The organism is Lacisediminimonas profundi, assembly GCF_008831265.1.
GTDB classification, from domain to species: Bacteria; Pseudomonadota; Gammaproteobacteria; order Burkholderiales; family Burkholderiaceae_D; genus Lacisediminimonas; species Lacisediminimonas profundi.
Genome location: NZ_VTTH01000005.1, coordinates 343,811 through 397,723 on the forward strand (window position 1 = coordinate 343,811; position 53,913 = coordinate 397,723).

Sequence of the window (53,913 nt, forward strand, 5' to 3'; positions counted from 1 at the left end):
GGACGGCGTGGCCGTTCCGGCGCGGCCCGACGATGCGCAGCCACTGCGCATCGTCTCCTGCGGCTTGCCATTGCCCGGCCACGAGTTGCGCGTGGTCGACCCCGGCGGGCGCGAGTTGCCTGAGCGCGAGCAGGGGCGCGTGCAGTTTTGCGGCCCGTCCAGCACCCAGGGCTACCTGAACAACCCCAGTGCCAATCAGCGCCTGTTCAATGGCGCCTGGCTCAATACCGGCGACCTCGGCTACATGGCGGGCGGCGAGTTATTCCTCACCGGGCGCGAGAAGGACATCATCATCCGCGGCGGCTTCAACATCCACCCGCAGGAACTGGAGACCGCAGTAGCCGACATGGCCGGCGTGCGCAAGGGCTGCGTGGTGGTGTTCGCCGCAAGTGACCGGCGCAGCGGCACCGAACGGCTGGTGGTGCTGGCAGAGACGCGCTTGCGTGAACCGGCGCAGCGCCAGCAGTTGGTGCAGGCCATCACGGCGCTATCAGCGACGCTGCTGGGCGCACCCGCCGATGACGTGGTGCTGGCGCCGCCGCGCACGGTACTGAAGACCAGCAGCGGCAAGGTCCGTCGCGCCGCCTGCCGTGAACTCTATGAGCAGGGCCGGCTTGGCGTGACGCAACGCCCGCCCTGGCAGCAATGGGTCGTATTGGCGGCGTCGGCGGCGGCGGCGCGCGCCCGCCACGCGCTGCACGCGACGGTGCGCCTGGCGTGGGGCCTGTGGGCCTGGACGGTGTTCTGCACGCTCGCTTCCATGGCATGGGCTGGGGTAATGGTGTTGCCCGGCGTGGCACGGCGCCGGCGTGTCACACGCGCGCTGTCGCGCGCCGCGATCCGCCTGCTCGGCCTGCCGCTGCGGGTGGACGGGCTGGAGCGGCTGCCCTCGGTGGGGCCGCGCATCGTCGTCGTCAACCACGCCAGCTATGTCGATGCAATCCTGTTGGGTGCCGTGCTGCCGGCCCAGTTTTCCTTCGCCACCAAGCGCGAGTTGGCCGATGTGGCGCTGCTCGGCGCGGCGCTGCGCCGGCTGGACATGGCCTTCGTCGAACGCTTCGATCCAGGGCAAGGCGTCGAGGACACCCGGGCCCTGCAGGCGCGTGTGCGTGCCGGCGAATCAATCGTGTTCTTCCCCGAAGGCGGGCTGCGTCGGGCCAGTGGCCTGCAGCCATTCAAGCTCGGCGCCTTTGTGGTTGCCACTGAGACCGCAACGCCGCTGGTGCCCGTCACGCTCAACGGCACCCGCTCGTTGCTGCGCGACGGGGTCTGGCTGCCCCAGCGCAGCGCGGTCCAGGTGACGATCAGTGCGCCGATCATGGCGGCGGCTTCGGGCTGGAGCGGCGCGCTCGAGCTGCGCGATGCGGCGCGCAGCGCGATGGCCGCCAGCCTGAAAGAGAGCGCGCTTGATGTTTGAACTGCGCCAGAATCCGGCATGTCTGAGCCGAAGACACCGCGCCGCCGTGCATCCGTGCGCACACATTCAAGCACCGGCTCGCCGCCCTTACGGTTCATCAAGTGACGCGGATGCTGCGCGCCCGAACATCGGCCGGAGTCGGCAACACCACCTGGAGTCTTCATGAAGCTATTTCCGAAGGAGGCCCTCAACGCAGGCGTGCGCAAGCGCGAAGTCTTCGGTTGGGCGATGTACGACTTCGCCAATTCGGGCTACACCACGGTGGTGCTGACCGCCGTCTTTGGCGCCTACTTCGTGGGCGTGGTCGCCGACGGCGCCACTTGGGCCACACTGGCCTGGACTCTTGCCATCTCGCTGGCGAGTGTGATCGTGATGCTGACGATGCCGGCGATCGGAGCCTACGCCGACCTGAAGGCCGCCAAGAAGCGCCTGCTGGCTTTGTCCACCGTCGGCTGCGTGCTCGCCACAGCTGCATTGGCGCTTGCTGGTCGTGGCGATGTGTGGGTAGCCGTCGTGGCGGTGGTGCTCTCCTACACGTTCTATTCGTATGGCGAATCGCTGATTGCCGCGTTCCTGCCCGAACTCGCGCGCGACGATTCGATGGGCCGCGTGTCCGGCTGGGGATGGAGCTTTGGTTATCTGGGCGGCATGCTGGCGCTGGGCTTGGGCCTGGCCTATGTCATGGCAGCGCAGGCGCGCGGGGAACCGGCCACGGCCTTCGTGCCGGTGGCGATGCTCATCACCGCCGCCATCTACGGCCTGGCGTCGGTGGCGACCTTCGCCCTGCTGCGCGAGCGCGCCACGCCGGCACTGGATACAGGCCTTGTAGAGCGAATTGCCGGCGTGAGGGCCTCGCTGGCGCGGCTGGCCCAGACCTGGCGCCAGGCGCGACGCTATTGCGACCTGCGCTGGCTGCTCATCTGCTGCACCTGTTACCAAGCGGGCATTTCGGTGGTGATCACGCTGGCGGCAGTCTATGCCGAGCAGGTGCTGGGCTTCAAGCAGGCCAACACCATGCTGCTGGTGTTTTTGGTCAACATCGCGGCGATGGCGGGTGCCTTCGCCTTTGGCCATTGGCAAGACCGCATCGGCCACAAGCGCGCCCTCGGCTTTACCCTGGTGGGCTGGATCCTGATGACGCTGCTGGCCGGGTTCGCCACCGGCCCCGGTCTGTTTTGGGTCGCTGCCGCAATCGCCGGGCTTTGCATGGGGTCGAGCCAATCGGCCGCTCGTGCCATGGTGGGGCTGCTCACGCCGCCAGATCGGCGGGCCGAGTTCTTCGGACTGTGGAGCTTTGCGATTCATCTTTCGGTCGTGATCGGCCCGCTGACCTACGGCATGATCACGCTCGTGACCAGCGGCAACCACCGCGCGGCCATCCTGTGCACATCGCTGTTCTTTGCCCTGGGCCTGTGGCTCCTGAGGCCCATCGACATGGCGCGCGGGCAACGGGCGGCGCGTGACGCCAGCTAATGTCCAGATCGAATGCAGTCCGTACATCATCGCCGCAATCGATAGGCATGTTTGCATTACCCGAGACCTTGTTGTCGGGCCCGAGGCAAGGTCGGCGCCAGTCCCGGGCTCTCCCCTTGAGGAGTTGGCGCACTCCGTTATAATCAGCACATCACGCGGGTGTAGTTCAATGGTAGAACGAAAGCTTCCCAAGCTCTAGACGAGGGTTCGATCCCCTTCACCCGCTCCAGACATTCACGGCTTCACGCATTTCCGTCCTGCCGGCCTCCCCTGCCCTCGCGGCACGCGCCGCTGTGACATAATCCGCATCCGGCATTACGCCGACCGCCTTTTTTCCTCGCAGCTACAGACGCGAATACAGCCGCAAGTACACACGCACACACGCAGATACAGCCTCATGTCCGACACCGGCAAGCCCATGTTTTACGATCCCACCGAACACCGCATCCGCAGCTTCGTCACGCGCGCAGGCCGCCTCTCAAATGCGCAGGCACGGGCACTGGAAACCCTGGGGCCGCGTTTTTGCCTGCCTTATCAGAAAGCCCTGCTGGACCTGGACCAGGCATTCGGGCGCAGCGCGCCGACCATCCTGGAAATCGGATTCGGCATGGGGGCTACGACGGCGGAGATTGCCGCCGGCATGCCGGACAAGAATTTCATCGGCGTGGAGGTGCATACGCCTGGCGTGGGCAGCCTGCTCAAGCTGATCGGGGAACAGGATTTGTCCAACCTGCGCATCGTCCAGCATGACGCGGTGGAAGTGCTGACCAACATGATTGCGCCGGGCGCGCTGGCGGGTGTGCATGTGTTTTTCCCGGATCCGTGGCACAAGGCGCGCCATAACAAGCGGCGGCTGATACAGGGTCCGTTCGTGTCCTTGCTTGCCTCGCGCATTGCGCCAGGCGGCTATCTTCATTGCGCGACGGATTGGGAAGAGTATGCCCAGCAGATGCTGGAGGTGCTGGGCGCGGAACCGGAACTGGAAAACACCGCAGGAGCCGGCTATGCGGAGCGGCCGGAATATCGTCCGGTGACCAAGTTCGAGAACCGGGGACTGAAACTGGGGCATGGGGTCTGGGACCTGGTGTTCCGGCGCAAGCAGGATTCCCGCTGAGGCCAGTGACGGCAAGTGGCGGCCGGTGGCAGTCACTGGTGCCAGCGTCGTGCAGTTTCGTTACTCGCCTTCGGCGATGAGCGTCAGTATGTCCGCGCCATAGGTTTCCAGCTTTTTCTCGCCAACACCGGCCACACCGCTCAATTCGACCAGCGATGTCGGCTGGATGCGGGCGATTTCGCGCAGCGTGGCGTCGTGAAAGATCACATAGGCCGGCACGCTCTGCGCCCGTGCCCGCTCCGCCCGCCATGCGCGCAAACGATCCACCGTAGCCTGCTGTTCCGGTGACATGTCATCCTGTTCCTTCGAACGCGAGCTTGACGTCCGTTTCTGCTTGACCGGTTTTTCATAGCGCCGCAAGGAAACCTGCTGCTGGCTGCGCAGGACAGGCTTGGCGGCATCGGTCAGTTTGAGCGCCGAGTAGGCGTCGTGATCGACGGTTACCAGCCCCATCGCCACCACCTGTCGCAGGATCGCGCGCCATTCGGCTTCGCTGCGGTCGCCGCCGACGCCAAAGGTGGAAAGCTGGTCATGCCGCCACTGGCTCGTCTTGTCGGTGACATGCCCGCGCAATACGTCCAGCACATGACCGGCGCCAAAGCGCTGGTCGACACGGTAGATGGTCGACAACAGCTTTTGCACATCCACCGTCGCGTCAAACAGGACTGGCGGGGTGATGCAGTTATCGCAATTGCCACAGGGGCTGCTGGCTTCGCCGAAATACTGCAGCAGGTGCACGCGCCGGCAGCCGGCGGTTTCGCACAGGCCCAGCATGGCATCGAGCTTGGCGCTCTGGATGCGCTTGTAATTGTCGTCGGCTTCGGACTCGTCGATCATGCGCCGCTGCTGGACGACGTCCTGCAGGCCGTAGGTCATCCATGCTTCCGACGCATCGCCGTCGCGGCCGGCGCGGCCGGTTTCCTGGTAATAGCCTTCTATGCTCTTGGGCAGGTCCAGGTGGGCGACGAAACGCACGTCCGGCTTGTCGATGCCCATGCCGAATGCAATGGTCGCCACCATCACGATGCCGTCTTCGCGCAGGAAGCGCGACTGCGCCTTGGCGCGGACGGCGTGGTCCATGCCGGCGTGGTAGCCCAGCGCCTTGATGCCGTGTTCATTCAGGAAGGCGGCGGTTTCCTCGACCTTGCGGCGCGACAGGCAATACACGATGCCAGCATTGCCTTCCTGTTCGGCGCGGATGAAGTCGAGCAACTGCTTGCGGGCGTTGGCTTTCTCGACGATGCGGTAGCGGATGTTCGGCCGGTCGAACGAGGAGACGAACTGGCGCGCGTTCTCGAGCTGCAGCCGAGTGATGATTTCGCGCCGGGTGGCGTGGTCGGCGGTGGCGGTCAGCGCGATGCGCGGCACGTCGGGGAATTGCTCATGCAAGACCGACAGCCGGATGTATTCGGGACGGAAGTCATGACCCCACTGCGACACGCAGTGTGCTTCGTCGATGGCGAACAGCGCCAGCTTGGCCTGTCCCAGCAACTCCAGGCAGCGCGGCGTTGCCAGCCGCTCCGGTGCGATGTACAGCAGGTCCAGCTCGCCGCGGCGCACTTTGCGCTCGATGTCGACGGTCTGCTCCCAGGTCTGGGTAGAGTTCAGGAAAGCCGCGCGCACGCCCAGCTCTGCCAGCGCATCGACCTGGTCCTGCATCAGGGCGATCAGCGGCGAGATCACCACACCCACCCCCTCGCGCACCAGGGCCGGGATCTGGTAGCAGAGGGACTTGCCGGCGCCGGTCGGCATCAGCACCAGCGCGTCGCCGCCGCCGGCAACCAGCTCGATGATTTTCTTTTGCTGCCCGCGAAAAGCGGGGTAGCCGAAAACTGCCTGCAGTTCGTGCAGTGCCTTTGCTGCGACGTCGCTCATTCGGCCCAGACCACCGTGCCGCTCCAGGATGTCAGCAGCACAAGGACGCCGAACGCGATGCGGTACCAGGCAAACAGGCTGAAGTCATGCGAACTGATGTAGCGCAGCAGCCAGCGCACGCAGATGAATGCCGAAACGAAGGCTGCCACCGTGCCGACGCCAAACATCGGAATGTCAGCCGCGGAAAGCAGCGCACGCTCTTTCCACAGCGAATACACGGTCGCGGCCAGCAGGGTCGGGATCGCCAGGAAAAAAGAAAACTCGGTCGCCGCCTTGCGCGACAGGCCGAACAACAGGCCGCCAATAATGGTGGCGCCGGACCGGCTGGTGCCGGGGATCAGCGCAAACGCCTGGGCCAGGCCGATCTTGAGCGCGTCCATCGCGGTCATGTCATCGACTGTCTGGATACGGGCATGCTGTTCCACGTGCTGGCCGCGTTCCACCCACAGGATCACGAAACCGCCGATGATGAATGCCAGCGCAACCGGAACCGGCTTGAACAAGGCTTGCTTGATCATCCCGCTGAAGATGAAGCCAAGGACGGCGGCAGGAAGGAATGCAATGACCAGGTTCAGGATGAAGCGGCGGGCGCGCGCTTCGGTGAACATGCCGGCTACAACGAAGGCAATGCGGGCGCGGTATTCCCAGATCACGGCGAAAATGGCGCCGGCCTGGATCACGATCTCGAACACCTTGACCTTTTCGCCGGTGAAATCGAGCAGGCTGGCTGCCAGGATCAGGTGGCCGGTCGACGAGATCGGCAGGAATTCGGTGAGGCCTTCGACGACGCCCATGATGAGCGCTTTGACAAATATGACTGGATCCATGGGCTGGTCGGATATTCAACAAAAAACCCGCCAGCTTCCTGCGCGGGTCGGGTGTTGCGTTGATGTTGTGAATGATGCAGTGAATGAGCCCCAGGTGCAGATCCAGGGACCCTGCAGCGGCCGCCTGTTTCGCTGGCGGCGGCCTTAGCGGACCGGCTCAAAGGTTATCACGAGACCTTTTGCCGCGGTATTGATATTTGTGGGCTGGAAGCTGGTGGCGGCATACTGAAAATCACTGGCTCCGAAAGTGTACAAGGGCAGGTCCGTGACCAAGCGTGCGGCTAGCGCATTGCCGAGGCCGACGAGCTGCTGGCTGTAGGCCGGTGACAGGCCATTGATCGTCAGGTTGTCGACCTTGACCTGGCCCAGCATCACTGCCCGCTTGCCGAGGTCGATACGGGGCACGCCGGACAGGGCCAGGCGGCCGCTCCAGCCGGTTTGCATCATCCTCGGCTTGACGGCCGCGTCGAGCGCAATGCCGAGTCGCCCCTCTTGCAGCGTCAGGCGCGGATTGTCCAGCCTGACATCGAACAATTCAAGGTAGCGGCTGTCGAGCGGCAAGCGACGGCCCAGGGCTTCCTGCAACTGCGCCAGGGACAGTTCAACGGTGCGCGGGCCAAGCAGGGTACTGCATCCGGCAAGTACCAGCATGGCAGCAAGGGTCAGGTATTTCTTGATCATTTTTCGGCTAGTTTTCGGCTATTTTCCGATTATCCATCGGTATTTCACACCAGCGGTTCGGTCGCAATCTCGAGACTATGCAAAAAAGACATTGCATGCTCGCTATCGCTCCCGCACATCTGCGGCTCGGCGGCAAGACTGCTGCAGACCAGCGGCCGCTCCGGGCTGCCGAAGATGCGGCAACGGTTGCCGGCGTCGAGCTGTACGCAGCGCACGCCAGCCGGCTTCCCCTGCGGCATGCCGGGTATCGGCGAGGAGATCGACGGGGCGATACAGCAGGCGCCGCAGCCGGGACGACAGGCGGGCACGCTGGAAGGAAGTGGTACGGAATTCATCTGGGCCGGGCTGTTCGCGACAGTGCGAGCCCGACATTGTGAGGCAAGACGGCGAAGCGCGCCCGGCAACAGCGACTTTGGTGTTCTCTGTTGCCGGGCCGGCGGCGCCGGGGCCGCTCATACCGGACGCATGATTCGGACACATGAATCCTTGCTCGCGCGGACTAGGCCCGCCGCCGGATTCCTGGCGTTACGGTGTCTCGAGCGAATGCACCAAGTCGTCATTCGTCGGTGGCATCTGGCTTCTCCTCCCTGTCAGCCGTCCCTTTCAACTTGGTTTCCTCCGCCAGCAAACGCATGCGCAGGCCGAGGACATCGTAGTCAGCCCTGGTCTCGTCCACGATGCGGGCATTCAGGGCATCGATGCAGCCCCGCCTGAGGATGCCCGAGTTCAGTGTTTTCGCGTCCCGTGTCAGGTCACTGACGACCTTGACCAGGGCAATGGACGTCTCCTTATCCTTCAGGGTGTCGAGTTCCCAGCGTTCAATGAAGCGCAGCGCCAGTAGCTGGCGGCGCTTGGCCTTGTTCGCGCTCTTGTCGCTGTTCAGGTCGATGCTTTCCACCGGACGACTCCTGGGAGAAACCGGCGGCTGCATCGCCGAGGAAGAAGAAGCAGCAGCCTGGACGCTCGTCTTCTCGCCTTTCTTGTCGCCCTTCTTCTTTTTCTTGTCTGCTTCCTTTTCCATGCGCTTGAGACGCTGCGGATTCTCCAGCTTCCATTTTTCATGCTCGCGCTGAAAATTCCCGGCCAGTCTTTCGGAGACGCCTCTCTGCATGCGCAGCTTCTTCCATTCGGCCTGCATGGACAGCATTTGCATCCTCGCTGATTTCTCGATGTCGCCGCGCTCCTCCTTCGTGCAATTGATCAGCTTGTCAAGGACGGGATCGTCCAGTAACAGTGTCGCCAGGCGAATATCAAGCACCGCATAAACCGGATGCTCCTGCCCATGCCGCAGCTTGAAAAAGAAATTGATGCCACGCACGCCAATGAAGGCAGCCAGGCCGCTCCTGCGCACTTCAAGCAATTCGACATCCAGGCATTTCAGCTGATCTCTTGCCTCTGCTTTTTCCGCTTCGGGCACCGCTTCGTGCACCGGCGAGGCAAATTTCGCTTGCAGGAGCTCAGCGGTCTTCCCGCCCCAGATTTTCATTTCGTCATCGAGGCAGAGAAGGAATGCCAGCATCGGCGCGGAAAGAATTGAACTCGGCAGGCCACCGCTGCCCCGCACCGCCTCGACAATGGGCTTGAGAAGGCGATCCAGCTCCTTCTGCATCGCGCCGTCGTTCTTCACCATGTCCTTGGCTTTTGCCTTCAGCCCTGGCTTGTTGTAGCGCGCGCATTCCTCGGCGTCGAGCCGGCGCATGATGTCGGCCAACAGGGTTGACTCGTTCGCCGACTTCTCCACCTCAGCAAACAAGGTGGCGAATCTCTCGCTGGAAAACACCACTTCAGCGAACGGCTGCCACAGTGCGGCATACACCGATATCTTGTTTTCATCGACCACTGATCCGCGAAAGACCGGCATGCCCTGCTTCCTGGTAGCGGTCAATTTGTAGCCATTGCTCTCGGCCGTCGTCAGTTGCCTGGCCATTTTTGCGGGCTCCGTCAGCGCGCACGGGATGACGGGCGCGGCTTTTGCCGGCCTGTCTGCTCCTTTAAGCTTCTTTTCGCTCTTTTCTTCCGGTGCCATGCTCAGCATCGTCCTCACGCGGCGCACGCCCGACCTTTTTTTCTCCTTCGGTTCTTTCGACTTGCTTTCCTGGTTGGCGGTCGTGGATGTCGATGTCGTGGCAGTCGATGCGGTGGTGGTCGATGCGGTGCTCACCGCCGCTCGCGGGCTGGCCGGCCCCGTTCTTGCCGTAAGCCGGGGTGAGGTTGGAGGAAGATCGGCAGGCGGCGGCGGGCCTGGCGGAATCTGCATTTTCGGTGGCTGCGGTACGTCGGAAGGAGGTGGCGGCGAGGGGGCATACGGCAGCGGCGGCATCTGCACTACCGGTAGCGTCGGCTTCAATGACTGGGCGGTCGAAGTTGCCACCCTGTTTGGAGGCGGCGGCAACGGACGGTCCTGGTTCGTGCGCGGAGAAGGCGCTTTCTGCTCTGCCATGTCATCCGCAAACGGGTTCGGCGGAATTGTCCATCCACCAGGAGGCGACGGTAGCGCAGGCCGTGCCTCGTTTGCGCTGCCGCCGCGGGTAGCAGTCAGCCAAGGCATCGGCTGCCCCGCGATGTTTGATGGCGTGGACAAAGTATCAGCTGGCGGAACCTGGCGGCCGGATGCGCTGGATGGCGAAAATTTATTCTGGCGGGGCAATGCGTTTGAGTCGCTCATGGACTTCCTCTTGATGAAATGCTCTTGATCGGTTTTTGCTCCAACCCGCTTTCCATTCCATCGGGGGACGGATGCGGACGAGGTTGCGGACAAATCAGCGCGTGTGGGTAACAGCATTGCCGATCCAGTTCACCGCACCATGATCGAGGCACCCTGCGCCCACCAGCCTTGACGTTCGGTCACCGCATCTCTATATTACTGACCAGTAGGTTAGTTACTTTCCCCTCGTCCCATGACCAGCCCCATCACTCCGCAGCAAAAGCCGACCAAACCCCGCTGGGAGCGCCGCAAGGACGCCCGCCCGCAGGAACTGCTGTCCGCCGCCCTCGAGCTGTTTGTCGAACGGGGCTATGCGTCTACCCGGCTGGAAGATGTGGCGTCCCGCGCCGGCGTCTCGAAAGGCACGCTGTACCTGTATTTCGAGAACAAGGAAGAACTGTTCAAGGCGGTCATCCGCGAAAGCCTGACCCCGGTGCTGGACGAAGGCGAGGTCCTGATCGACAACTATGCCGGCAACAGCGCGGACCTGTTCCGCGACTTCATCCTGGGCTGGTGGAACAAGGTCGGCGATACCAGCCTGTCCGGCATCACCAAGCTGATGATGGCCGAGGCGGGCAATTTCCCGCAGGCTGCCACCGTCTATCACGACGAGATCATTTCCCGCAGCAACGACATGATCGTGCGCATCCTGAAACGTGGCATCGGGCGCGGCGAATTCCGCCCGCTCGACCTGAAGCACGCCAACATGGTCATTGTTGCCCCCATGCTGACGCTGATGCTATGGAAGCATTCATTCGGCATGTGCCACACCGAACCGATTTCCTCCCCCGACTACCTGCGCTGCTTCATTGACCTGGTCACGAACGGCCTGCTGTGCGCCCCTGCCAGGGATTGAAGGATATTTATGCTGAAACGTCGTTCGTTCTGGATCGCAATCGTGGCGCTGCTGCTGGCGGCAATTGCGATCACCGCCATCCAGAAAAGAAAACCGGCCGTGAATCCGCTGAATCCGCCGGCTGCAATGAAGGCGCCGGCCCCGCTTGAATTCCTGGCAACCGACATCGCCGAAGTCAAATCGGAAGACCTGCGCCAGACGCTGGCGCTGTCGGGCGCGCTGCGTGCGGTCAACCAGGCGGTGGTGAAGGCACGCATTGCCGGCGACGTGCAAGAAGTGCTGGTGCGCGAAGGCGAGGCGGTGACGGCCGGCCAGGTACTGTTGCGGATGGATGCGCGCGAGTACCAGGGAAAGGCGGACCAGGCGCGCGGCGCATTGCAGGCAGCGAAGGCCCAGTTCGACATTGCCACCAAATCGCGCGACAACAACCGGGCGCTGCTGGAAAAAAACTTCATTTCGAAGAACGCTTTTGACAATGCCGAGAGCCAGTTCGAAATCGCGCGCGCCAATGTCGAATCCGCCCGCGCCGCGCTCGACGTGACGCAAAAGGCGCTGTCCGACACCGTGGTCCGGGCGCCGATTTCCGGTTTGGTCAGCAGCCGCGCTGTCCAGCCCGGCGAAAAAGTATCGGCCGACAACAAGCTGCTGGAAATCGTTGACCTGCGCTCGATGGAACTGGAAGGCGCGGTGCCCACTTCCGAGATCACGAGCGTGGTCCTGGGACAGGAAGTAAAGGTACATTTCGCCGGCATCGCTGCTCCGGTCACCGGCAAGGTGGTGCGCATCAATCCTGCCATCCAGGCCGGTTCGCGCTCGATCATGGTCTATGTGCAGATTGACAATCCACAGAACCAGCTGAAATCGGGCATGTTCGGCGACGGCCAGTTGACGTTATCGAAAAAAGCGGGCGTGCTGACCATTCCGCAATCGGCCGTGCGCACTGACGCTGGCAGCAACCATGTCTATGCCATCGAGAACGGCGTGGTGGTGCAAAAACCGGTGCGGCTTGGACTGCGCGGCAGCAGCGGAGCCGAACCGGCGGTGGAAGTGATCGAGGGACTTGCCGCCGGCAACCAGGTGGTGCGTGCCAACCTCGGCAACCTGCGACCCGGAACTGCCGTAAAAGTCATCGGCGCGGTAACGGCGAACGGTGCCAGTGCGGGTGCCGGTGCCGGCGCCACCTCCGGCGCTTCTTCACGATGAACCTCCCCTCTCACAGCACGGCAAGGACCTGAACCATGTGGTTCACTCGCATCAGCATCGGCAACCCGGTACTGGCCACCATGATGATGCTGGCCTTCGTGGTGCTTGGCCTTTTTTCCTACGAGCGGCTGCGGGTCGACCAGTACCCGGACGTGACTTTTCCGGTCGTGGTGGTGCAGACCAATTACCCGGGCGCCGCGCCGGAAACGGTCGAGTCCGACGTCACCCGCAAGGTGGAGGAGGTGGTCAACACCATCAATGGCATCAACAGCCTGACGTCCCGTTCCTACGAAGGGGCGTCGGTCGTGGTCATCGAGTTCGCGCTGACGGTCGATCCGGCGCAGGCGGCGCAGGATGTGCGGGAAAAGGTTGCGCTGGTCAAGTCGGCCTTTCGCAAGGAAGTGGAAGAGCCGCGCGTGACCCGCTACGACCCGGCCGACCGTCCGATCTACTCGGTGTCCGTGTCCGCCGAGCCGGGCAGCAAGGAACGCAGCCTGCGCGAGCTGACCACGATCGCCGACCAGGTAGTCAAGAAGCGTCTTGAAAATGTGCGAGGCGTCGGTTCGGTGACGCTGGTCGGCGGGGTCAAGCGCGAAATCCAGATTTATGTGAAGCCGCAGCAAATGGAAGCGCTCGGGATCGGCGTCGACCATATCATCAATGCAGTGCGCAACGAGAACCAGGAGTTGCCGACCGGCGCCATCCGCGGCAGCGCCGACGAACGCGTGGTCCAGGTGCAGGGCCGGATCCGCAATCCGGAAGAATTCAGCCGCATCATCGTCGCCCGCCGCGGCGGCCAGCCGGTCACCCTGGACCAGGTTGCCAGGGTGGTCGACAGCCAGCAGGAACAAGAGTCGCTGGCCCTGTACAACGGCCAGCGCACCATGGCGCTGGACATACTCAAGGCGCAGGGCCAGAACACGATCGATGTAGCCGACGGCCTGCGCGCCGCGCTGCGCGACCTGGAGCCGACGCTGAAAGCGCTTTATCCGGGAGTCCGCACCGAAGTCATCAAGGATGGCGCGCGCCAGATCCGGGTCGGGGTGGATAACGTGCGCCGCACGCTGATCGAAGGCGCGCTGCTGACGGTGCTGATCGTGTTCCTGTTCCTGAATTCCTGGCGCTCGACCGTGATCACCGGCCTGACACTACCGGTGGCGCTGATCGGCACTTTCCTGTTCATGGACCTGTTCGGCTTCACCATCAACATGATCACGCTGATGGCCATGTCGCTGTGCGTCGGTTTGCTGATCGACGACGCCATCGTGGTCAGGGAAAACATCGTGCGCCACGCCGGCATGAAGGTCGGCGGCCGGTTCAAGAGCCACAAGGAAGCGGCGCTGGAAGGCACGGCGGAAATCGGCCTGGCGGTGCTGGCCACTACCCTCTCGATCGTCGCGGTGTTCCTGCCAGTCGGCTTCATGGGCGGCATCATCGGCCGTTTCTTCCACCAGTTCGGGGTGACGGTGGCGGCGGCCGTCCTGATCTCGATGTTCGTCTCGTTCACGCTCGATCCCATGCTGTCCTCGATCTGGCCCGACCCGGACGCGCACGCCAGCACCCGCCGCACCGAGGGCTGGTATGCGAAGACCATCGGCCGTGTCCTTGGTAAATTCGATGACGGCGTGGAGTGGCTGTCGCGCACCTACCAGGGCTTGCTGCGGTGGTCACTGCGGCACCGCATCGCCACGCTGCTGATCGCTGCTGCAGCTTTCTTCGGTGGCCTGGCGCTACCGGCTGCCGGGCTGATCGGGACCGAATTCGTGCCACAGGCCGACTATTCGGAAACCGGCGTGACATTCTTTACGCCGGTCGGGTCCTCGCTCGAATTCACCGAGTCGAAGGCGCGCCAGGTGGAAGCCGTGCTGCGTGAATTTCCCGAGGTGCGCGACCTGTACACGACCATCAACACCGGCCTGGCGCAGGGCCGCAACTACGCAACGGTTTTCATACGCCTGTCGCCGCGCAGCGAACGCAAGCGCAGCACCACGCAAATGGCAACGCCGATGCGTGAACGGCTGAACAGCCTGGCTGGCGTTACGGTCACCCATATCGGCTCGCTGGATGGCATGGGCGGCGACAACAAGCAGTTGCGCCTGTCCATCCTCGGCCCCGACCTGCAACAGCTGGCACGCATGTCCGAGGAGTTGCAGCGCAAGATGCGGGCAATACCCGGCGTGGTCGACCTCGATTCCAGCCTGAAGGCCGACAAGCCGTCGATCTCGGTGCAAGCGCGGCGCGACATTGCGGCCGACCTGGGCATCGGCGTGGCGCAGATCGGCGGCGCCCTGCGGCCCCTGCTGGCCGGCGAAATCGCCAGCAACTGGCGCGCCCCGGACGACGAAAATTACGACGTCACCGTGCGCCTGTCGCCGGCCGACCGCAATAATCCGGACGACCTGCTGCGGCTGATGCTCCCCAGCTCGCAGCTCAATGCCGACGGCTCGCCGCGCATGGTGCCGCTGCGGCAGGTCGCGACCATCGAGCCGTCGGTCGGCGCCAGCCAGATCAACCGGCGCGACCTGAACCGCGAAGTGGAACTGTCGGCCAACGTGGTCGGCCGCGCCTCCGGCCAGGTCAGCACCGAGATCAGGAAGGCGCTGGAATCCATGAACTGGCCGGCGGGTTACCGCTACCAGGTCGGCGGCGCCACCAAGAACATGCAGGAATCCTTCGGCTACGCGGTCTCGGCGCTGGCGCTGGCAATCATCTTCATCTACATGATCCTGGCGTCCCAGTTCGCCAGCTTCCTGCAGCCGCTGGCGATCATGTCGGCGCTGCCACTGACCCTGATCGGTGTGTTCCTGTCGCTGATGTTGTTCCGCTCGACGCTGAACATGTTCTCCATCATCGGCTTCATCATGCTGATGGGGCTGGTCACCAAGAACGCCATCCTGCTGGTGGATTATGCCAACCAGGCGCGCAAGGCCGGCAGCACGCGGTTCGAGGCGCTGCTGGAGGCTGCCCATGTAAGGCTGCGGCCGATCCTGATGACCACGCTGGCGATGGTGTTCGGCATGGTGCCGCTGGCCTTTGGCATGTCGGAAGGTTCCGAACAGCGCGCGCCGATGGGACAGGCTGTCATCGGCGGCATCATCACCTCGTCGATACTGACGCTGGTGGTGGTTCCCGTGATCTATACCTACCTGGACGACCTGGCGGCCTGGGCCCGGCGCCGCTGGCGCGCGCCCACGCCCGCGGGTGGCCAGGCCACGCTTGCACCGCAGTCGAAGAAAAACGATGTCGTTTGATAGAATGCGCGCTGACCGTCCTCACCAAAATTCCTACTGAATAATGAAAACCGAAGAAGCCCGTTTCAACATGATCGAGCAACAGATCCGCCCCTGGAACGTGCTCGATCCCGAGGTGCTGAACCTGCTGATGATCGTCAAGCGCGAGGATTTCGTGCCGGCAGCCCACCGCAATCTGGCGTTCATGGACACCGAAGTGCCGCTGCCATGCGGTGAAAACATGCTGCCGCCGCGGGTGGAAGCACGCATCCTGCAGGAAGCCGGCGTCAAGAAGCACGAGACCGTGCTGGAAATCGGGGCCGGCTCGGGCTACATGGCGGCCTTGCTGGCCCATCGCGCCCGGCATGTGACCACGGTCGAGATCGAACCGGAACTCAAGTCACTGGCCGCGAAAAACCTTGCCAGCTACGGCCTGGTCAATGTCGACGTGCTCGAGGGTGACGGCGCGCGCGGCTTCAACCGCGGCACCCAGTACGACGTCATCGTCATCTCCGGTTCGCTGCCGGTCCTGCCGGATGAATTCCTGCAGCAAATGAAAGTTGGGGGGCGCCTGCTGGCCTTCATCGGACAGGCGCCGGTGATGCAAGCACAACGCATCACCCGCATGTCGGAAAGCGAGTACCGCACCGAGACCCTGTTCGAGACCAACGTCAAGCCGCTGCGCAATGCGGTGCGGCCGTCACATTTCCGCTTCTGAGCATGAAACATCTCACGGCCCCCGAACTCGCCCTGCGCCTGGCCGACACCAGTCAGCCAGCGCCGATCCTGCTCGACGTGCGCGAGCCGTGGGAATTCCAGACCTGCCACATCGCGGGCGCGACCCTGATACCGATGAACACCGTGTCGGCGCGCCAGCAGGAGCTGGACCCGGATGCGGAAATCGTCTGCATCTGCCACCACGGCGCGCGCAGCATGGCGGTGGCTGCCTTTCTCGAACGCCAGGGCTTCGGCAACGTAAGCAACCTGAGCGGCGGCGTCCATGCATGGGCGGCGCAAGTGGACGGCACCATGCCGACCTACTGAACATACTGATCGACCAAGCGGAGAATCCATGCGCACCACCCTCATCGCCACCCTGCTTGCCAGCACCTTTGCTGTCAGCGACATCCATGCCGCAGACTTGCTGCAGGTGTACCGGGAGGCGCTGGCGAACGATGCGGTAATTACCAGCGCCCGCGCCGCCCTGGCAGCCGGCCGGGAACGTGAACCGCAAGGATTTGCGCAGCTGCTGCCAACGATCGGGCTGGGCGCGGGCAGCACCCGGACCCTGGCGGACATCTCGGCGCCGGGCTTGGCCAGCGATCGCAATAACACCACCAACTCCTACGCCATCTCGCTGACGCAGCCGCTGTTCCGGCTTGGCAACTGGGAAGCGTGGCAACAAAGCAAGCTGCAGGTCGCCGCCACCGAGGCGGTGTATGCGCAAGCACAGCAAGACCTGATGGTGCGGGTATCGCAGGCCTATTTCGATGTGCTGGCCTCGCAGGACGCACTGGCCACGGTCCAAGCGCAAAAGCTGGCAATCACCGAACAACTGGCGTCGGCCAAGCGCAATTTCGAAGTCGGCACAGCGACCATTACTGACACGCACGAAGCGCAGGCCCGTTACGACCTCGCGGTCGCGCAGGAATTCGCCGCCGAGAGCGACTTGCAGATCAAGCGGGCGGCTTTGCAGCAGATCATAGGCAAGCCGGCCGGACCGCTGGCCCCGTTCAAACCCGGACTGACGCTCACGCCCCCCCAGCCGGCGGGCATGGAAGAGTGGGTGTCGAGCGCCGAAGCACAGAACTACGGCGTGGTCGGCCAGCAGCTGGCGGTGGAAATCGCCCAGCGCGAGATCAAGCGCAACCGGGCCGGCCATGCGCCGACCGTCGACCTGCTCGCCAGCCGCGGCCGCAACGTGATCAACGGCTCGACCCTGACCTCGGCGCTGTCGTCAATGAGCACCAATACCACCCAGCTCGGCGTGCAACTGAACGTGCCGCTGTTCTCCGGCTTTGCGGTAACCAGTCGCGTGCGGGAAGCCATCGCGCTGCAGGACAAAGCGCGTTCGGACCTGGAGAACGCGCGCCGCGTTGCGGCGCAGGGCGCACGCCAGGCCTTCGTCGGCGTGTCCAGCGGACTGGCCCAGGTGCGGGCACTGGAAGCAGCCGAAGTATCGAGCAAGTCCGCCCTCGAATCGAACCAGCTGGGTTACCAGGTTGGCGTGCGCATCAACATCGACGTGCTCAATGCGCAGCAGCAGTTGTTCTCGACCCGCCGCGATCTTGCGCGCGCGCGCTATGACACGGTAATCAACGGCCTGCGCCTGAAAAACGCGGCCGGGGTGCTGAAGGAAGACGACCTGGTGCAGGTCAATTCGCTGCTGCAGCCCTGATTCAATCTGCGCGGCGCCGGCGCCGCACGAAAGCGGCCGAGGGCCGGCAGCCAGCCTGCCCCCAAGAAGGGCATCCGGCGTCCAGCTTTTCCGCTTGACGAGCACACAGGCGAGCAATCCGGGCGGTCAAAGGGCAGCCCGGATCGCCGTCGCCATGCGTGACTAACTATTCAGAACCCGTAGCGCGTGCCTGCGACTCACGGCCCTCGACCATCACGAGGAGACCGAGATGCAACGTACATCCAGAAAACATCCAGGCCTGCCTGTCGGCGGCCCGGCACGCCAGGCGCCCGTCACGAAGATCACCACGGGGCTCCCCACTACCAGTACATCAGCCCGCCCGAAGCGGACGGGCATGCTTGCCCTGTCACTGCGCGCCAATCGCATCCCCCATGCACCGGTGCAGCCGCGCTCATACCTTCCGCCGCAGTTGAAAGTGCGGCAAGGGACGAAGCAAGAAGCGTTGCTGCAAGATGCCTTGATGGACGCACTCGTGGAACACCTGGTGCAAGCAAGCTGGCGAGCGGAATCTTGCCCGGAGTCCGATCGGATGGCGCAACGCACTGCCACCGGACTCGGCATGCTGCGCGACTGGATCATCGGCATGACCAGCATGACCAGTCCGGCGATCGCTCTTGATCTGCCGTATGTGCGACGGAAAATCGTCATGCAGATGAGCGCCGTCGCGGCGCCGATGGCGACGCGCATGGCGCTGGTGATGGCTTGCCTGATGGCGGCACAAGCAAGCGGCTACCGGCATGGCGCCCGGCTGCAAATGGATTTCGTGAAGATGGCCAACCGTGCGCCGGATGAGGAGCGCCTGGCACTCCTGCTGGCAGCCTGCTGCACCACAGGGCCACGCACTTCCACCAATGACAGCCTCGGACTTGGCTGCGCGCTGGCGGCAGACGCACTGCGCAACTTGCAGGAAGATCCGCTGCGCCGCGCGCTGGTCGCCGCGGCCCGGCTGGTCACCAGCCTCGCCGCGCAAGCCGCTGGTGCGCCTGGACCGCGCCTGCACTGTCTGGAGGAATTCATCACCATGCTCGCCAGCCACCTGCGCCGGCAACTGCCCGAATGCGCCGAGGTGAGGACGCTGGTCAGGCGCTGCGCCGGGAGACTGGCGGGACTGCTGGCCCCGCTGCCCCATGGCTGGGCCATCGCCCTTCGTACCGACCTGAAAACGATCGAAGCCGACGCGCGGCAGAACCTGGAACGGCTGGCAGGGGCACATCTGGAGCAGATGGAGCAGCTGGTGCAGGATTGCACACAGTCCTGATGCGGCGGCCATTGCACGGCACACGCCACATCGGGCCTCGCGCCCCATGAACCATGGCCAGACCCATGTTGTTTTTCCGATATACTCGACCGGGCAATGCCACGCCCGCCGTGGCATGTTCCCTGCTTGAAGCGTTCGCTGCCCATGTCGGCCCGCGCCGCTTTCCGACTCAAGAAAACCATGCCCATCCTGACCCGCCATTTCGCCCTCGCATTCGGTCTGATCCTGTCCGCCGCCCTGTCCGGCTGCGGCGACAAGCCGGCCAGCGCGCCGCCCGCCGCCGGCATGCCGCCCCCTGAAGTCGCGGTGATAACAGTGGCCGCCGAGAATGTGACCATCAGCACCGAGCTGCCGGGCCGGCTGGAAGCGACCCGCGTCGCCCAGGTCCGCGCGCGCGTGCCGGGCATCGTGCAAAAACGCCTGTTTCGCGAAGGCGGCGAAGTGAAGGCGGGCGAAGTCCTGTTCCAGATCGATCCGGCCCAGTACAAGGCCAACCTGGCCAGCGCAGAAGCGGCATTGGCGCGTGCCGAGGCCAACTTGACGCAGACCACCGCCAAGGCACAACGCTACCAGCCGCTGGTCGAATCCAATGCGATCAGCAAGCAGGAATTTGACGACGCAACCGCCGCCCGGATGCAGGCAAGCGCCGACGTGGCTGCGGCCAAGGCAGCGCGTGAAACAGCACGCCTGAACCTTGGATATGCCACCGTGAGCTCGCCGATTTCGGGGCGCATCGGACGCGCGCTGGTCACTGAAGGCGCGCTGGTCGGCCAGGGCGAGGCGACCCAGCTGGCCGTGGTGCAGCAGATCGACCCGATCTACGTCACCCTGACCCAGTCCAGCAACGACATGGAGAACCTGCAGCGGGCACTGAGCGAGGGCAAGCTCAAGCGCCTGTCCGGGAATGGCGTGCGGGTAACGCTGGTGACGCAAGACGGCCGTCCATATGGCGAGCCGGGCAAGCTGCTGTTCTCGGACATCAGCGTCGACGAGAGTTCCGGCGCCGTGATCCTGCGCGGCGTATTCCCCAATCCGGCTCGCAGCCTGTTGCCCGGCATGTATGTGCGCGCCCGGCTGGAACAGGCGGTGCGCGAGCAATCGATCATGATCCCGCAGCAGGCAGTGCAGCGCACGGGAGACAAGGCCAGCGTCCTGGTGGTGCAGCCGGACGGCAAGGTCGAAGCACGGCCGATCAAGACCGAAGGCAGCCTGGGTGACCAATGGATCGTCAGCGCCGGCCTGAAGCCAGGCGAGACGGTGATCGTCGAAGGCTTGCAGAAAGCCCGGCCGGGCGCATCGGTGAAACCGGTGCAATGGCAAAAGCCGGCCGCGGCCCCGGCAGCCGCTGCTGCTGGCACGGCCCCTGCCGCTCCTGCCGCTCCTGCATCCGCTGCATCTGCTGCAACTCCCGCAGCATCCGCCGCGGCCAGCAAGCCGGCTCCGCAAACAAAATAACAGGAACAGCACATGGCGAAGTTTTTCATCGATCGCCCGGTATTCGCCTGGGTCATCGCGCTGTTCATCCTGCTCGGCGGCGCGCTGGCAGTCATGCAATTGCCGGTATCGCAATACCCCACCATCGCCCCGCCGTCGATCGTTGTCACCGCCAACTATCCGGGCGCATCGGCAAAGATCGTCGACGAGAGCGTGGTCAGCCTGATCGAACAGGAAATGAACGGAGCCGAAGGACTGCTGTACATGGAGTCGCTCAGCGATGCCAACGGCCAGGGCCAGATCACGGTGACATTCCGCAGCGGCACCAATCCCGACCTGGCGGCAGTCGATGTCCAGAACCGCCTGAAGCGGGTCGAAGCACGCTTGCCGCAGGTAGTGACGCAGCAGGGCGTGCAGGTGACCAAGGCGCGCAGCAACTTCCTGCTGTTCACCACCCTGTCATCCACCGACGGCTCGCTCGATCCGGTGGCGCTGGGCGACTACATGACGCGCAATGTGCTCAATGAACTGCGGCGCGTGCCCGGCGTCGGCCAGGCGCAATTGTTCGGCACCGAGCGGGCGATGCGCATCTGGCTCGATCCCGACAAGCTGGTAGGGTTTCGCCTGACACCGGCCGACGTCGCCGCTGCGGTGCGCGCGCAGAATGCGCAGGTCGCCTCAGGCACGCTGGGCGACCTGCCCAGCCCCGTCTCGCAGCAGATCGCGGTGCAGGTGGTGGTGGCCGGGCAGCTCGCCTCGACCGAACAATTCGGGAACATTGTGCTGCGCGCCAATCCGGACGGCTCGAGCGTGCGGCTCCGGGACGTGGCGCGGATTGAACTGGGCGGGCAGAACTATGCCACTTCCGCACGCCTGAACGGCAAGCCGAACTCCGCCATCGGCGTCCAGCTGTCCCCCACCGCCAACGCGCTGGAGACGGCCAAGCTGGTGCGCGCCAAGATGAACGAACTGTCACGCTATTTCCCGGCCAGCGTGAAGTACGACATCCCCTACGACACCTCGCTGTTCGTGCAGATTTCCATCAAGGAGGTGGTGAAGACGCTGCTTGAAGCGGTGGCGCTGGTATTCCTGGTGATGTACCTGTTCCTGCAGAACATCCGCTATACGCTGATCCCGACCATCGTGGTCCCGATCGCGTTGATGGGAACCTTCGCTACCATGGCCGCATTCGGCTATTCGATCAACGTGCTGACCATGTTCGGCCTGGTGCTGGCGATCGGCATCCTGGTCGACGACGCCATCGTGGTGGTGGAGAACGTCGAGCGCATCATGACCGAGGAGGGCCTGTCGCCGCGCGACGCCACCCGCAAGGCAATGGGCCAGATCACCGGCGCCATCGTCGGCATCACGCTGGTGCTGGTTGCGGTGTTCATTCCCATGGCATTCTTTGGCGGCGCGGTCGGCGCCATTTACCGGCAATTCACGGTATCAATGGTGTCGGCGATGCTGTTCTCGGCATTGATGGCCCTGACCCTGACCCCGGCACTGTGCGCGACGCTGCTCAAGCCGATCGCGAAAGGACATCATGTCGAGAAGCGCGGCTTCTTCGGCTGGTTCAACCGCGGCTTCAAGAGCACGACCGACCGCTACCAGGGCGTGGTGGCGCGCATGCTGAAAAAAACCATGCGCTACATGGTGATCTACGGCCTGATCATCGTCTGCGTGGTGCTGCTGTTCGCGCGCATGCCGACTTCTTTCCTGCCCAGCGAAGACCAGGGCTTCCTGATCACCAACGTGCAACTGCCGCCAGGCGCCAGCGCCAACCGCACGCAGGCGGTCATCAAGCAGGTAGAGGACTACTACCTGAACAATCCCCTCATCGAACGCGTGGTTGCAGTGACCGGCTTCAGCTTCTCGGGCAGCGGCCAGAACGCCGGCCTGGTGTTCACCCCCCTGATCGACTGGGACAAGCGTCACGGCAAGGATGAGAACGCCACCTCCATCGTCGGCAAGGCATTCGGCGTGCTGTCCGGCATCCGCGATGCGATCGTGTTCCCGGTCAATCCGCCGCCGATCCGCGAACTGGGCAACGCCACCGGCTTCTCGTTCCGGCTGCAGGACCGCGCGGGGCTGGGGCATGAGGCGCTGATTGCAGCGCGCAACCAGTTGATGGGCCTGGCCTCGAAAAGCAAGGTCGTGGTCGGGATCCGTCCGGAAGGGCTGGAAGATACGCCGCAACTGCAGCTCGACATCGACCGCGACAAGGCCAGTGCGCTGGGCGTGTCGTTCGCCGACATCAGCACGGTCCTGTCCAACACCATGGGTTCGTCCTACCTGAACGACTTCCCCAACCAGGGCCGCATGCAGCGCGTGATCCTGCAGGCCGATGCGCCCGAGCGGCTGCGTCCGGAAGACCTGCAGAAGCTGTACGTGCGCAACGCCAAGGGCAACATGGTGGCGCTATCCTCCTTCAGCACCTCGCGCTGGATCACCGGCGCAGTGCAGCTGGTGCGCTTCAACGGTTACCCGTCGGTGCGGCTGTCGGGCGACGCCGCACCGGGACGCAGCACCGGCGAGGCGCTGGCGGAAATGGAACAGCTGGTGACGCAATTGCCGGCCGGCTTCGGCTACGAATGGACCGGACAGTCCTTCGAAGAAAAAACCTCGGGCTCGCAGGCGCCGGCGCTGTTCGCGCTGTCCTTGCTGGCCGTGTTCCTGGTGCTGGCCGCACTGTATGAAAGTACCTCGATCCCGCTGTCGGTGCTGCTGGTGGTGCCACTGGGCGTGCTGGGCGCGCTCTTGGGCGCCAACATGCGCGGCATGCCCAACGACGTCTACTTCAAGGTCGGCCTGATTGCAATCATCGGCCTGTCGGCCAAGAACGCGATCCTGATCATCGAGTTCGCGAAAGACCTGCAGGCACAGGGCAAGGGGCTGGTCGAATCCACGCTGGAAGCCGTGCACCTGCGCTTCCGCCCGATCCTGATGACTTCATTGGCCTTCATCCTCGGCGTGCTGCCGCTGGTGATCGCCAGCGGTGCCGGCTCGGCCAGCCAGCGCGCGATCGGCACCGGCGTGATGGGCGGCATGATCACGGCCACCGTGCTGGCGGTGTTCCTGGTGCCGGTGTTCTTCGTGGTGGTGCGCCGGATCTTCACCGGCAGCGAGCGGCAGCGCAAGATGTATGCAGCACATCTGGACAAGGAGAGCGCGAATGACCAGCCGGTTTAATTCTGCCGGACCAGGCGCAGCGGCGCTGCTGATCGCCGCCGCATTGGCCGGTTGCTCGCTCACGCCGGAATTCACGCGGCCGGTGGCGCCGGTGGCCGACGCCTTCCCGCTCGCCGGCACAGCGCTGGAGCGGCAGGCGGCGTCGGAAATCGGCTGGCGCCAATTTTTCCCCGATCCGCGCTTGCAGGCGCTGATCGCGGCCGCGCTGGAAAACAACCGCGACCTGCGCACCGCCGCCTTGCGGGTGGAAGAAGCGCGCGCGCTGTACAACGTGCAATCGGCCGACCAGCTGCCAACCATCAATGCGACCGGCAACGCCAGCCGCTCGCGCACGCCGCTCGGCCTGACGTCCAGCGGCCGCCCCTCAGTGTCTGGCAACTACCAGGTCGGCCTGTCGCTGGCAGCATTCGAACTGGATTTCTTCGGCCGCGTGCGCAGCCTGTCGGAGGCGGCATTGTCGCAATTCCTGGCGACCGAGGAAGCACAACGTTCGGCGCGGATCTCGCTGGTGGCGGAAGTCGCCAGGACTTACCTGGCCGAGCGTTCCCTGGCCGAGCAAATGGCGCTGGCGCAGAGCACGATGCTGGCGCGCAACGAAGCCATGAAGCTGGCGCGGCAACGCTTTGACGTCGGCGCCTCGTCGGCGCTCGACCTGCGCCAGGCCGAAACCTTGCTGCAGGCAGCCCAGATCGCCCAGCTGGTACTGGCCCGCCAGCAGGCGCAGGCAATGAATGCCCTGACTTTGCTGGCCGGGCAGCCGCTGAACGCCTTGCCGCCGGCGAAGCCGCTGTCCGAGCAAGGCGTGGTCAGCGACATTCCGCCCGGCCTTCCATCCGACCTGCTGGCGCGCCGGCCCGACATCCGCGCGGCGGAGCAGCGGCTGCGCGCAAGCAACGCCAACATCGGCGCAGCGCGCGCTGCGTTTTTTCCGCGCATCTCGCTGACCTCCGGCCTGGGCCTGGGCAGCAATGAACTGTCGACCCTGTTCGAAGGCGCCTCGAAAAGCTGGTCCTTCGTGCCACAGTTGACGCTGCCGCTGTTCGACGCCGGCCGCAGCAGCGCCAACCTGTCGCTGGCGCAGGCGCGCAACAGCCTGGCGGTAGTCGACTACGAGCGCAGCATCCAGGTGGCGTTCCGCGAAGTGGCCGATGCGCTGGTCGCACGCGACCTGCTCGACCAGCAGGTCGAGGCGCAGCGGCTGACGGTGGAAGCTCAGGCCGACCGCGCACGGCTGTCGGAACTGCGCGCCCGCAATGGCATTGCCGGCTCGCTGGAAGTGCTGGATGCCCAACGCGAATTGTTCGCTGCGCAGCAGGCGCTGATCCAGGCGCGGCAACTGCGGCTCACGAATGCGGTGGACCTGTACCGCAGTTTGGGGGGTGGACTGCTGGAGAGCAATCAGCAGGCTGCAGTATCGGCGCCCACGCGCTGATTCGCAGCCCCTTGCGGCAGGCACGAATCTGCATGCCCATAGCAGCCAATTTGTCGTGGGCGGCATGACGGATCGCGGTGATCTGGCAGGCAAACTGTTTCTCATTTCAGTCAAATTGGATTATTTGACAATAATGAGAAACAGTAAATCGCAACAAGTCCGCTCACCGATGCGGGAATCCAATTAGCGGGCGGTCAAGCCCTCAGTGCGCGCGCTACCGAGAGACAGTGTCGCGTCTGTTCGAGTATGGCGTCGGGAATCAGCACTTCGCCGCGCAGTGCCGACTGTATCCAGTGGGCGGTGGCAGCACTGTCACTGCCCACTGGCAAGTCCGGCCACTGTTCGACGGGCGCCTGGCGCTCGACCAGCACTTGCCGTTCCCCGGCATGAAACCAGTCGATCTGGTTGGCCCGTTTCGGATTGGCCACCGTCTCGCCTTCCGTGCCGCGCATCAGGAACACGTCGCCGCGCCCGGCCGGCGCCAGGGTCGAGAAATATTCGCCGAGCATCAGCAGATATTCGGGGTGGGTGTACGAGGTCAACCGCAAGGCCGGGCATTCGAATGGCTGCAGGATCTTGACCAGCGTATGGGTCGAGTTGCGCACGCCGAGAACACGCCGCACCGCCAGCAAGCGCGCCATTTTCGGCGCCAGGGTCTCGATCGGGAGGAAGGCCGGTTGCCGTCTCGTGAAAGATTGCTGGACCGCATCCGCCGACATCGCTGGCGCGATGCCCATCGCGCCAAGGATTTCTGCGCTGGTCACGCGCCCCGGATCGGACGTCACCCCATGCATCAGCACCGGCACGCCCTCGCGCGCCAGCAGCATTGCCAGCAATGGTGTCAGGTTCGGCATCTGCCGCGAACCGTTGTAGCTGGGGATCACGACCGGCGCCAACTCTCCGGGCGGCGCCGGCAGCAGCGCGAAGGATTGCTCGGCCGCGTCCAGGAAACCGGCGATTTCATCCACCGATTCGCCTTTGATGCGCATGGCGAGCAGGATGCCGCCGAGCTCAAGCTCGGTGACACGCTGGTCGAGCATGGCGGCATAGAGTTGCCGGGCGTCGGCGCGCGACAGGCTGCGAGCGCCTTTCTTGCCGCGGCCGATTTCCTTGATGAAAGGGGCTGCTTTGAATGCCTGGATATCGGAAGTCATCGGTGAAGTTTACACGCAGACAGCATGCCAGGCTCGCGCGTGCACAAGCATTCGTCGTACATGCGCGCTCGATTCCGGGGCGAGGATCGGATCGGCAACTGGTCCCGAGTCGTGCGGCACCCGAGGCCGGTGCTGGCCCGCTTCCTTTACAATGACGCTTTGCAAGAAGCTCCCCCCTCCCCATGAAAGTCCTCGGCGTCGAATCCTCCTGTGACGAAACCGGCATTGCCATCTATGACACGGATCGCGGCCTGCTCGGCCATGCGCTGCATTCGCAGGTAGCAATGCACGAGGAGTATGGCGGCGTGGTGCCGGAACTGGCCTCGCGTGACCATGTGCGGCGCGCCCTGCCGCTGCTGGAGCAGGCGCTGCGCGACAGCGGCGTGGGACTGGATCAGATCGACGCGATCGGCTACACCGAAGGTCCGGGGCTGGCCGGCGCGCTGCTGGTTGGCGCCTCGTTCGCTTGCGGATTGGGCCTGGCGCTGGACAAGCCGGTGCTCGGCATTCATCACCTGGAAGGCCACCTGCTGTCGCCGCTGCTGTCGGCTGCACCGCCAGAATTTCCCTTTGTCGCCCTGCTGGTGTCGGGCGGCCACACCCAGTTGATGCGGGTCGATGGCGTCGGCCAATACCAACTGCTGGGCGAGACGGTAGACGATGCGGCGGGTGAGGCTTTCGACAAGTCGGCCAAGCTGCTGGGACTCGGTTATCCGGGCGGTCCGGCCATTTCGCGACTGGCCGAGTTCGGCGATCCCGGCGCTTACAAGCTGCCGCGGCCGATGCTGCATTCTGGCGACCTGAATTTCAGCTTCTCCGGGCTGAAGACCGCGGTGCTGACCGTGGTGAAAAACCAGATCACGAATATCTGCGAGCAGGACAAGGCCAACGTGGCGCGGGCATTCGTCGATGCCATCGTGGACGTGCTGGTGGCCAAGTCAGTCTCGGCACTGAAACAGACCGGGCTGAAGCGGCTGGTGATCGCCGGCGGCGTCGGCGCCAACGGACAGTTGCGTTCGGCGCTGAATGCGGCGGCGGCGAAGCGCCAGTTCAAGGTCTATTACCCTGAACTGGAGTTTTGCACGGATAACGGGGCGATGATCGCTTTTGCAGCAGCGATGCGGCTGCAGCGCCATCCGGATGCTGCGCGGCGGGATTATGGCTTCACGGTGCGGCCGCGCTGGCCGCTGGAAGATTTGGACTGAGTTCCTGCGGCAGGAGCCTGCGTTTCATGGGCTGGGCATTACCCATATCCTGATTCATAGCGGAGACCGTCGCAATCCCTGCTTCCAACCACTACTTCTTCTTGCTGCCACCGATGCGGCCTTCCTTCCCCGCAAGCAGGTTTCCAATGTTGCTGCGGTGCCGGTAAATCAGCAGCGCGCTCATCACGCCTACTGCCAGCAACTGCCCATCGATCCCGAACAGCAGGCCGTAATAGAACGGCGCGAATGCCGCTGCCATCAGCGCAGCAAAGGACGAATAGCGGAACGCGTAGGCGATCACGAGCCAGGTAAGCAGCGTCGCCAGCCCCAACCACGGGTTGATGCCAAGCAGCACGCCCAGCGCGGTGGCAACGCCCTTGCCGCCCTGGAATCGGAAAAACACCGGGAACAGGTGGCCCAGGAATACCGCCAGCGACACCGCTGCAATGCCGGATTCCTCGACGCCGAACTGCGGCCCCAACCGTATCGCCAGCCACACCGCAAACCAGCCCTTGATGCAATCCCCGAGCAGGGTCGCCGCTGCCGCCTTCTTGTTACCGGTACGCAGAACATTGGTGGCGCCCGGGTTTTTTGATCCGTAGGTTCGCGGATCGGCAAGCCCGGAAAACCGGCTGACGACCACCGCGAACGAGACCGATCCGATCAGATAGGCTGCCAGCACAAACAAAAATGTATTCATTGCTCCCCCTTCAAACTGCATTGTTTTTTATTCCGGCAGCGCGCATTCGACAGCCGTGACCGACAGCAGCGACGGCAACAGCGCCGGATCGATGCCGACCAGGTAACCGCGCCGTCCGCCGTTGATATAGATTTTCGGAAGCGACAGCACCGACTTTTCCACGTACACCGGCATCGCCTTGCGCAGGCCGAACGGCGAGGTTCCGCCAACCAGATAGCCGGAGTGGCGGTTGGCCACTTCGGGCTTGCACGGTTCAACCGACTTGACGCCGATCTGGCGCGCCAGGTTCTTGGTCGATACCTTGCAGTCGCCGTGCATCAGCACCACCAGCGGACGCGCCGCATCATCCTGCATGACCAGGGTCTTGACGACGCAGTGTTCATCCACGCCCAGTTCGCGCGCGGAAACTGCCGTGCCGCCATGTTCTTCATAGGCGTAAGGATGTTCAGTGAAGGCGACACCCGCCTTGCGCAGGAACTGGGTGGCGGGTGTTTCGGATACGTGCTTTGCCATGCGGGAGTGTTGGTTGCAGCGACAGTACGAGGAAAGTACGGCGGCAGTAAAGCCAGCCAAAGCCGCCAAAGCCGCCAAAGCCGAGCATTATGCCGCATCCGGCGCCCGGATCATCCGCGCGGATGATGCTGCGCATGCAGTTTCTTCAGGCGCTCCCGTGCCACATGGGTGTAAATCTGGGTGGTGGAAATGTCAGCATGGCCGAGCAACAACTGCACCACCCGCAAATCTGCGCCGTGATTCAGCAGGTGGGTGGCAAAGGCGTGGCGCAGCGTATGCGGCGACAGCGGCGCATTGATGCCCGCCTTGATCGTGTATTTTTTTATCAGCACCCAGAACATCTGGCGCGTCATGGGACCGCCGCGACCGGTGACGAACAAGGCATCGTCGACCTGGCCGCCGAGGATCTCGCCGCGCGCATCCCGCAGGTATTTCTCGATCCAGCCGCGGGCTTCTTCGCCGAACGGCACCAGCCGCGTCTTGTTGCCCTTGCCGGTGATGCGCAGCACGCCTTCGTTCATGCCCAACTCGACCGACTTCAGGTTCACCAGCTCGGACACGCGCAGGCCGCTTGCATACATCAATTCCAGCATGGTCCGGTCGCGCAGGCCGAGAGCCGTATGGGTATCGGGCGCCGCCAGCAGCGCCTCGACCTGCAATTCGCTCAGGGTCTTGGGAAAGCGTTCCGGCTGTTTGGCCGCCCTGATGCGCAGGCAGGGGTCGGCGCTGATGCGGTTCTGGCGCAGGGCCAGTTGATAGAAGCGGCGCAGCACCGCCAGCCGGCGATTGGACGACGTGGCCTTGCTGGTCGCATGGCGCGCTGCAAGGTAGGCATTCACATCGTCAGCACCGGCCGCGTGCAGTGCGGTGGCCCGCTCCCGTTGCAGCCACGCCGCAAACAGCGCGAGGTCGCGCCGGTAGGCCTCGAGCGTGTTCTTGGACAGCCCGTCTTCCAGCCACAGGGTGTCGCAAAAATCGTCGATTTCCGCCTGGCCCGGTTGCACAACGCTACTCATCGGGGCACGCCCGCGCCCTCGTGTGCCAGCAGCCAGCGTTTGACGCCGAGCTGGAAGCCGGCCTGGTCGTCCGAATGGGCAAAACCGCCAAGTCCTCCGGCTGCGGTCACGCGATGACAGGGAATCACCAGCGGGAACCAGTTCGCGCCGCAAGCCTGGCCGACCGCGCGCGGCGCGGATTGCAACGCTCGGGCGACCTGGCCGTAGGTCAGCAGGCTGCCGCGCGGTATGGCGGAAATGATGTCCCAGACCCGGCGCTGGAATGCCGTGCCGGCAGGCGCCAGCGGCAGGTCGAAGCGGAAATCGGGATCAGTGAAATAAGCCTGCAGTTGCCGCACGACGCGTTCGGCGAGCTCGCTTTCGGCCGGCTTCTCGTCAAAGCCCGGCGGCAGGTAAACCAGTTCGCGCACCAACGCCCCCTCGGTACGAACGCCCACCGCGCCAAATGGCGCATGGACGATTGCCGAGAAAAGATGGTCGTTGTGATTTCGCATCCGGGAAGCATAGCAAAACCAGCGCCCGGCCGGCACTGTCTTGCGGGCAGGATGAAAATGAGAACAGAGGTAAACGAAAAAAGCCCCCGGCTGGTGGCCAGGGGCTTGCTTGCAACTTGCCGACGGGTAGCGTCAGCAGTGCAGGATGATCACTTCCCGTAAAGCAGGTTCGGCAGCCACAAACTGATCTCCGGCACGTAGGTAACCAGCATCAGGAAGCCGAGCATGGTCAGCAGCCATGGCATCACCGCGATCGTCAGTTCGGTAATGCCCATTTTGGTAATGCCCGAGGCGACATACAGGTTCAGGCCAACCGGCGGATGGCACATGCCGACCTCCATGTTCACCACCATCATGATGCCGAAATGGACCGGATCGATGCCCAGCTTCATGGCGACCGGGAACAGGATCGGCGCCATGATCAGTACGATCGATGACGGCTCCATCACATTCCCTGCCAGCAGCAGCAGCACGTTGACGATCAGCAGGAAGGCAACCACGCCGAATCCCTTGTCCATGATCCAGCCCGCCATTTCCTGCGGGATGTTCTCGCTGGTCATCAGGAAGGAGAACAGCACGGCGTTGGTGATGATGTACAGCAGCATCGCGGACATTGACGCCGAATCGAGCAGGACTTTGGGAATCTGCTTGAGCGACATGTCCTTGTAGATGAACACCGCCACGATGAAAGCGTACACCGCCGACATTGCCGCCGCTTCGGTCGGCGTGAACACGCCGGTATAAATGCCGCCGATGACGATCACGATCAGCAGCAGTCCCCATACGCTCTCGCGCAAGGCCAGCAGGCGCTCGGCCCAGGTGGCGCGGCGCATGCGCGGATAGTTGTTCTTGCGCGCCAGGTACCAGGTGGTCAGGCCGAGCAGGAACGCCAGCATCAGGCCGGGAACGATGCCCGCCATGAACAGCTTGCCGACCGAGGTGTTGGTGGAGACCGAATACATCACCATCACGATCGAGGGCGGGATCAGGATCCCGAGCGCGCCGGAGGTGGTGATGACGCCGGCACCGAAGCGGTTCGGATAACCCTGCTTGACCATGGCCGGCAGGATGATCGAGCCGATCGCCACCACGGTCGCCGGGCTGGAGCCCGAGACGGCGGCAAACAACGCGCAGGCAACCACGCCAGCCAGCGCAAGGCCGCCGTGCCAGTGACCGACCATGGAGGTTGCGAAGCGGATCATGCGGCGGGCGACGCCGCCGTGGGTCAGGAAGTTACCGGCCAGGATGAAGAACGGGATCGCCATGATCTCGAACTTCTCGATGCCCGTGAACAGCTTCAGCGCCACCGATTCGATCGGCACCGACGTCATCGTGAACAGGAATGTCAGTACCGTCAGGCCGAGCGAGATGGAGATCGGCATGCCGGTCAGCATCAGCGCGAACAGCAGTACGAAAATGATGGCTGCATTCATATTTTTGCTCCCGCGATGTCTTCCTTGTCGGGATCAAGTCCTTCGACGTGTGCATGGTCGTGCTTGGGCAGTTCGCCGGTACGGATGAAGTTCCATATCACCTGCAGGAAACGGAAGCACATCAGGTAGGAACCGAGCGGAATGGCCATGTAGACCATCCACATCGGCAGTTCCAGGACTTCCGAGGTGCTGGTGGTATGGCTGAGCTCGTAGCAGAAGGTGGCGCCGAGCGTGCCGACGATGCCGGTGAACAGCGCACCGGCGGCCAGGCCGAACACGATCATCTTGCCGCGCCAGTTGTCATTCAGGCGGTTGACCAGCACGTCGACCCCGACGTGGATGCCGGTCCGCACGCCGTAGGCAGCTCCGAATTTTGCCATCCACACGAACATGAAGATGGTCAGTTCCTGAGCCCAGCTGGTGTTGAGCTGGATCAGCCAGTCCTGCAGGCCGGGAATCGCAAAACCCGACAGGTAGCGATGCACGACCGCTACGAAAACGACAAGCGTCGCCAATGCCATCAGAGTGGCGATAAGCCACTCTTCGAGATGGTCCAGAAATTTCACATTCCCTCCCCGTTGTTTTTTTTCGTCCTGCGGACGGCCTTCAACAAAAACGCCCCGGAATTGCAGTGGCATTTATAACACGCTGCCATGCGTTTCCGGGGCTACAGGAGACATCCGCCCCCTGCCTGACTGCTTGCTGCTTACTACTTGTAGCCCAACGCCAGGGCTTCCTTGTTGACCGCCTGGATGATATCGCGGCCAATGCGCGCTTCCATGTCCTTTTGCACCGGCAGCAGGGCACGGCGCCATTCAGCCTTTTCCGGCGGCGTCAGCGAATAGACCCTGGTCTTGCCGGACTTGCGAACGGCGTCCAGCGCGCGGTCGTTTTCCTGCTGGGCGATGGCGTTGGCGTACTTGGTCGAGTCTTTCATCGCATTTTGCAACTGGCCGCGCACATCGGCGGGCAGCCCGTCCCAGAATTTCTTGTTGACGATCACGGCGTAGCCCAGGTACCCATGGTCCGACAGCGTGACATGCTTCTGGACCTCATGCATCTTCTGCGTGTACAGGTTGGACGGCGGATTCTCGGTGCCGTCCACCACGCCGGTCTGCAGCGCCTGGTACACCTCGGAGAACGCCATCACCTGCGGGTTGGCACCAAGCGCGCGCATCTGGGCATCCAGCACCTTGGACGACTGTATGCGCATCTTCATGCCCCTGAAATCAGCCGGAACGTGCATCGGCTTGTTCGAGGACATCACCTTGAAACCGTTGTCCCAATAGGCCAGCCCGACGATGCCCTTGGGCTCGAGCTTCTTGAACAGTCCCTTGCCGACCGGGCCTTCCGTGACGCGATAGAGCACGTCCTTGCCCGGGAAGATGTACGGCAGGTCGAACAATTCGAATTCCTTCACGCCCAGCGGACCGAACTTGGCCAGCGAAGGCGCCAGCATCTGCACTGCGCCCAGTTGCAGGGCCTCGAGCTCTTCCTTGTCCTTGTACAGCGAGCTGTTCGGGTAGAGTTCGACCTTGACCCGCCCCTTGGTGTATTTTTCGGCGAGTTCCTTGAACCGCTCGGCACCCTTGCCCTTGGGCGTGTCATTGGCAACGACGTGGCTGAATTTCAGTACGATCGGCGCTTGGGCGAAAGCAGCGGTCGAGAACGTGGCAGCGACCGCCAGCGAAGCAAACAAAGTGTGCAAGGTGCGACGATTCATAAAATGGCTCCGCTTGTGGGTAAGCATTTTCAAGGGTGCCCATTGTCATTACCGGCCTGCGCAGCAACAAGTGTGGATAACCACAATGGATGCAGTGCAGCAAAAGCGCGGTATTCGGTACACTGTCGCTTCCCTCCCTTTCCCTGTCCGCTCTTGCACTAAACTTTCGTTCTTCGCACACTCCAGCCCATGAACTCTGACTTACGGCGCTCGGTCGCCCTGCTTGGCGGTAGTCGCAACCTGTGGCGCTGGCTGCTCCCCTTGTTGCTGTTGCTGCTATTCCTCGCCACGCTGCTCTGGTTGCCCTGGCAGGCACAGCGCATCGAGGCCAGCGAACGGCGCGAGCAACTGATCGCCGACACGCTGTGGGTCGAACAGACCATCCGCTTCCAGCTCAGCCGCAACGAGGAGAGCATGCGATTGCTGGCGAACGACATGCTGGCCGGCCACCTGAATGAGCAGCAATGGCGTGACCGGGTCGCGGCGTTGTTGCGTAACAGCCGCGAAGTGCGCCGGCTGGCCTGGCTCGACGCCGATGGCGAAGTCCGCCTGTCGTCGGACGGCATGTCCTCAGCCGATCTTTCGCCGCAATCAAAAGAAGCAGGCGAGAGCGCCAGGAAATCAAGGCGCGGCGAATACAGCGTGCCCGCGCCCCAGCCAGGCTTGTCGGCGCCCATGCTGATGGATTATCACCTGCCGATGTTCCGCAACGGCCGCTATGCCGGCAGCCTGGTCGCAAGTTATCCGACCTCGCGCATGCTCGACGAACTGGTGCCGTGGTGGTTCGCGCAGGACAACGAGATCGCGCTGATCGACAATGACGAGGCCGTGATCGACAAGCGGGCAGCGGGCGGTCCCGGGCGCAACGTGTACACCCACACCAGGGCGCTCGACCTGCCCGGTGTCGACCTCAGCCTGCGCACCAACAGCCTGAAGGGCGCGCCGGGCTTGCTGCCCAACCTGCTGGTCGGCTCGGTGATTGCGCTGTCGCTCAGCCTGGCATGGAGCCTGGCCGCGCTATGGCGCGACATCAGGCGCCGCCTGGCGGCAGAAGGCGCGCTGCGGCAACAGGTGTCGTTCCGCAGCGCGATGGAAAATTCCCTGCTGACCGGACTGCGCGCGCGCGACCTGGAAGGGCGCATCACCTATGTCAATCCGGCATTCTGCGAAATGGTCGGCCTGCCCGCCTCGGAACTGGTGGGCAAGCGTCCGCCCATGCCCTATTGGGCGCCGGAAGCCATGGAGGAATACCAGGGCAGGTTCACCCAGGTGCTGGCCGGCCACGCAACGCCGCAATTCGAAACCGTTTTCCAGCGCTCGAACGGCGAGCGCTTCCCGGTGCTGGTGTTCGAATCGCCGTTGATGGACGGCGGACGGCAGACCGGCTGGATGAGTTCGTTACTGGACATCTCGGAGTTGCGCCGGGTCGAGAACCTGAGCCGGCAGCAACAGGAGCAACTGCAGGCCAGTGCGCGCCTTGCCAGCATGGGGGAGATCGCGTCGACGCTGGCGCATGAACTGAACCAGCCGCTGGCGGCGATCTCGAGCTACACGACCGGCGTGCTGAACTTGCTGGACAGCGGCAAGCCGGCCGATCCAGGACTGTTGCGCGATGCGGTGGAAAAGGCCAACCAGCAGGCGCAGCGCGCCGGCCACATCATCCGCAGCGTGCATGCGTTCGTGAAGAAGCGCGCACCGGCACGCGAAGCGGTCGATATCGGCAAGCTGGTCGAGAGCCTGTTGCCGCTGGTCGAACTGCAAGCGCGCGAGGCCTATGTGTCGGTGCAGCTCAACATCGAGCCGGGACTTCCGCCGGTGCTGGCCGACAGCGTGATGCTGGAGCAGGTGGTTCTGAACCTGACCCGGAATGGCATTGAATCGATGCTGGACGTGGCGCCCGAACGGCGCAGCCTGCGGGTGGCAGTGCGGCGCGACTCGTCGGCCGATACGCCGGCGGTGGAAGTGCTGGTGACCGACCGCGGACACGGCATTCCGGAAGAGGTGGCCGAGCGGCTGTTCTCGCCCTTCTTCTCGACCAAGGCTGAAGGCATGGGCATGGGGCTCAACATTTGCCGCACAGTGGTGGAGTCGCATGGCGGCACACTGACGCAGGCCGCCAATCCGGGAGGGGGAACCGTGTTCAGGTTCTCGATCCCGGCGACTGCCGGCGCGCAGCGCCGGCAGTAACGAACGGCTAGTTCGAATCTTTGGAACCACCGTTACTGGCGCCCGGCGGCATTGCCGGAGCGCGACTGCTGCGCCGCTCATGGGCGCCATGCAGGTCTTCAGATGCCATTTTTGTACCTGAAATGAAATTGTTGAAAAAGCCAGTTACACTTGTGCGCCGGCCCAACGCCCCACGTAATGCGCGCGACGAGCTTCGTAACCCGCTTCCCGGATCAGTTCAATTTTTCACTACGGTACGATGCTGCACATAGTTGACGACGAAGAAGTAATCCGCGACGCCCTCGGCTGGCTGGCCCGCACGCGCGGCATCAAGGCCACCGCCTACCCCACGGCGGATGCATTCCTGCAATCGCTCGACGCGCCGCTGCATTTCGACCCGGACGGCGACTGCCTGCTGCTCGACATCCGCATGCCTTCAATGTCCGGCGTGGTGCTGTTCGATACGCTGCTTGCGCGCGGACTGGTGGCGCGCCTGCCGGTAATCTTCCTGACCGGGCATGGCGATGTTCCGCTTGCCGTCGACAGCATCAAGCGCGGCGCCTTCGACTTTTTCGAAAAGCCGTTCAATGACAACACCTTGATGGACCGGGTACAGGAAGCGCTGGCCGCCTCGCGCGCTGGCACCGAGTCGGCCGAAGTGCAGGCGCGCTTGACGACGTTGTCGGCGCGGGAGCGCGAAGTGCTCGACCTGATCCTGGAAGGGAACATGAACAAGGTGATCGCCGACAAGCTCGGCATCAGCATGCGCACGGTCGAAGTCCACCGGGCGCACATCTTCGACAAGATGAACGTCAAGACCGCGGTGGAGCTGGCGCGCCTGCTCAAGTGAACCCGCCGCACGCGGGGCGCAGCACGCAATCGGGTAACATGTCGCCTCCGTTCGACTGATTGCCCCGCATGTCCATTGCCCTCATCCTGCTTCCCGATTTCGCCATGATCCTGCTGGGCGTGCTGCTGATGCGGTTCACCAAATGGGGCGACGAGTTCTGGGCCGGCCTGGAAAAGCTGGTGTATTTCATCCTGTTCCCTACCCTGCTTTTCTATTCCACCGCGCGAACGCCGATGGATTTCATCAGCGCCGGGAAAATGCTGCAGGTATCCATGGCTGGCCTGCTTTGCGCCATCGCACTGGCCTGGCTCGCCAAACGCCTGTTCCGCGCCGGGCCGATGATGTTCGAATCGGGCGTGCAAACGGCATTCCGTTTCAACAGCTACATCGCGCTGGCCCTCGCCTACCGCCTTGGCGGCAACGAAGGAACCTCGCTGATGGCGCTGATCATGGCGTTCGCCATACCCATCTGCAACGTGGCGGCAGTGCATGCGCTGGTGCACCGTGGCGGCGGCTTGCTGAAGGAACTGGCGCGCAACCCGCTGCTGATCGCGACTGTCAGCGGCCTGCTGTTCAATGTCGCCGGCCTGCATCTGCCGGAGGTGGTCGAGATCACGATGTCACGAATCGGCAACGCCTCGATTGCGCTAGGGCTGATGCTGGTGGGCGCCGGCCTGCGGCTGGGCGGACTGCACGAGGGAAAAGGCCTCGCGGCCTACTTGATCCTGGTGAAACTGGTGGCCTATCCGGCGATGGCGCTGCTTCTCGCGCAATGGACAGGACTGACTGGCCTGCAATTGCAGATAGTCGTGATGTATGCAGCACTGCCGACTGCCGCCAGCGCCTACGTACTCGCGGCTCGCCTGGGCGGCAACGGGCCTTTCGTCGCATTCCTGGTCTCGGCCGGCACCGTGCTGTCAGCCTTGACGCTGCCGGTGTGGCTGCTGGCGACGCGTTGAGAGTCGGATGTCGCGCTCTTCCGTCAAGGGCTGGTCATTACCCACATCGCGATTGACAGCGTAGACTCGCTCACGCCAAGAACGCTCCCTCCCCTTGAAAGCTGAGCATTACCCGTATCCGTGGGTGAGTGGTTTGGTGGTTCTGCGGTTGGTGGCTTGCGGTTCGTGTGGCTGGGTTTGATGGCTGTGGTTGTGAAGCCGGGAGACACCCCGGCGGGTGTGTTTCTTTCTTTTAAAAAAAGAAAGAAACCAAAGAAAACACCGTCAAAACCCACTTGGCCAACGCCCGCCTCGGTAGCCAACCAGACGCGGATGTCTGGGCTAATCCAGTGCGGCGTTCGCGAGAGATGATCCCTCGGCTGTGTGCCGCTTACCTAATCAGCCAACCCCATGAAGTGTCTTATACCGATGCCCGGCGCACCGTTGACTCTTAATGTTTTTCGAAGCTTCAAATTGGCGACGGGCCTGTTCAAGGAGAGGCGGAACGCCGTAATACCTTGCGTTGACCCCATCCCCGCTTGCAGGGAGCGTCTGCGCTTGCAAGCGCAGACCGTTCCGCAGGCGGGCAGCATGCTGCCCGAAACCCCTGCTACACCCCCGCCCTCCCCTTGAAAGGGAGGGAGCGTTAGTGGCGTGCGCCGGTCTACGCTGTCAATCACGCATTGGGAAATGATCAGGCCCCAGGCAACCCGACCACAAGACCCAATTAGCGGCTTCGAAAATAATTAGGAGTCAACGAGCGAGAGTGTGCGGTCGGCGGCATTGAAGCGGGTTGACTGATCCCGGTCAGAGGCGAGCGTGTGGCAGGACCTTCCTCGCGAACGTCGCACTGGTTCGGCCCAGGCGTCCGAGTCTGGTTGGCGTTCGAAGCGGGCGTTGGCCAAGTGGGTTTTGACCTCCTTTTCTTTGGTTTCTTTCTTTTTTCAAAAGAAAGAAACACACCCGCCGGGGTGTCTCCCGGCTTCACAACCACAAACAACAAACCCAGCCACACGACCCGCAAGCCAAAAAACCACAAAACCACGGTTATGGGTAAGGCTCAACCCTTGAAAGGGAGGGAGCTACAAAGTCGTTCGGCCGTTGACGCTCTTGCTGCGGAGAAAAAGCATTCTCGTCATGCGCCGGTCAACTGCCAGCACCATGACACGCCAGCGCCCATTCCACATGCTCGCGCACCAGGGCCGACGGATGCGCCTGCCGGCCACGCAGCGCGGCCACGATGTCCGGCGCGCCGCGCAGACCGCTGACTGCAGCATTGCCAAGTCCGACCGCAATATTGCGCAACCATCTCTCATGCCCGATACGCCGGATCGCACTACCCTCCAGCCGTCGATTGAAATCATCTTCGCTCCAGCCGAACAGGTCGACCAGCGTCGCCTGGTCCAGTCCGTTGCGGGCGTCGAAGTCCGGCAGCGAGGCACGCCCCGCGTACTTGTTCCACGGGCAGGCCAGCTGGCAGTCGTCGCAGCCAAGCACCCGATTGCCAATCATTGGCCGCATCTCGACCGGAATGCTGCCCTTGAGCTCGATCGTCAGGTAGGAAATGCAGCGCCGCGCATCCAGCCGGTACGGGCCCAGTATGGCTTGTGTCGGACAGGCATCGATGCAGGCGCTGCATTGCCCGCAGTGATTGGTGACGGACTGGTCCACCGGCAGTGGCAGGTCGGTGAAAATCTCGCCCAGGAAAAACATCGAACCGGCATCGCGGTTGAGCAGCAGCGTGTGCTTGCCGCGCCAGCCCAGCCCCGACTTTTCCGCCAGCGCGACTTCCAGTACCGGGGCGGAGTCGGTGAACACCCGATACGCTGTCTTCCCCACTTCCTGTTCAATCCTGGTCGCCAGCTGCTGCAGGCGTTGCCGGATCACCTTGTGGTAATCCCTGCCGCGGGCATAGACCGAGACAATGGCGTCGCCGGGCTGCCGCAAGCGGCCCTGCTCGACCGTCCGCCAGTCGTCGCCTCTTGAAGCCGGCAGATAATCCATGCGCGCAGTGAGCACCCGCACCGTACCAGGCACCAGTTCCGACGGGCGGGTACGCTTGCTGCCGTGGGCTGCCATATAATCCATCTCGCCGTGATAGCCGGCGGCCAGCCATGCTTCGAAACCCGGTTCGCGGTCGGACAGGTCGACATCCGCGATGCGCAGTTCGGCAAAACCAAGCTCGCGCGCCCATGCCTTGATGGCGAGCGCCAGCGCGGGCAGGTCGGTGGAGGGCGGGTCTTGCACAATGAACACGGTATTTTTCCTCTGGCAGAAAGCCATTTTACGCAATGCGCCATTTGACGTTTCACTTGCCTGACGAAGGCGCGACCCGGCAACTCGGCGCGGCGCTGGCCGCCGTGCTGACGCCAGGGCTGGTGATCTACCTGCACGGCGACCTGGGCGCCGGAAAAACCTCGCTGGTGCGGGCCATGCTGCACGCAGCCGGCCATGCCGGACATGTGAAAAGCCCGACTTACACGCTGGCCGAGCCCTACTCGCTGCAACTGGACGGCAAGCCGGTCGAGATCATCCATTTCGACTTGTACCGCATGGGCAGTCCGGAAGAATTCCTCGATGCCGGATTCCGCGACCACTTCAACCACCAGACCATCTGCCTGGTCGAATGGCCGGAGAAAGGCGCGGCAGTGTTACCAGCACCCGACATTCATGTGTTCTTGCGCCTTGCAGGACAAGGCCGTGAGGTAGAATTGCACGCGTTGTCCGATGAGGGTGTTCAATGTCTCGACCGTCTGCACTACGCTCCGCATCGCTGAATCCGACTTCCCGTCGCACCGTCCTCAAGGCCGGTGCCACCCTGCTCCTCTCTGTCATTGCTCCCACTGCTGCGCACGCTGCGCAGATACTGGCGGTACGCGTCTGGCCGGCTGAAGATTACACCCGCGTCACGCTGGAAAACGACAGTCACCTGAAGACCACGCATTTCATCGTCAAGGATCCTGAACGGCTGGTGGTCGATATCGAAGGCATCGACCTGAATCCGACGCTTAAGGGGCTGGTGGCCAAGATCGCACCCAACGATCCCTACATCCGCCAGGTGCGCGTCGGACAGAACCGGCCCAAGGTGGTGCGGCTGGTGTTCGACCTGAAAGAAGAAATCACGCCCCAGGTGTTCATGTTGCAGCCGGTCGCCAATTACCAGCACCGCCTGATCTTCGACCTGTACCCGGTCAACCCGCCGGACCCGATCGCGGCACTGATCGCGAAAGGCGGCTGGGACAAGGAGGCGCCCGCGGCACCGATCGACCAGAAGCCGACGCCGGCGCCGACCCTCCCGGAAGACACCGCTACAGCAAAAGCAAAACCCGGCCTGGACCAGCCCGCCCGCAGCCAGACTTCCCGCATGATCACGATTGCGCTCGATCCTGGCCATGGCGGCGAGGATCCGGGCGCGGTCGGGCGCGGCGGCAGCCGGGAAAAAGATGTGGTGCTGGCGATTGCGCGGCGGCTCAAGGCACGGATCGAGGAACAGCCGAACATGCGGGTGCTGCTGACCCGCGACGGCGATTACTTCGTTCCCTTGCATGTACGGGTGCAGAAAGCGCGGCGGGTGCAGGCAGACCTGTTCGTCTCCATCCATGCCGACGCATTCATCGAACCGACCGCGCGCGGCGCGTCGGTGTTCGTGCTGTCGGACAAGGGCGCCAGTTCGGCTGCCGCCCGCTGGCTGGCAAACAAGGAGAACTCGGCCGACCTGATCGGCGGGGTCAACCTGAAGCGCCACGACCGCCAGCTGGCCAGCGTATTGCTCGACTTGTCGACCACGGCGCAGATCAACGACAGCCTGAAGCTGGGCCGCGCGGTACTGAGCGAGATCGGCGGCATCAACCGGCTGCACAAGGCAGCGGTGGAGCAGGCCGGGTTCGCTGTGCTGAAAGCGCCGGACATTCCCAGCATCCTGGTCGAGACCGCGTTCATCTCCAACCCGGAAGAAGAAGCCAAGCTCAACGACAGCAACTACCAGGACAAGCTGGCGGATGCGGTCATGACCGGCATCCGGAAATACTTCGCGAAAAATCCGCCGCTGGCCAAGAACCCGATGATGTGAGCACTGGCTTTCAGGCTGGTGGAAAGCGTACCTGGCGAACCTAGCCCGCCTTGCGCCCTACTCGCTGCCACAGCTTCCACAGCGCGCCCAGGATCAGCGGAATCACCGCAGCGCCTACCCCGAGCACCACAATCGTGCTCAGATGGTCGCGGATCACCGGTATGTTGCCGAAGAAGTAGCCTGCCATGACCAGGCCGGCCACCCAGATCACGGCGCCGGTGACGTTATAGAACTGGAACTTGGCAAACGACATGTTCGATACGCCAGCCACAAAGGGCGCGAAGGTCCGCACAATGGGGATGAAGCGCGACAGGATGATGGTCACGCCGCCATGGTTCTCGTAGAAAGCATGCGTCTTTTGCAGCGCCGCCTTGTCGATCCACCTGTAGTCGTGCGTGAACACCTTGTGCCCGATCGCATTGCCTATCCAGTAATTGACGGTATTGCCGGCAATTGCGGCCGTGACCAGCAGCGCGATCAGGATGCCGGCATTCATCGACCCGGTTGCGCAGAACGCACCGGCAATGAACAGCAGCGAATCGCCTGGCAGGAAAGGGAATATCACCAGGCCGGTCTCGGCGAACACGATGCCCGACAGGACGACATAGACCATCGTGCCGTATTCGTTGATCAGCAAGCCCAGGGATTTGTCGACATGCATGATCATGTCGAGGAATTGAATGAAAGTCATCGATTGCCGGATTGTTCACGCAGGGATGCGGCGTGATTCGCAAAAACAAGGGTAATGCGGGTGCGTGCGCATGACAGCAGATGCGTCAACCGCGGGCGAAATCATACACCAGCGGCGCTATAATCCACTGATGAATCCCAAGCCGCTTTCCGTACGTCCGATACAACAACTCCCTGACCAGCTGATCTCGCAGATCGCCGCCGGCGAAGTAATCGAACGGCCCTCTGCCGTCGTCAAGGAATTGCTCGAAAACGCACTGGATGCGGGTGCGACCCAGATCACGGTCCGGCTGGAACAGGGCGGCTGCAAGCGCATCTGCATTACTGATAACGGACGCGGCATCGCCAACCAGGAAATGCCGCTGGCGCTGGCGCGCCACGCCACCTCCAAGATCGCCTCGCTGTCCGACCTGGAAAACGTGATGACACTCGGTTTTCGGGGCGAAGCGCTGGCATCGATCGCGTCGGTGTCGCAGTTGACGCTGACCTCGCGCACCGCGGATGACGCCCATGCCTGGGAAATCGCTGGCGGCGATGCGCCGGTACCCGCTTCCGCCGCACCCGGCACATCGGTGGACGTGCAGGACCTGTACTACAACACGCCGGCCCGCCGCAAGTTCCTGAAAACCGAGCAGACCGAATTCGGCCACTGCCTGGAAGTGGTGCGGCGCATTGCGCTGGCCCGCCCTGACGTTACATTCTCGCTCACGCACAACGGCAAGACCGTCGACCACTGGAACACCGGCGAGCTGGCGCGCCGCAGCGCCCAGGTGATGGGCGACGAATTTGCCGGCGCCCGCCTGCCGCTGCACCAGGCCGCCGGGCCGCTGACCCTGTCCGGCTACGTCGGCCTGCCCACTGCTGCGCGCATGCGCGCCGACAGCCAGTATTTCTACGTCAACGGCCGATTCGTTCGCGACAAGCTGCTGACGCATGCGGTGCGCGCCGCCTACCAGGATGTCTTGCATGGCGACCGCTTCCCGAGCTACCTGCTGAGCCTGGACCTCGATCCGGCCCTGGTCGATGTCAATGTGCACCCGTCCAAGATCGAAGTGCGTTTTCGCGATAGCCGGGCCGTGCATCAATTTGTATTCCATGCCGTGCGCGACGTGCTGGCGCAAACCTCGGCCACCGCCTACGGCACCGCGCCGCCGCCGCAACCGGTGACATCGTCGCCAGGTTTGTCGTGGATACGCGAACAGGCCGGCTTGCCGCTGCGCGCCCAGCCGGCCGGCGTGGCCCAGGACATGGCGCAGTACGGGGCGCTGTTCGGCGCTGCGACGGCGCTGGGTGGCAACCCGCAATCGGCACGTGAAGCCGGCGGCGAATATTCCTCTGCAGCGCTGGCGGCCGGCCCCGCAACCGATCACCGTGCGGACGACGGGCAGGATCAATTCCCGCTCGGATTCGCGCTGGCCCAGCTGCACGGCGTGTATGTGCTGGCCCAGAATGCGCGCGGACTGGTGCTGGTGGACATGCATGCGGCGCACGAGCGCATCCTGTATGAACAATTCAAGCAGTCGCTGGATGCGGATGCGGTACAGGTGCAGCCCTTGCTGATTCCCGTCACCTTCTACGCCGACCCGGTGGAAGTCGGCACCGTCGACGAGCACCAGCCGGTGCTGGCTTCCCTCGGCTTCGACATCTGCGCGATGTCGCCGACCACGCTGGCGGTGCGCGCGATCCCGGCCTTGCTGAAGAATGCCGATGCACAGGCGCTGGCGCGCGACGTGCTGCGCGAAGTGCGCGAATTCGGCGGCTCGCAGGTGCTGATGGAGCGCCGCAATGCGCTGCTCGGCACCCTCGCCTGCCATACTGCCGTGCGCGCCAACCGCGCGCTGACGATACCCGAAATGAATTCCCTGCTGCGCCAGATGGAAGCGACCGATCGTGCCGACCAGTGCAACCATGGCCGCCCGACCTGGGTCCAGCTTGGCCTGGCAGACCTCGACCGCCTGTTCCTGCGTGGGCAGTGAAATGCACCTGCCCTGATGAATTCCGATACCCGACCGCTCCCCCAGTTCGCCCACGCTCCTTTGCTGTTGCTGATCATCGCCTTCCTGATGATGCAGCCGTTGTCGACCGACCTCTACCTGGCCTCGTTGCCCACCTTGTCGAGCGACTTCAAGGTGCCGCTTTCCACGGTACAGCTGACGCTGTCGCTGTTCGTGATCGGCTTCGGCAGCGCGCAACTGGTAATCGGCCCGCTGTCGGACCGCTATGGCCGGCGGCCGGTGTTGCTGTGGGGCCTGGCCTTGTACGCGGTGGGATCAGTGCTGTGCGGGCTGGCGCCAAGCATCGAACTGCTGATCCTTGCCCGCTTCCTGCAGGCAGTCGGCTGTTGCTCCGCCGTCATGATCGCCCGCGCCATCGTGCGCGACGCCTACGACCCCGTGCATAGTGTCAAGGTGATCGCCCGCGCCAGCACCTGGCTGTCGCTGGCCCCCCTGCTGGCGCCGATACTCGGCTCTTACCTGCAGGTCGCATTCGGCTGGCGGGCAGCGTTCGCCGTCCACACGCTGTTGTCCGTCAGCCTGCTGCTGCTGACCTTCCTGCGGCTGCCGGAAACCAACCTGCACAAGAATCCCGGGGCGACCAACTTCGCCGGGCTTTCCCACAGCTTCCGGCTGGTGCTCGGATCGCGCGAATTCTGGGCTTATGCGCTGCCTGGCGCGCTGTCCTACGGTTCAATCTTTGCATTCATCTCGGGCGCATCGATCGTGCTGATCCAGGTGCTGCACGTACCCACCGCGTATTTCGGATACTGCTTCGCCATCGGCGTATCGGGCTACCTGAGCGGCACGCTGGTGTGCCGGCGCCTGCTGTCGCGTCTAGGGGCGACAGCCACCTTCCGCATCGGCAGCGCGATCTCCCTCGGAGCCGGCACGCTGTTCCTGGCCGCAGTGCTGGCCGGCTTTGCGCACTGGTCGGTCATGGTGGCTGCCATGTTCCTGACCTTGAGCGCGCACGGCATCAATTTTCCGATCGGCCAGTCCGGCGCCGTCAGCCCGTTTCCACGCCAGGCCGGGACGGCGGCCGGGCTGATGGGAGCGCTCAGCATGCTGGTGGCATTCATCGTCGGCAGCATCGTCGGCGCCACCCATAACGGCACGCTCTACCCGCTTGGGCTGGTCGTGTGCGCGCTCGGGCTGTCAATCTTTGCCGCGACGCGGCTGCTGGCGCCGGCAGAGGCGGCTGCATGAGCGGTGGCCTGCACCCGCTGGCGGTAGCGATCATGGGGCCGACCGCCTCGGGCAAGACTGCGGCGGCGCTGGCGGTCGCCCGGGAGATCCCGTGCGAGATCATCTCGGTCGACTCGGCCCTGGTGTATCGCGGCATGGACATCGGCACCGCCAAACCCACGCCCGAAGAGCGCGCGCTGGTGCCGCATCACCTGATCGACATACTCGATCCGTCCGAATCCTATTCAGTGCGCCAGTTCCGCGACGATGCATTGCGCCTCATCGGCGAAATCCTGGCACGTGGCCGGCTGCCGCTGCTGGTAGGCGGCACCATGCTGTATTTCAAGGGCTTGCGCGACGGGCTGGACGAGTTGCCGCAAGCCGACCCCGCGATCCGGGCCAGGCTGGACGCCGAAGCCGCGCAGCAAGGCGTGCCGGCCCTGCATGCGCGACTGGCATCGCTCGATCCGGTCACGGCGGCGCGGCTGGACCCGAACGACTCGCAGCGCATCCAGCGGGCACTCGAAATCATCGAACTGAGCGGCCAGCCGATGTCGGCCTTGCTGGCACGGGCCAGCCACGCGCCGCTGCCCTTCGAACTGTTGCCGATTTCACTAGAACCCTCGGACCGTGCAGTCTTGCACGCCCGCATTGCCGCCCGTTTCGACGCGATGCTGGCCGATACCGGGCATGGACTGCTGGCAGAAGTGGCGGCACTGCGCGCCCGGGGCGACCTGAGCCCGAACCTGCCTTCAATGCGCTGCGTCGGTTACCGGCAGGCCTGGGAATACCTCGATGGCGCCATCGACCTCGCCACCATGCGGGACAAAGGCATCGCCGCCACGCGCCAGCTATGCAAGCGCCAGCTCACCTGGCTGCGCTCGATGCCGGACCGCAAAGTCATCGACTGCCTGGCGCCGGATGCCGCCGAACAGGTGCTTGCCGCCATCCGGCAGGCATTGGGAAAACAGAAAATGGACAGTGCCGGTTGACACATGCCGCCCAGACAGCGATAATTTCGGGCTTCGTTCGGTGATATAGCTCAGTTGGTTAGAGCACAGCACTCATAATGCTGGGGTCGGTGGTTCAAGTCCACCTATCACCACCAAAAACACGTTTCAAGAAGTACCAAGAAGTACCGAAACCCGCGATTCTCTCTATGAGGTCGCGGGTTTTTTGTTGCCATAACGTCCCGTGAAGTTTCTGGACATCCCAGATTTTTGACGGTACTTTTGACGGTATACCCCCTACCGCCAAAACGTATACCGTCAAAATGCCAAAACTCGTCACCCCACTGACTGACGTGCAGCCACGAAACGCAAAGCCAAAAGCCAAGCCTTACAAGCTGGCGGACGGCGGCGGGCTGTATCTTTTGGTGAACGCAGACGGTGCCAAGTACTGGCGCATGGACTACCGGCACGTCGATACCAGGCGGACCCTCGCCTTTGGCAAGTACCCTGAAGTGTCCCTTACCGATGCGCGCGCCAAGCGTACCCAGGCGCGCCGCCTGCTGGATGCCGGAATCGACCCCGGCGAGCAGCGCAAAGCACAAAAGGCGGCGGGCAAGGAACGCGCCGGCAACAGCTTCGAGGCCATTGCCCGCGAGTGGTTTGGCAAGCACCAGGCCGGCTGGGCCGCAAGCCACGCGGACAAGATCATCGCCCGCTTGGAAAGCGATGTGTTCCCGTGGATCGGCGCGCGGCCAGTCGCTGAAGTTACGGCGCCGGATCTGTTGGCAGTGGTTCGCCGGATCGAGGGGCGTGGTGTGCTGGAGACGGCACACCGTGCCCTGGCGAATTGCGGTCAGGTGTTTCGCTACGCCGTCGCCACTGGCCGCGCTGAGCGGGACCCCTCTGGCGATCTGCGCGGGGCGCTGCCGTCCGTGAAAAGCCGGCGCAAGCATTTCGCGGCCGTCACCGACCCCAAGCAGGTTGCACCCCTGCTGCGCGCGATAGACGGCTATCAAGGCTCGCCAACGGTACGCGCCGCGCTCAAGCTGGCCCCGCTGTTCTTCGTGCGGCCCGGCGAGCTGCGCCAAGCGGAATGGGCAGACTTCGACCTGGACGGGGCGGAGTGGCGCTACACGGTCACCAAAACGAAATCCCCGCACATTGTGCCGCTGGCGACGCAAGCGCTGGCAGTCCTGCGGGATCTGCACCCGCTGACCGGCGCTGGCCGGTACCTGTTTCCCAGTCCGCGAACCCGAGAGAGGCCGCTAAGCGATAACGGCGTGCTGTCCGCATTGCGGCGCATGGGAATCGACAAGGAAGAAATGAGCGGCCACGGCTTCAGAGCAATGGCTCGCACGATCCTTGACGAAGTGTTGAAGTTTCCGATTGACCGCATCGAGCACCAGCTCGCCCACGCGGTACGCGATCCGAACGGGCGGGCATACAACCGCACCACGCACCTGGACGAGCGGCGCGCCATGATGCAAGCGTGGGCGGACTACCTGGACGCGCTGAAGGCCGGCGCGGACGTCATTCCCATCAGGCCGGCTGCCGCGTGACGGCGGCCCGGCGGCCGTTTCCGCTCTGAAGGCAGCGTGCAGCAAGTCAATTTTTGCGGCCAAGGATGTTGATGGGGCGGTCTCCGGACCATTATTTTGCTTGGGGACATGGGGACAGATAAAAAAGTAATGTAAGTAATTGAATATATTAAATATATCTGTCCCCAGTTTGTCCCCAAAGGGGGCTAAATTCTCGGGGACAAACTGGGGACAAACCAATGCCGGCATCCGCGCCTTAACCGGGATGGGCGTGTGCTTGTACTGTCGCGGGCGTGGTGTCATCCGCACCTGGCAAGACCTGACCGCACTTCTGGAAACGATGCGCGAGAGGGGTTTTCTTCGCGCCCACCCCCACCGCGCGGGGTGGCGCAATGCCCGAGGTCCGTGTTTGAAGCATGCGCCGTAGAGCTGTGGATAACTGCCGACCGATTGAGTCGGCGCGATTGCTGAAAAAGTAAGCAAATGCAGTGGGCGAACAATCCGTTAGCTTTCAATGAGTTACAGCGCCCGTTTGCCGGTTGTGCACAGGCGCGAAAAATCAGAGGTTGCATAACGGGTGTTATGTAAAATTGCTGCACTTTTTATAGGTTTTTGCAGCATTATGCGAATGCATGCTATCCTATGCCGTAGGCATAGGACGGAGAGGAAATGGACATTCAGGAATTTAAAGACCAGCTTTCTGCGCTGAGCTGGAAGCAAGCGGACTTCTGTAGGAAGACCGGCGTCGAACGCAATACGCCAAGCCGCTGGATCAATGGGCGGACGCCGATCCCGGACTGGGTGCCGGCCTACCTGGGGGCGATGCTGGCCATCATGAAACTGTATGAGCAGTTCGTCTGCCCTGATCAAGCCAGCGGGGCTGGCCAGCCGGAAATACAGCTCGCAAAGGGTCCGGACATCGAGAGAGGATAAGCGCCGGTCACGCGGGGACACCACCAGGTGGTCCGGCCGCGCATCACGGTACTATTGATTTTGCCAAGCCTAGAGCGGCCACTCGAAAGCCGGACACCTTCGCCGGTTGGCTTGGCAATCCCCACGAAGGCGCGCATTGAAGGATGCAAGCCATGAACGACCGTCCGAGAGAATGGCGGACATTCTCTGACATCGGGGAGCTGGAGTACGTCTGCGATTTGTTGCGTGAACAGGGGCAGGCCGATTCGGTAGAACCGGGCGTGCTTTCCACGATCCTGAAGCGTCTGGAAGTTCAAGAGGCGGCTCAGCAGGAAAAGATTTACGTCTCTGTGGCAGGGCGATGCGTCGAAACTTACCTAGCGGCTCGCTATCGGGTAGTGAGGGCCTTGGTGGAATCGCTTCGTCAGAACCCCTGTAACGTGCTGGAACGCGTTCGTCAGCTCGAAGTCCTGCTGCACAAAATCTACATCTTTTCACTTATGACGCCGGATGAATTCTACCGGCTGGAGCAAAGCGAGAAAGAGAAAAGTGAAAAAGTTGATGTAGTTGAGTTGGCCTGGAAGAATCGCGCTAACTCTAAAGACAAAGAGTTATTTAAGGCATGGGCGAAAACCAAGAAGGATGCGCATTGGAACGTCAAGGAGATGCGCGGTAGCCATGACTATCCCCTGGAAAAGGAGTTGTACACCGACGATGCGCTGAAGGACTGGTTCAAAGCGGCAGTCCCGGGGTTCAAGTTCAAGACCGGCCGCAACGCCTCCGGTGCCTCTTCCAAGCAAAGCAAAAAAAATAAGTAGGGGTTTATCGGATAAACCCCATGTTTATCGGATTGGCGGGAATTTTCGACGCGCACATATTCTGAGATCGTTAGCCCATACCGCACGTTGCGGGGTCTCATGGGGTAACAAAGATGCCAAAAGAAACGCAATCTGCCGGTCCGCTCCTGCGGCTCCCATCGGTGGAGGTCAAGACCTGCCTCTCCAAGACTGAAATCTACCGGCGCATTAAAGAAAAAACGTTCCCCAGGCCAGTGAAGCTGGGCGTTCGTGCCGTCGCCTGGACGTCAGCTTCCATTGATGAGTGGGTGCAGTCTCTCATCCAATCGGCGGACAAGTGATCGGCGCTGAATTCGGCATGCCTGAATTCACTCAGATCATCCCGGCCGATAAATCTTTCTTCGTCCTGGACGTCCTGTATGACGACAACGGCTATCCAGTCGCGCCAATCAAATACCTGGTGGTCGCATGGGCGCTGGAAGAAGGCACGCTTGCGCCCTACCCTGTCACCTTGGAAGGGGTGCAGACAGCCAGCTGCTACATCCTGCAACCGGACGGCGCGGTAGAGCGGCCGGGGATCGACGGCTTCGCCAACATCGAAGACTGGCTTGCGGATCAGCAGAGTGATCACGCTTTTCGTACGGAGCTGCAGCGGCCGGCAGTGGCCCGCGCAGAGCAGAAATGAGCGATGGGATGCACCCCAACTCCGTTAGCGCCCAGCGTGCCCGGTTACTGGACCAGCTGCGCCAAGGTCCGGTTTCGACGCTGGATGCTCGCGCGGTGCTGGACGTGATGCATCCCGCTGCGCGGGTCATGGAGCTGCGCGAACAAGGCTATCAGATAGAAACCCTCTGGAGCCGCGAGCCGTCGCCCTGCGGGCGTTTGCACCGGGTTGCCCGATACGTTCTCCTGCCAAGCAATGACGCGCCCCGTCTACCTTTGCGCTTTCGGCAGGCGGTCGGATCGTCGCGGAGGGTGGCGCAATGATTGCCCTGCCCTGCTGGAAAGCCACTGTGCGCGCAGGCAATGGCGGTGCCCGTTGCTGCTGCACCTGGCGGGACCTGGAGATGCTGCCAACGAGCAGGCTTGCAGCTGCGATCAACCCGCGCTATGCTGTGGGCGTCGCTGACAAAGAGGCGACCGGGTTTGAGAGCCCGAACTACACCGGCGAACGAGCCGCCCCCTGCGGCTATTTTTTCGTTCGTTTTGCCTCCGTGCGCCTTCAATGGGCGGCGGTGGTGGGGAGCCTTCGGGCTGCCGGTCGCCGTGTGTGCCGGTCTCTCAACCCCGCCATCTGCCGCCCCCCTCGTTTGAGAGCGAGGCGCGGTGTGACTCACACACACGGAGGCTCACATGCCTAGCACACGTTCGGCCATTCAAGTAGTACCCCCATCGACATCCCCAACGCTGATGAGCTACCCAGAGCGCCAGCTCTTGAGTGCATTCCGCAGCCTCAAATCCAACGAAAAGCAGGCAATTCTGCGCCTCGCGGCGACGCTTCGCGGCCCCGCTTCGCGTCCTTCGCACCTGTCCCTTGTGAAAGCGAGCGCGGCAAAGGGAGCGGGCCATGAATAAGGCGACTCCACCGAAGGCGATTCCAACGAAACAGAAAGGCGGGCACGCCTATACCGTTCCCGGCATTCACCCTGGAGTCAACCTCGCAATCACTGGCGAGGGCTACGGCGCAGTAGCACGAGACTATTGCAACATGCGCGCTACGCAACTATGCGCCTTGCTTAACGTGATTTCTGGTGAGGGGCACAACAACTTCATGTTGTACGGCGATGAGATTCAGGACGATGTGATGTGGCTGGCGCGAAGCCTGGCCGAGGAAATTAAATCCTTGATTCCGATCGTCGCAGATGAAGGCGAGCGATCAACCGGGGGGGCGGCATGACGCAATGCCGGCCGATATCCAATCGTCCGCGGCCGCCGAGCGCCCGGGCGTCGCCAGAAAAAAAGCATCCACGCCGGTTGATTCAACTGACGACATTCACTTAGGGATCTGTTTGATGAGTAACCCAAGTACTGAAGCGATTCGCGCGGCACTCACGTTCATTCCGGCTGATGAGCGTGATCTGTGGTGGCGAATCGGTATGGCGTTAAAGTCCGAGCTGGGCGGCGACGGTTTTGAAATGTTCGACACCTGGAGCCAGAGCGCCCCGAACTACGACGCGAAAGCGGCGAAGTCAAGCTGGAAGAGCTTCAAGCCGGGCGGCGGCTTGACGATCGCAACGCTGCTTGCTGAAGCCAAGCAGCGAGGTTTTGACCCGAAGCGGTACGCGCCGGCAGTGCCGCTCTCGAAAGCAGACCGCGAGCGGATCAGCCGGGAGCGTGTCGAGCGCGAGCGCGCTGGTGCCGAGGAAGTCGCAAAGAATCAAAAGGCGGCAGCCAAGGAAGCGGAAAAGATTTGGGCTACCGCGTCGGAATCGGGCGGGGCGCCGTACCTGGTGCGCAAGGCGGTCAACGGGTACGGCGTGCGCTTCGCGGCTGATGCACTGGTCATTCCACTGCTAGACGGTGACGGCAAGCTGTGGAATGTGCAGCGCATATTTGCTGACGGCGGAAAGCGCTTCCTTGCTGGCGGCCGGGTGTCCGGATGCTTTCACATCATCGGTGAGGTCAGAACCTCCGAATGGCTGCTGATCGCGGAGGGGTACGCCACAGCGGCGACATTGCACCAGGTGACGGGGTTCGCTGTCGCGGTGGCCTTCAATGCGAACAATATCGGGCATGTGGCGATCGCGCTGCGCAAGCGACACCCGGACGCAAAGATGATGATCTGCGCCGACGACGATCGGGCGACCGAAGCGAAGACCGGGAAGAACCCCGGCAGTACAGCAGCAATGCAGACCGCGCAAAAAGTGAGCGGACATTGGTGCAAGCCGAGCGGCCTGCCTGAAGACGGCACGGATTTCAACGACCTTGCCGCCGCTGCTGGCCTCGATGTGGTGCGGCAGCAAATCGACGCGGCCACCACGGCTGCCGATGCGGACAAATCGCCCGCTGTGGCCACGAATGGCGCGCGGCAAGACGCAGACAAGGGCAAGCACAACAAAGCGGCTGACGGGCCCGATACGGCGGCCAGTGACGCGCCATCGACGCGGCCATTCTTTCATGTTGACGAGCGTGGCGTCTGGTATCACGGGTTCAGCCCGCAAGGCGACCCGCTGCCGGCGCAATGGATCTGTTCGCCGCTTCACGTCCCCGCGAAATCGCGTGACGCCGGCAACGGTGAGTGGGGCTACCTGCTGGAATTCCTGGACGCAGACGGCAAACAGAAACGGTGGGCGATGCCCGCCAGTATGCTGGCCGGCGACGGCACCCAGTATCGTGGCGTGCTGCTCTCGATGGGGCTGCAGATCGGTGCCGGGACACAGGCTAAGAATCAGCTTACGGTGTACATCCAGACCAGGCAGACCGATGCGCGGGTTCGATGCACAGATCGAATCGGCTGGCATGACGACGTGTATGTGCTGCCGGACCGGACCATCGGTGAAGGCGCGGAATCGGTCATGTTTCAATCCGTCGGGGGCGTGGTGTCGCAGTTCAAGCAGATGGGCACTCTGGAGCAATGGCGCGATGAGGTTGCCGCGCCGTGTGTTGGTAACTCGCGGCTGCTGTTCTGTGTCAGTGCAGCGTTCGCCGCCCCGCTGCTCTACCACTCGGGTGTGCCATCTGGTGGGTTCCACATCTGGGGCGACAGCTCCACGGGCAAATCGACCGCGTTCAAAGTGGCGGGCTCCGTCTATGGCGGGAAGGATTACCCGCGCAATTGGCGAATGACCGATAACGCCCTGGAGACCGTGGCAGCTCAACACTCGGACGCACTGCTTTTACTCGATGAGATTGCGCAAGTCGATCCTAAGGTGGTGGGCGATACCGTGTACATGCTGGCCAACGAAACCGGCAAGGGACGCGCCACGCAGACCGCGACAGCCAGACGCACCCATACCTGGCGCGTGCTGTTCCTGTCCGATGGCGAAGTGAGCCTGGCGAATCACATGTCGGAGGCCGGCAAGGGAACTCGTGGCGGGCACGATGTACGAATGGCGCACATCGGCGCCGATGCCGGCAAAGGCTTTGGCGTGTATGAGACGCTGCACGATTTCGCGGACGGCGCGACCCTATCGAATCACCTGGTCAGCATGTCGCACCAGTACCACGGCACCGCCGGGATGGCGTTCATCGAATGGGCTGCGGCGCGGGTTGGCAAACTGTCCGAAGCACTACGCTCGCGCGTAGCGGCATTCGCGCATGAGTTGCGGCCGCCGGGCGCACATGGGCAAGTCTCCCGAGTCGCATCGCGCTTCGCCCTGGTGGGCGTGGCCGGCGAAATGGCGACGCATGCCGGCATCACTGGCTGGCCGGAAGGCGAGGCAATGCGGGCGGCCCGTGCTTGCTTTGCGGCCTGGCTGGAAGGGCGCGGCGGGTCCGGCAACACAGAGCATTCGGCAATCGTGCGGCA

The 53,913-nt window shown here is 63.2% G+C and carries 45 protein-coding genes, 2 tRNA genes and 1 pseudogene (1 of these 48 running past the window's edge); 33 read left to right on the top strand and 15 right to left on the bottom strand.

The features are described 5' to 3' along the window. The 4 genes and pseudogenes from FVE66_RS16080 to trmB all read left to right on the top strand — a co-directional run. Window positions 1–1,417, top strand: partial view of an AMP-binding protein gene (locus FVE66_RS16080; RefSeq protein ID WP_206668777.1) — the end only. Its footprint begins 1,463 nt before the window's first position; 1,417 of the gene's 2,880 nt are visible here — the last part of the coding sequence; its start codon lies off the left edge, out of view; the stop codon is at window positions 1,415–1,417. Between the two features lie 132 nt (window positions 1,418–1,549). Continuing rightward, window positions 1,550–2,890, top strand: a pseudogene (locus FVE66_RS16085) (MFS transporter); the annotation flags it as partial. 155 nt (window positions 2,891–3,045) lie between these two features. Then, window positions 3,046–3,119: transfer RNA gene (locus FVE66_RS16090), tRNA-Gly, on the top strand. A gap of 189 nt (window positions 3,120–3,308) precedes the next feature. Further along, a complete protein-coding gene (gene trmB, locus FVE66_RS16095) occupies window positions 3,309–4,004 on the top strand; it encodes a tRNA (guanosine(46)-N7)-methyltransferase TrmB (RefSeq protein WP_151448461.1) in 696 nt (231 codons plus the stop codon). A 60-nt stretch (window positions 4,005–4,064) separates the two neighbouring features. Here the strand turns inward: trmB and recQ are convergent, their stop codons facing one another. The 5 genes from recQ to FVE66_RS16120 all read right to left on the bottom strand — a co-directional run bounded on the left by recQ (window position 4,065) and on the right by FVE66_RS16120 (window position 9,314). After that, window positions 4,065–5,879: a DNA helicase RecQ gene (gene recQ / locus FVE66_RS16100; RefSeq protein WP_151448462.1), complete on the bottom strand. Its 1,815-nt coding sequence runs from the start codon at window positions 5,877–5,879 to the stop codon at window positions 4,065–4,067. Further along, window positions 5,876–6,706 (bottom strand): undecaprenyl-diphosphate phosphatase, encoded by an 831-nt coding sequence (locus FVE66_RS16105; protein ID WP_151448463.1) that lies wholly within the window; start codon window positions 6,704–6,706, stop codon window positions 5,876–5,878. Before FVE66_RS16105 ends, recQ begins: the two co-directional genes overlap by 4 nt. Window positions 6,707–6,850: 144 nt before the next feature. After that, the gene (locus FVE66_RS16110) at window positions 6,851–7,387 is read right to left on the bottom strand and encodes a DUF1439 domain-containing protein (RefSeq protein ID WP_151448464.1); all 537 of its coding nucleotides are present in this window, start codon (window positions 7,385–7,387) and stop codon (window positions 6,851–6,853) included. 44 nt (window positions 7,388–7,431) lie between these two features. Continuing rightward, window positions 7,432–7,722 (bottom strand): YkgJ family cysteine cluster protein, encoded by a 291-nt coding sequence (locus FVE66_RS16115; protein ID WP_151448465.1) that lies wholly within the window; start codon window positions 7,720–7,722, stop codon window positions 7,432–7,434. Between the two features lie 221 nt (window positions 7,723–7,943). Then, the gene (locus FVE66_RS16120) at window positions 7,944–9,314 is read right to left on the bottom strand and encodes a hypothetical protein (protein ID WP_151448466.1); all 1,371 of its coding nucleotides are present in this window, start codon (window positions 9,312–9,314) and stop codon (window positions 7,944–7,946) included. A gap of 28 nt (window positions 9,315–9,342) precedes the next feature. Here FVE66_RS16120 and FVE66_RS20620 point away from each other — a divergent pair, with 28 nt between their 5' ends. The 11 genes from FVE66_RS20620 to FVE66_RS16175 all read left to right on the top strand — a co-directional run bounded on the left by FVE66_RS20620 (window position 9,343) and on the right by FVE66_RS16175 (window position 25,115). Next, window positions 9,343–10,080 carry a hypothetical protein gene (locus FVE66_RS20620; RefSeq protein WP_151448467.1) on the top strand — a complete coding sequence of 246 codons (738 nt, stop codon included), beginning with the start codon at window positions 9,343–9,345 and terminating at the stop codon, window positions 10,078–10,080. A 204-nt stretch (window positions 10,081–10,284) separates the two neighbouring features. Further along, entirely contained in the window at window positions 10,285–10,947 is a 663-nt protein-coding gene (locus FVE66_RS16130) for a TetR/AcrR family transcriptional regulator (RefSeq protein WP_151448468.1), read from the top strand. Between the two features lie 9 nt (window positions 10,948–10,956). Continuing rightward, window positions 10,957–12,150, top strand: a complete 1,194-nt coding sequence (locus FVE66_RS16135; RefSeq protein ID WP_151448469.1) for an efflux RND transporter periplasmic adaptor subunit — start codon at window positions 10,957–10,959, stop codon at window positions 12,148–12,150. Between the two features lie 35 nt (window positions 12,151–12,185). After that, window positions 12,186–15,401: an efflux RND transporter permease subunit gene (locus FVE66_RS16140; protein ID WP_151448470.1), complete on the top strand. Its 3,216-nt coding sequence runs from the start codon at window positions 12,186–12,188 to the stop codon at window positions 15,399–15,401. A 43-nt stretch (window positions 15,402–15,444) separates the two neighbouring features. Continuing rightward, window positions 15,445–16,098, top strand: a complete 654-nt coding sequence (locus tag FVE66_RS16145; RefSeq protein WP_151448471.1) for a protein-L-isoaspartate O-methyltransferase family protein — start codon at window positions 15,445–15,447, stop codon at window positions 16,096–16,098. Between the two features lie 2 nt (window positions 16,099–16,100). Beyond that, on the top strand, window positions 16,101–16,424 hold the full coding sequence (locus FVE66_RS16150; RefSeq protein ID WP_151448472.1) for a rhodanese-like domain-containing protein: 324 nt from the start codon (window positions 16,101–16,103) through the stop codon (window positions 16,422–16,424). Between the two features lie 28 nt (window positions 16,425–16,452). After that, window positions 16,453–17,778 (top strand): TolC family outer membrane protein, encoded by a 1,326-nt coding sequence (locus FVE66_RS16155; protein WP_151448473.1) that lies wholly within the window; start codon window positions 16,453–16,455, stop codon window positions 17,776–17,778. A gap of 229 nt (window positions 17,779–18,007) precedes the next feature. Continuing rightward, window positions 18,008–19,057: a hypothetical protein gene (locus FVE66_RS16160; protein ID WP_151448474.1), complete on the top strand. Its 1,050-nt coding sequence runs from the start codon at window positions 18,008–18,010 to the stop codon at window positions 19,055–19,057. A gap of 180 nt (window positions 19,058–19,237) precedes the next feature. Continuing rightward, window positions 19,238–20,512: an efflux RND transporter periplasmic adaptor subunit gene (locus FVE66_RS16165; RefSeq protein ID WP_166454484.1), complete on the top strand. Its 1,275-nt coding sequence runs from the start codon at window positions 19,238–19,240 to the stop codon at window positions 20,510–20,512. 12 nt (window positions 20,513–20,524) lie between these two features. Continuing rightward, window positions 20,525–23,683 carry an efflux RND transporter permease subunit gene (locus FVE66_RS16170; RefSeq protein WP_151448475.1) on the top strand — a complete coding sequence of 1,053 codons (3,159 nt, stop codon included), beginning with the start codon at window positions 20,525–20,527 and terminating at the stop codon, window positions 23,681–23,683. Beyond that, window positions 23,667–25,115, top strand: coding sequence for an efflux transporter outer membrane subunit (locus FVE66_RS16175; RefSeq protein WP_151448476.1), 1,449 nt, complete (start codon window positions 23,667–23,669; stop codon window positions 25,113–25,115). The genes FVE66_RS16170 and FVE66_RS16175 overlap by 17 nt, the downstream gene beginning before the upstream one ends. Before the next feature lie 194 nt (window positions 25,116–25,309). Here FVE66_RS16175 and ybiB read toward each other — a convergent pair whose 3' ends face one another. Continuing rightward, window positions 25,310–26,269 carry a DNA-binding protein YbiB gene (gene ybiB / locus FVE66_RS16180; RefSeq protein ID WP_151448477.1) on the bottom strand — a complete coding sequence of 320 codons (960 nt, stop codon included), beginning with the start codon at window positions 26,267–26,269 and terminating at the stop codon, window positions 25,310–25,312. 182 nt (window positions 26,270–26,451) lie between these two features. Between ybiB and tsaD the strand changes: the two genes are divergently transcribed. After that, a complete protein-coding gene (tsaD, locus tag FVE66_RS16185) occupies window positions 26,452–27,474 on the top strand; it encodes a tRNA (adenosine(37)-N6)-threonylcarbamoyltransferase complex transferase subunit TsaD (RefSeq protein WP_151448478.1) in 1,023 nt (340 codons plus the stop codon). 91 nt (window positions 27,475–27,565) lie between these two features. On the opposite strand, the gene plsY is transcribed toward tsaD, so the two are convergent. From plsY to FVE66_RS16220, 7 genes are all read right to left on the bottom strand, one after another. Next, the gene (plsY, locus tag FVE66_RS16190) at window positions 27,566–28,174 is read right to left on the bottom strand and encodes a glycerol-3-phosphate 1-O-acyltransferase PlsY (RefSeq protein WP_151448479.1); all 609 of its coding nucleotides are present in this window, start codon (window positions 28,172–28,174) and stop codon (window positions 27,566–27,568) included. A gap of 27 nt (window positions 28,175–28,201) precedes the next feature. After that, the gene (gene ybaK / locus FVE66_RS16195) at window positions 28,202–28,687 is read right to left on the bottom strand and encodes a Cys-tRNA(Pro) deacylase (protein WP_151448480.1); all 486 of its coding nucleotides are present in this window, start codon (window positions 28,685–28,687) and stop codon (window positions 28,202–28,204) included. A 110-nt stretch (window positions 28,688–28,797) separates the two neighbouring features. Next, the gene (xerD, locus tag FVE66_RS16200) at window positions 28,798–29,703 is read right to left on the bottom strand and encodes a site-specific tyrosine recombinase XerD (protein WP_151448481.1); all 906 of its coding nucleotides are present in this window, start codon (window positions 29,701–29,703) and stop codon (window positions 28,798–28,800) included. Continuing rightward, window positions 29,700–30,197, bottom strand: a complete 498-nt coding sequence (locus FVE66_RS16205) for a methylated-DNA--[protein]-cysteine S-methyltransferase (RefSeq protein WP_151448482.1) — start codon at window positions 30,195–30,197, stop codon at window positions 29,700–29,702. The genes xerD and FVE66_RS16205 overlap by 4 nt, the downstream gene beginning before the upstream one ends. Window positions 30,198–30,346: 149 nt before the next feature. Then, window positions 30,347–31,630, bottom strand: a complete 1,284-nt coding sequence (locus tag FVE66_RS16210) for a TRAP transporter large permease (protein ID WP_151448483.1) — start codon at window positions 31,628–31,630, stop codon at window positions 30,347–30,349. Further along, the gene (locus tag FVE66_RS16215) at window positions 31,627–32,196 is read right to left on the bottom strand and encodes a TRAP transporter small permease (protein ID WP_194164404.1); all 570 of its coding nucleotides are present in this window, start codon (window positions 32,194–32,196) and stop codon (window positions 31,627–31,629) included. The genes FVE66_RS16210 and FVE66_RS16215 overlap by 4 nt, the downstream gene beginning before the upstream one ends. Window positions 32,197–32,339: 143 nt before the next feature. Beyond that, window positions 32,340–33,353 (bottom strand): TRAP transporter substrate-binding protein, encoded by a 1,014-nt coding sequence (locus FVE66_RS16220; protein WP_151448485.1) that lies wholly within the window; start codon window positions 33,351–33,353, stop codon window positions 32,340–32,342. A gap of 189 nt (window positions 33,354–33,542) precedes the next feature. On the opposite strand from FVE66_RS16220, the gene FVE66_RS16225 reads away from it, so the two are divergent. From FVE66_RS16225 to FVE66_RS16235, 3 genes are all read left to right on the top strand, one after another. Beyond that, window positions 33,543–35,540, top strand: coding sequence for a sensor histidine kinase (locus tag FVE66_RS16225; RefSeq protein ID WP_151448486.1), 1,998 nt, complete (start codon window positions 33,543–33,545; stop codon window positions 35,538–35,540). 238 nt (window positions 35,541–35,778) lie between these two features. Next, on the top strand, window positions 35,779–36,369 hold the full coding sequence (locus tag FVE66_RS16230; RefSeq protein WP_151448487.1) for a response regulator transcription factor: 591 nt from the start codon (window positions 35,779–35,781) through the stop codon (window positions 36,367–36,369). A 68-nt stretch (window positions 36,370–36,437) separates the two neighbouring features. Further along, window positions 36,438–37,328 (top strand): AEC family transporter, encoded by an 891-nt coding sequence (locus FVE66_RS16235; protein WP_151448488.1) that lies wholly within the window; start codon window positions 36,438–36,440, stop codon window positions 37,326–37,328. 1,125 nt (window positions 37,329–38,453) lie between these two features. Here FVE66_RS16235 and queG read toward each other — a convergent pair. Further along, a complete protein-coding gene (gene queG, locus FVE66_RS16240) occupies window positions 38,454–39,563 on the bottom strand; it encodes a tRNA epoxyqueuosine(34) reductase QueG (protein WP_421830026.1) in 1,110 nt (369 codons plus the stop codon). 35 nt (window positions 39,564–39,598) lie between these two features. Between queG and tsaE the strand changes: the two genes are divergently transcribed. Continuing rightward, window positions 39,599–40,084 (top strand): tRNA (adenosine(37)-N6)-threonylcarbamoyltransferase complex ATPase subunit type 1 TsaE, encoded by a 486-nt coding sequence (gene tsaE / locus FVE66_RS16245; protein ID WP_151448490.1) that lies wholly within the window; start codon window positions 39,599–39,601, stop codon window positions 40,082–40,084. Beyond that, a complete protein-coding gene (locus tag FVE66_RS16250; RefSeq protein WP_151448491.1) occupies window positions 40,048–41,376 on the top strand; it encodes an N-acetylmuramoyl-L-alanine amidase in 1,329 nt (442 codons plus the stop codon). The genes tsaE and FVE66_RS16250 overlap by 37 nt, the downstream gene beginning before the upstream one ends. Before the next feature lie 40 nt (window positions 41,377–41,416). Here the strand turns inward: FVE66_RS16250 and FVE66_RS16255 are convergent, their stop codons facing one another. Next, the gene (locus tag FVE66_RS16255) at window positions 41,417–42,067 is read right to left on the bottom strand and encodes a VTT domain-containing protein (RefSeq protein ID WP_151448492.1); all 651 of its coding nucleotides are present in this window, start codon (window positions 42,065–42,067) and stop codon (window positions 41,417–41,419) included. Window positions 42,068–42,197: 130 nt separating this feature from the next. Between FVE66_RS16255 and mutL the strand changes: the two genes are divergently transcribed. The 12 genes from mutL to FVE66_RS16315 all read left to right on the top strand — a co-directional run. Continuing rightward, window positions 42,198–44,042, top strand: a complete 1,845-nt coding sequence (mutL, locus tag FVE66_RS16260; RefSeq protein ID WP_194164405.1) for a DNA mismatch repair endonuclease MutL — start codon at window positions 42,198–42,200, stop codon at window positions 44,040–44,042. A gap of 15 nt (window positions 44,043–44,057) precedes the next feature. Then, window positions 44,058–45,269: a multidrug effflux MFS transporter gene (locus FVE66_RS16265; RefSeq protein WP_151448494.1), complete on the top strand. Its 1,212-nt coding sequence runs from the start codon at window positions 44,058–44,060 to the stop codon at window positions 45,267–45,269. Continuing rightward, entirely contained in the window at window positions 45,266–46,240 is a 975-nt protein-coding gene (gene miaA, locus FVE66_RS16270; RefSeq protein WP_151448495.1) for a tRNA (adenosine(37)-N6)-dimethylallyltransferase MiaA, read from the top strand. Before FVE66_RS16265 ends, miaA begins: the two co-directional genes overlap by 4 nt. Window positions 46,241–46,279: 39 nt before the next feature. Next, a tRNA-Met gene (locus FVE66_RS16275) sits at window positions 46,280–46,356 on the top strand. 165 nt (window positions 46,357–46,521) lie between these two features. Then, window positions 46,522–47,757, top strand: coding sequence for a tyrosine-type recombinase/integrase (locus tag FVE66_RS16280; protein ID WP_151448496.1), 1,236 nt, complete (start codon window positions 46,522–46,524; stop codon window positions 47,755–47,757). A gap of 648 nt (window positions 47,758–48,405) precedes the next feature. Further along, complete coding sequence (locus tag FVE66_RS20355) at window positions 48,406–48,669, top strand: hypothetical protein (RefSeq protein WP_194164406.1); 264 nt, start codon at window positions 48,406–48,408, stop codon at window positions 48,667–48,669. A 152-nt stretch (window positions 48,670–48,821) separates the two neighbouring features. Then, the gene (locus FVE66_RS16290; RefSeq protein WP_151448497.1) at window positions 48,822–49,466 is read left to right on the top strand and encodes a hypothetical protein; all 645 of its coding nucleotides are present in this window, start codon (window positions 48,822–48,824) and stop codon (window positions 49,464–49,466) included. Between the two features lie 113 nt (window positions 49,467–49,579). Continuing rightward, a complete protein-coding gene (locus FVE66_RS16295; protein ID WP_151448498.1) occupies window positions 49,580–49,786 on the top strand; it encodes an AlpA family phage regulatory protein in 207 nt (68 codons plus the stop codon). Beyond that, the gene (locus tag FVE66_RS16300; RefSeq protein WP_151448499.1) at window positions 49,783–50,130 is read left to right on the top strand and encodes a hypothetical protein; all 348 of its coding nucleotides are present in this window, start codon (window positions 49,783–49,785) and stop codon (window positions 50,128–50,130) included. Before FVE66_RS16295 ends, FVE66_RS16300 begins: the two co-directional genes overlap by 4 nt. A gap of 8 nt (window positions 50,131–50,138) precedes the next feature. Continuing rightward, window positions 50,139–50,432, top strand: a complete 294-nt coding sequence (locus FVE66_RS16305; RefSeq protein WP_151448500.1) for a helix-turn-helix domain-containing protein — start codon at window positions 50,139–50,141, stop codon at window positions 50,430–50,432. Window positions 50,433–51,012: 580 nt separating this feature from the next. Beyond that, window positions 51,013–51,342: a hypothetical protein gene (locus FVE66_RS16310; RefSeq protein ID WP_151448501.1), complete on the top strand. Its 330-nt coding sequence runs from the start codon at window positions 51,013–51,015 to the stop codon at window positions 51,340–51,342. A gap of 4 nt (window positions 51,343–51,346) precedes the next feature. After that, a partial coding sequence (locus FVE66_RS16315; protein WP_161993309.1) for a DUF927 domain-containing protein occupies window positions 51,347–53,913 on the top strand: 2,567 nt, incomplete at its 3' end.

Bases quoted from the DNA above. Each gene is read 5' to 3' on its own strand.
- trmB (WP_151448461.1), top strand. From the start codon at position 3,309: ATGTTTTACGATCCCACCGAACACCGCATCCGCAGCTTCGTCACGCGC.
- recQ (WP_151448462.1), bottom strand. From the start codon at position 5,879: ATGAGCGACGTCGCAGCAAAGGCACTGCACGAACTGCAGGCAGTTTTC.
- FVE66_RS16105 (WP_151448463.1), bottom strand. From the start codon at position 6,706: ATGGATCCAGTCATATTTGTCAAAGCGCTCATCATGGGCGTCGTCGAA.
- FVE66_RS16110 (WP_151448464.1), bottom strand. From the start codon at position 7,387: ATGATCAAGAAATACCTGACCCTTGCTGCCATGCTGGTACTTGCCGGA.
- FVE66_RS16115 (WP_151448465.1), bottom strand. From the start codon at position 7,722: ATGAATTCCGTACCACTTCCTTCCAGCGTGCCCGCCTGTCGTCCCGGC.
- FVE66_RS16120 (WP_151448466.1), bottom strand. From the start codon at position 9,314: ATGGCCAGGCAACTGACGACGGCCGAGAGCAATGGCTACAAATTGACC.
- FVE66_RS20620 (WP_151448467.1), top strand. From the start codon at position 9,343: ATGACGGGCGCGGCTTTTGCCGGCCTGTCTGCTCCTTTAAGCTTCTTT.
- FVE66_RS16130 (WP_151448468.1), top strand. From the start codon at position 10,285: ATGACCAGCCCCATCACTCCGCAGCAAAAGCCGACCAAACCCCGCTGG.
- FVE66_RS16135 (WP_151448469.1), top strand. From the start codon at position 10,957: ATGCTGAAACGTCGTTCGTTCTGGATCGCAATCGTGGCGCTGCTGCTG.
- FVE66_RS16140 (WP_151448470.1), top strand. From the start codon at position 12,186: ATGTGGTTCACTCGCATCAGCATCGGCAACCCGGTACTGGCCACCATG.
- FVE66_RS16145 (WP_151448471.1), top strand. From the start codon at position 15,445: ATGAAAACCGAAGAAGCCCGTTTCAACATGATCGAGCAACAGATCCGC.
- FVE66_RS16150 (WP_151448472.1), top strand. From the start codon at position 16,101: ATGAAACATCTCACGGCCCCCGAACTCGCCCTGCGCCTGGCCGACACC.
- FVE66_RS16155 (WP_151448473.1), top strand. From the start codon at position 16,453: ATGCGCACCACCCTCATCGCCACCCTGCTTGCCAGCACCTTTGCTGTC.
- FVE66_RS16160 (WP_151448474.1), top strand. From the start codon at position 18,008: ATGCAACGTACATCCAGAAAACATCCAGGCCTGCCTGTCGGCGGCCCG.
- FVE66_RS16165 (WP_166454484.1), top strand. From the start codon at position 19,238: ATGCCCATCCTGACCCGCCATTTCGCCCTCGCATTCGGTCTGATCCTG.
- FVE66_RS16170 (WP_151448475.1), top strand. From the start codon at position 20,525: ATGGCGAAGTTTTTCATCGATCGCCCGGTATTCGCCTGGGTCATCGCG.
- FVE66_RS16175 (WP_151448476.1), top strand. From the start codon at position 23,667: ATGACCAGCCGGTTTAATTCTGCCGGACCAGGCGCAGCGGCGCTGCTG.
- ybiB (WP_151448477.1), bottom strand. From the start codon at position 26,269: ATGACTTCCGATATCCAGGCATTCAAAGCAGCCCCTTTCATCAAGGAA.
- tsaD (WP_151448478.1), top strand. From the start codon at position 26,452: ATGAAAGTCCTCGGCGTCGAATCCTCCTGTGACGAAACCGGCATTGCC.
- plsY (WP_151448479.1), bottom strand. From the start codon at position 28,174: ATGAATACATTTTTGTTTGTGCTGGCAGCCTATCTGATCGGATCGGTC.
- ybaK (WP_151448480.1), bottom strand. From the start codon at position 28,687: ATGGCAAAGCACGTATCCGAAACACCCGCCACCCAGTTCCTGCGCAAG.
- xerD (WP_151448481.1), bottom strand. From the start codon at position 29,703: ATGAGTAGCGTTGTGCAACCGGGCCAGGCGGAAATCGACGATTTTTGC.
- FVE66_RS16205 (WP_151448482.1), bottom strand. From the start codon at position 30,197: ATGCGAAATCACAACGACCATCTTTTCTCGGCAATCGTCCATGCGCCA.
- FVE66_RS16210 (WP_151448483.1), bottom strand. From the start codon at position 31,630: ATGAATGCAGCCATCATTTTCGTACTGCTGTTCGCGCTGATGCTGACC.
- FVE66_RS16220 (WP_151448485.1), bottom strand. From the start codon at position 33,353: ATGAATCGTCGCACCTTGCACACTTTGTTTGCTTCGCTGGCGGTCGCT.
- FVE66_RS16225 (WP_151448486.1), top strand. From the start codon at position 33,543: ATGAACTCTGACTTACGGCGCTCGGTCGCCCTGCTTGGCGGTAGTCGC.
- FVE66_RS16230 (WP_151448487.1), top strand. From the start codon at position 35,779: ATGCTGCACATAGTTGACGACGAAGAAGTAATCCGCGACGCCCTCGGC.
- FVE66_RS16235 (WP_151448488.1), top strand. From the start codon at position 36,438: ATGTCCATTGCCCTCATCCTGCTTCCCGATTTCGCCATGATCCTGCTG.
- tsaE (WP_151448490.1), top strand. From the start codon at position 39,599: ATGCGCCATTTGACGTTTCACTTGCCTGACGAAGGCGCGACCCGGCAA.
- FVE66_RS16250 (WP_151448491.1), top strand. From the start codon at position 40,048: ATGTCTCGACCGTCTGCACTACGCTCCGCATCGCTGAATCCGACTTCC.
- FVE66_RS16255 (WP_151448492.1), bottom strand. From the start codon at position 42,067: ATGACTTTCATTCAATTCCTCGACATGATCATGCATGTCGACAAATCC.
- mutL (WP_194164405.1), top strand. From the start codon at position 42,198: ATGAATCCCAAGCCGCTTTCCGTACGTCCGATACAACAACTCCCTGAC.
- FVE66_RS16265 (WP_151448494.1), top strand. From the start codon at position 44,058: ATGAATTCCGATACCCGACCGCTCCCCCAGTTCGCCCACGCTCCTTTG.
- miaA (WP_151448495.1), top strand. From the start codon at position 45,266: ATGAGCGGTGGCCTGCACCCGCTGGCGGTAGCGATCATGGGGCCGACC.
- FVE66_RS16280 (WP_151448496.1), top strand. From the start codon at position 46,522: ATGCCAAAACTCGTCACCCCACTGACTGACGTGCAGCCACGAAACGCA.
- FVE66_RS20355 (WP_194164406.1), top strand. From the start codon at position 48,406: ATGGACATTCAGGAATTTAAAGACCAGCTTTCTGCGCTGAGCTGGAAG.
- FVE66_RS16290 (WP_151448497.1), top strand. From the start codon at position 48,822: ATGAACGACCGTCCGAGAGAATGGCGGACATTCTCTGACATCGGGGAG.
- FVE66_RS16295 (WP_151448498.1), top strand. From the start codon at position 49,580: ATGCCAAAAGAAACGCAATCTGCCGGTCCGCTCCTGCGGCTCCCATCG.
- FVE66_RS16305 (WP_151448500.1), top strand. From the start codon at position 50,139: ATGCACCCCAACTCCGTTAGCGCCCAGCGTGCCCGGTTACTGGACCAG.
- FVE66_RS16310 (WP_151448501.1), top strand. From the start codon at position 51,013: ATGAATAAGGCGACTCCACCGAAGGCGATTCCAACGAAACAGAAAGGC.